The 55081-nt window shown below is 70.5% G+C and carries 53 protein-coding genes, 1 tRNA gene and 2 pseudogenes (2 of these 56 cut by a window edge); 30 read left to right on the forward strand and 26 right to left on the reverse strand.

Annotation, left to right across the window (positions count from 1 at the left end):
- The 3 genes and pseudogenes from ACGFNV_RS14260 to ACGFNV_RS14270 form a co-directional block, all read left to right on the forward strand.
- Nucleotides 1-194: the final stretch of a hypothetical protein gene (locus tag ACGFNV_RS14260; protein ID WP_393622272.1), read on the forward strand. Its footprint begins 343 nt before the window's first position; the window shows 194 of its 537 coding nt (coding positions 344-537); the start codon falls outside the window, past its left edge; it ends in the stop codon at nt 192-194.
- Between the two features lies 1 nt (nt 195).
- A pseudogene (locus tag ACGFNV_RS14265) lies at nt 196-341 on the forward strand (FAD-dependent oxidoreductase); the annotation flags it as partial.
- 132 nt (nt 342-473) lie between these two features.
- On the forward strand, nt 474-1472 hold the full coding sequence (locus ACGFNV_RS14270; RefSeq protein ID WP_393622273.1) for a DUF4037 domain-containing protein: 999 nt from the start codon (nt 474-476) through the stop codon (nt 1470-1472).
- Between the two features lie 14 nt (nt 1473-1486).
- Here the strand turns inward: ACGFNV_RS14270 and ACGFNV_RS14275 are convergent.
- Nucleotides 1487-1560 (reverse strand) — tRNA-Thr (locus tag ACGFNV_RS14275).
- 241 nt (nt 1561-1801) lie between these two features.
- On the opposite strand from ACGFNV_RS14275, the gene ACGFNV_RS14280 reads away from it, so the two are divergent.
- The 3 genes from ACGFNV_RS14280 to ACGFNV_RS14290 all read left to right on the forward strand — a co-directional run bounded on the left by ACGFNV_RS14280 (nt 1802) and on the right by ACGFNV_RS14290 (nt 4372).
- Nucleotides 1802-2890 carry an ABC transporter ATP-binding protein gene (locus tag ACGFNV_RS14280; protein ID WP_393622275.1) on the forward strand — a complete coding sequence of 363 codons (1089 nt, stop codon included), beginning with the start codon at nt 1802-1804 and terminating at the stop codon, nt 2888-2890.
- A 246-nt stretch (nt 2891-3136) separates the two neighbouring features.
- Nucleotides 3137-3592 carry a hypothetical protein gene (locus ACGFNV_RS14285; RefSeq protein ID WP_393622527.1) on the forward strand — a complete coding sequence of 152 codons (456 nt, stop codon included), beginning with the start codon at nt 3137-3139 and terminating at the stop codon, nt 3590-3592.
- Nucleotides 3593-3640: 48 nt separating this feature from the next.
- Nucleotides 3641-4372 (forward strand): NDP-sugar synthase, encoded by a 732-nt coding sequence (locus tag ACGFNV_RS14290; protein WP_393622277.1) that lies wholly within the window; start codon nt 3641-3643, stop codon nt 4370-4372.
- Nucleotides 4373-4502: 130 nt separating this feature from the next.
- On the opposite strand, the gene ACGFNV_RS14295 is transcribed toward ACGFNV_RS14290, so the two are convergent.
- The 6 genes from ACGFNV_RS14295 to ACGFNV_RS14320 form a co-directional block, all read right to left on the reverse strand.
- On the reverse strand, nt 4503-6164 hold the full coding sequence (locus tag ACGFNV_RS14295; RefSeq protein ID WP_393622278.1) for a DoxX family membrane protein: 1662 nt from the start codon (nt 6162-6164) through the stop codon (nt 4503-4505).
- A 117-nt stretch (nt 6165-6281) separates the two neighbouring features.
- Nucleotides 6282-7223, reverse strand: a complete 942-nt coding sequence (gene rlmB / locus ACGFNV_RS14300; RefSeq protein WP_393622280.1) for a 23S rRNA (guanosine(2251)-2'-O)-methyltransferase RlmB — start codon at nt 7221-7223, stop codon at nt 6282-6284.
- 112 nt (nt 7224-7335) lie between these two features.
- The gene (cysS, locus tag ACGFNV_RS14305; RefSeq protein ID WP_393622282.1) at nt 7336-8736 is read right to left on the reverse strand and encodes a cysteine--tRNA ligase; all 1401 of its coding nucleotides are present in this window, start codon (nt 8734-8736) and stop codon (nt 7336-7338) included.
- Nucleotides 8737-8819: 83 nt separating this feature from the next.
- Nucleotides 8820-9329 carry a 2-C-methyl-D-erythritol 2,4-cyclodiphosphate synthase gene (ispF, locus tag ACGFNV_RS14310; RefSeq protein WP_393622284.1) on the reverse strand — a complete coding sequence of 170 codons (510 nt, stop codon included), beginning with the start codon at nt 9327-9329 and terminating at the stop codon, nt 8820-8822.
- The gene (gene ispD / locus ACGFNV_RS14315) at nt 9319-10134 is read right to left on the reverse strand and encodes a 2-C-methyl-D-erythritol 4-phosphate cytidylyltransferase (protein ID WP_393622286.1); all 816 of its coding nucleotides are present in this window, start codon (nt 10132-10134) and stop codon (nt 9319-9321) included. The genes ispF and ispD overlap by 11 nt, the downstream gene beginning before the upstream one ends.
- A 285-nt stretch (nt 10135-10419) precedes the next feature.
- Entirely contained in the window at nt 10420-10902 is a 483-nt protein-coding gene (locus ACGFNV_RS14320; RefSeq protein WP_003953493.1) for a CarD family transcriptional regulator, read from the reverse strand.
- A gap of 601 nt (nt 10903-11503) precedes the next feature.
- Between ACGFNV_RS14320 and ACGFNV_RS14325 the strand changes: the two genes are divergently transcribed.
- Entirely contained in the window at nt 11504-12184 is a 681-nt protein-coding gene (locus tag ACGFNV_RS14325; protein ID WP_393622288.1) for a DUF461 domain-containing protein, read from the forward strand.
- Nucleotides 12185-12341: 157 nt separating this feature from the next.
- On the opposite strand, the gene ACGFNV_RS14330 is transcribed toward ACGFNV_RS14325, so the two are convergent.
- Nucleotides 12342-13022, reverse strand: coding sequence for a response regulator transcription factor (locus ACGFNV_RS14330; RefSeq protein ID WP_015659563.1), 681 nt, complete (start codon nt 13020-13022; stop codon nt 12342-12344).
- Complete coding sequence (locus tag ACGFNV_RS14335) at nt 13019-14431, reverse strand: sensor histidine kinase (protein ID WP_393622289.1); 1413 nt, start codon at nt 14429-14431, stop codon at nt 13019-13021. The genes ACGFNV_RS14330 and ACGFNV_RS14335 overlap by 4 nt, the downstream gene beginning before the upstream one ends.
- A gap of 224 nt (nt 14432-14655) precedes the next feature.
- Between ACGFNV_RS14335 and phoU the strand changes: the two genes are divergently transcribed.
- On the forward strand, nt 14656-15357 hold the full coding sequence (gene phoU / locus ACGFNV_RS14340; RefSeq protein WP_393622291.1) for a phosphate signaling complex protein PhoU: 702 nt from the start codon (nt 14656-14658) through the stop codon (nt 15355-15357).
- 134 nt (nt 15358-15491) lie between these two features.
- The gene (locus ACGFNV_RS14345) at nt 15492-15647 is read left to right on the forward strand and encodes a hypothetical protein (RefSeq protein ID WP_393622293.1); all 156 of its coding nucleotides are present in this window, start codon (nt 15492-15494) and stop codon (nt 15645-15647) included.
- A gap of 96 nt (nt 15648-15743) precedes the next feature.
- Here ACGFNV_RS14345 and ACGFNV_RS14350 read toward each other — a convergent pair whose 3' ends face one another.
- On the reverse strand, nt 15744-16130 hold the full coding sequence (locus tag ACGFNV_RS14350) for a VOC family protein (protein ID WP_393622295.1): 387 nt from the start codon (nt 16128-16130) through the stop codon (nt 15744-15746).
- A gap of 357 nt (nt 16131-16487) precedes the next feature.
- Between ACGFNV_RS14350 and ACGFNV_RS14355 the strand changes: the two genes are divergently transcribed.
- Nucleotides 16488-17081, forward strand: a complete 594-nt coding sequence (locus ACGFNV_RS14355) for a hypothetical protein (protein ID WP_393622297.1) — start codon at nt 16488-16490, stop codon at nt 17079-17081.
- A 23-nt stretch (nt 17082-17104) separates the two neighbouring features.
- On the opposite strand, the gene ACGFNV_RS14360 is transcribed toward ACGFNV_RS14355, so the two are convergent.
- A complete protein-coding gene (locus tag ACGFNV_RS14360) occupies nt 17105-18712 on the reverse strand; it encodes a transglycosylase domain-containing protein (RefSeq protein WP_393622299.1) in 1608 nt (535 codons plus the stop codon).
- A 301-nt stretch (nt 18713-19013) separates the two neighbouring features.
- The gene (locus ACGFNV_RS14365; RefSeq protein WP_393622300.1) at nt 19014-20285 is read right to left on the reverse strand and encodes a sigma factor-like helix-turn-helix DNA-binding protein; all 1272 of its coding nucleotides are present in this window, start codon (nt 20283-20285) and stop codon (nt 19014-19016) included.
- A gap of 185 nt (nt 20286-20470) precedes the next feature.
- Between ACGFNV_RS14365 and ACGFNV_RS14370 the strand changes: the two are divergent.
- From ACGFNV_RS14370 to ACGFNV_RS14385, 4 genes and pseudogenes are all read left to right on the forward strand, one after another.
- A pseudogene (locus ACGFNV_RS14370) lies at nt 20471-20947 on the forward strand (SigE family RNA polymerase sigma factor); the annotation flags it as partial.
- A gap of 130 nt (nt 20948-21077) precedes the next feature.
- Nucleotides 21078-21881 (forward strand): hypothetical protein, encoded by an 804-nt coding sequence (locus tag ACGFNV_RS14375; protein ID WP_393622302.1) that lies wholly within the window; start codon nt 21078-21080, stop codon nt 21879-21881.
- 99 nt (nt 21882-21980) lie between these two features.
- Nucleotides 21981-22838, forward strand: coding sequence for a polysaccharide deacetylase family protein (locus ACGFNV_RS14380; RefSeq protein WP_393622304.1), 858 nt, complete (start codon nt 21981-21983; stop codon nt 22836-22838).
- Nucleotides 22839-22984: 146 nt separating this feature from the next.
- The gene (locus ACGFNV_RS14385; RefSeq protein WP_393622529.1) at nt 22985-23701 is read left to right on the forward strand and encodes a DUF1963 domain-containing protein; all 717 of its coding nucleotides are present in this window, start codon (nt 22985-22987) and stop codon (nt 23699-23701) included.
- Between the two features lie 100 nt (nt 23702-23801).
- On the opposite strand, the gene ACGFNV_RS14390 is transcribed toward ACGFNV_RS14385, so the two are convergent.
- Nucleotides 23802-24776, reverse strand: coding sequence for a GNAT family N-acetyltransferase (locus tag ACGFNV_RS14390; RefSeq protein ID WP_393622306.1), 975 nt, complete (start codon nt 24774-24776; stop codon nt 23802-23804).
- A 333-nt stretch (nt 24777-25109) separates the two neighbouring features.
- Between ACGFNV_RS14390 and ACGFNV_RS14395 the strand changes: the two genes are divergently transcribed.
- Both ACGFNV_RS14395 and ACGFNV_RS14400 read left to right on the forward strand, forming a co-directional pair.
- Nucleotides 25110-25514, forward strand: coding sequence for a hypothetical protein (locus tag ACGFNV_RS14395; RefSeq protein ID WP_393622308.1), 405 nt, complete (start codon nt 25110-25112; stop codon nt 25512-25514).
- Between the two features lie 97 nt (nt 25515-25611).
- Nucleotides 25612-26040 carry a VOC family protein gene (locus ACGFNV_RS14400; RefSeq protein WP_393622310.1) on the forward strand — a complete coding sequence of 143 codons (429 nt, stop codon included), beginning with the start codon at nt 25612-25614 and terminating at the stop codon, nt 26038-26040.
- A gap of 1038 nt (nt 26041-27078) precedes the next feature.
- Here ACGFNV_RS14400 and ACGFNV_RS14405 read toward each other — a convergent pair.
- A complete protein-coding gene (locus ACGFNV_RS14405; protein WP_393622312.1) occupies nt 27079-27510 on the reverse strand; it encodes a peptidoglycan-binding protein in 432 nt (143 codons plus the stop codon).
- Between the two features lie 486 nt (nt 27511-27996).
- Between ACGFNV_RS14405 and ACGFNV_RS14410 the strand changes: the two genes are divergently transcribed.
- The gene (locus ACGFNV_RS14410; protein WP_393622314.1) at nt 27997-28446 is read left to right on the forward strand and encodes a hypothetical protein; all 450 of its coding nucleotides are present in this window, start codon (nt 27997-27999) and stop codon (nt 28444-28446) included.
- Nucleotides 28447-28535: 89 nt separating this feature from the next.
- Here the strand turns inward: ACGFNV_RS14410 and ACGFNV_RS14415 are convergent, their stop codons facing one another.
- From ACGFNV_RS14415 to ACGFNV_RS14425, 3 genes are all read right to left on the reverse strand, one after another.
- Nucleotides 28536-29285, reverse strand: coding sequence for a transposase family protein (locus tag ACGFNV_RS14415; protein WP_393622316.1), 750 nt, complete (start codon nt 29283-29285; stop codon nt 28536-28538).
- A gap of 147 nt (nt 29286-29432) precedes the next feature.
- Complete coding sequence (locus tag ACGFNV_RS14420) at nt 29433-29975, reverse strand: flavoprotein (protein ID WP_393622317.1); 543 nt, start codon at nt 29973-29975, stop codon at nt 29433-29435.
- Nucleotides 29972-31186: a helix-turn-helix domain-containing protein gene (locus ACGFNV_RS14425; RefSeq protein ID WP_393622319.1), complete on the reverse strand. Its 1215-nt coding sequence runs from the start codon at nt 31184-31186 to the stop codon at nt 29972-29974. Before ACGFNV_RS14425 ends, ACGFNV_RS14420 begins: the two co-directional genes overlap by 4 nt.
- A gap of 70 nt (nt 31187-31256) precedes the next feature.
- Here ACGFNV_RS14425 and ACGFNV_RS14430 point away from each other — a divergent pair, with 70 nt between their 5' ends.
- Together ACGFNV_RS14430 and ACGFNV_RS14435 are read left to right on the forward strand one after the other, a co-directional pair.
- Nucleotides 31257-31628: a hypothetical protein gene (locus ACGFNV_RS14430; protein WP_393622321.1), complete on the forward strand. Its 372-nt coding sequence runs from the start codon at nt 31257-31259 to the stop codon at nt 31626-31628.
- Nucleotides 31629-32158: 530 nt separating this feature from the next.
- Nucleotides 32159-32749: a hypothetical protein gene (locus ACGFNV_RS14435; RefSeq protein WP_393622323.1), complete on the forward strand. Its 591-nt coding sequence runs from the start codon at nt 32159-32161 to the stop codon at nt 32747-32749.
- A gap of 248 nt (nt 32750-32997) precedes the next feature.
- On the opposite strand, the gene ACGFNV_RS14440 is transcribed toward ACGFNV_RS14435, so the two are convergent.
- On the reverse strand, nt 32998-33759 hold the full coding sequence (locus ACGFNV_RS14440) for a phosphoglyceromutase (RefSeq protein ID WP_393622325.1): 762 nt from the start codon (nt 33757-33759) through the stop codon (nt 32998-33000).
- A gap of 216 nt (nt 33760-33975) precedes the next feature.
- Here ACGFNV_RS14440 and ACGFNV_RS14445 point away from each other — a divergent pair, with 216 nt between their 5' ends.
- Entirely contained in the window at nt 33976-35235 is a 1260-nt protein-coding gene (locus tag ACGFNV_RS14445; RefSeq protein WP_393622326.1) for an MDR family MFS transporter, read from the forward strand.
- 26 nt (nt 35236-35261) lie between these two features.
- Here the strand turns inward: ACGFNV_RS14445 and ACGFNV_RS14450 are convergent, their stop codons facing one another.
- Complete coding sequence (locus ACGFNV_RS14450; protein ID WP_393622328.1) at nt 35262-35672, reverse strand: DUF2000 family protein; 411 nt, start codon at nt 35670-35672, stop codon at nt 35262-35264.
- A 154-nt stretch (nt 35673-35826) separates the two neighbouring features.
- On the opposite strand from ACGFNV_RS14450, the gene ACGFNV_RS14455 reads away from it, so the two are divergent.
- Nucleotides 35827-36621: an AraC family transcriptional regulator gene (locus ACGFNV_RS14455; protein WP_393622330.1), complete on the forward strand. Its 795-nt coding sequence runs from the start codon at nt 35827-35829 to the stop codon at nt 36619-36621.
- Nucleotides 36622-36720: 99 nt separating this feature from the next.
- The gene (locus ACGFNV_RS14460; RefSeq protein WP_393622332.1) at nt 36721-37281 is read left to right on the forward strand and encodes a hypothetical protein; all 561 of its coding nucleotides are present in this window, start codon (nt 36721-36723) and stop codon (nt 37279-37281) included.
- Nucleotides 37282-37314: 33 nt separating this feature from the next.
- On the opposite strand, the gene ACGFNV_RS14465 is transcribed toward ACGFNV_RS14460, so the two are convergent.
- Nucleotides 37315-37824, reverse strand: a complete 510-nt coding sequence (locus ACGFNV_RS14465) for a YbjN domain-containing protein (protein ID WP_393622333.1) — start codon at nt 37822-37824, stop codon at nt 37315-37317.
- Complete coding sequence (mshA, locus tag ACGFNV_RS14470) at nt 37817-39154, reverse strand: D-inositol-3-phosphate glycosyltransferase (RefSeq protein WP_393622335.1); 1338 nt, start codon at nt 39152-39154, stop codon at nt 37817-37819. The genes ACGFNV_RS14465 and mshA overlap by 8 nt, the downstream gene beginning before the upstream one ends.
- Before the next feature lie 249 nt (nt 39155-39403).
- Between mshA and ACGFNV_RS14475 the strand changes: the two genes are divergently transcribed.
- The 3 genes from ACGFNV_RS14475 to ACGFNV_RS14485 all read left to right on the forward strand — a co-directional run bounded on the left by ACGFNV_RS14475 (nt 39404) and on the right by ACGFNV_RS14485 (nt 43233).
- Nucleotides 39404-40222 carry a class I SAM-dependent methyltransferase gene (locus ACGFNV_RS14475; protein ID WP_133929118.1) on the forward strand — a complete coding sequence of 273 codons (819 nt, stop codon included), beginning with the start codon at nt 39404-39406 and terminating at the stop codon, nt 40220-40222.
- A gap of 256 nt (nt 40223-40478) precedes the next feature.
- On the forward strand, nt 40479-41597 hold the full coding sequence (locus ACGFNV_RS14480) for an NlpC/P60 family protein (RefSeq protein WP_393622337.1): 1119 nt from the start codon (nt 40479-40481) through the stop codon (nt 41595-41597).
- 331 nt (nt 41598-41928) lie between these two features.
- Nucleotides 41929-43233 carry a PP2C family protein-serine/threonine phosphatase gene (locus tag ACGFNV_RS14485; RefSeq protein WP_393622339.1) on the forward strand — a complete coding sequence of 435 codons (1305 nt, stop codon included), beginning with the start codon at nt 41929-41931 and terminating at the stop codon, nt 43231-43233.
- A 41-nt stretch (nt 43234-43274) separates the two neighbouring features.
- Here the strand turns inward: ACGFNV_RS14485 and ACGFNV_RS14490 are convergent, their stop codons facing one another.
- From ACGFNV_RS14490 to ACGFNV_RS14505, 4 genes are all read right to left on the reverse strand, one after another.
- Nucleotides 43275-43607 carry a DUF2516 family protein gene (locus ACGFNV_RS14490; protein ID WP_393622341.1) on the reverse strand — a complete coding sequence of 111 codons (333 nt, stop codon included), beginning with the start codon at nt 43605-43607 and terminating at the stop codon, nt 43275-43277.
- Between the two features lie 137 nt (nt 43608-43744).
- Nucleotides 43745-44413 carry a hypothetical protein gene (locus tag ACGFNV_RS14495; RefSeq protein WP_393622343.1) on the reverse strand — a complete coding sequence of 223 codons (669 nt, stop codon included), beginning with the start codon at nt 44411-44413 and terminating at the stop codon, nt 43745-43747.
- A 77-nt stretch (nt 44414-44490) separates the two neighbouring features.
- The gene (locus ACGFNV_RS14500; RefSeq protein WP_393622344.1) at nt 44491-45003 is read right to left on the reverse strand and encodes a helix-turn-helix domain-containing protein; all 513 of its coding nucleotides are present in this window, start codon (nt 45001-45003) and stop codon (nt 44491-44493) included.
- Between the two features lie 98 nt (nt 45004-45101).
- The gene (locus ACGFNV_RS14505) at nt 45102-45725 is read right to left on the reverse strand and encodes a TetR/AcrR family transcriptional regulator (RefSeq protein ID WP_393622346.1); all 624 of its coding nucleotides are present in this window, start codon (nt 45723-45725) and stop codon (nt 45102-45104) included.
- 74 nt (nt 45726-45799) lie between these two features.
- On the opposite strand from ACGFNV_RS14505, the gene ACGFNV_RS14510 reads away from it, so the two are divergent.
- Nucleotides 45800-46222, forward strand: coding sequence for a hypothetical protein (locus ACGFNV_RS14510; protein ID WP_393622348.1), 423 nt, complete (start codon nt 45800-45802; stop codon nt 46220-46222).
- A gap of 14 nt (nt 46223-46236) precedes the next feature.
- On the opposite strand, the gene ACGFNV_RS14515 is transcribed toward ACGFNV_RS14510, so the two are convergent.
- Nucleotides 46237-49929, reverse strand: coding sequence for a helix-turn-helix domain-containing protein (locus tag ACGFNV_RS14515; protein WP_393622350.1), 3693 nt, complete (start codon nt 49927-49929; stop codon nt 46237-46239).
- Between the two features lie 109 nt (nt 49930-50038).
- On the opposite strand from ACGFNV_RS14515, the gene ACGFNV_RS14520 reads away from it, so the two are divergent.
- From ACGFNV_RS14520 to ACGFNV_RS14535, 4 genes are all read left to right on the forward strand, one after another.
- The gene (locus ACGFNV_RS14520) at nt 50039-51253 is read left to right on the forward strand and encodes an acyltransferase family protein (RefSeq protein ID WP_393622351.1); all 1215 of its coding nucleotides are present in this window, start codon (nt 50039-50041) and stop codon (nt 51251-51253) included.
- Between the two features lie 265 nt (nt 51254-51518).
- Entirely contained in the window at nt 51519-53711 is a 2193-nt protein-coding gene (locus ACGFNV_RS14525) for a phosphotransferase (RefSeq protein ID WP_393622352.1), read from the forward strand.
- 52 nt (nt 53712-53763) lie between these two features.
- Nucleotides 53764-54411 carry a TetR family transcriptional regulator gene (locus tag ACGFNV_RS14530; RefSeq protein WP_393622354.1) on the forward strand — a complete coding sequence of 216 codons (648 nt, stop codon included), beginning with the start codon at nt 53764-53766 and terminating at the stop codon, nt 54409-54411.
- Between the two features lie 51 nt (nt 54412-54462).
- Nucleotides 54463-55081, forward strand: partial view of a HelD family protein gene (locus ACGFNV_RS14535; RefSeq protein WP_393622355.1) — the beginning only. 1400 nt of this gene lie beyond the right edge of the window; the window shows 619 of its 2019 coding nt (coding positions 1-619); its start codon is at nt 54463-54465; its stop codon lies beyond the right edge, outside the window.

The following is a 55081-nucleotide window of genomic DNA, read 5'->3' on the forward strand; positions in this document are numbered from 1 at the left end:
AACTGGACGAGACGGGTCGCAAGCGCATCCCGCAGCTGCCCACCGCGGCATACGACCCCGCCTGGGCATGCACCCAGCTCGACCGCTGGGCCTTCCGCCAGGGCATCGGAATCAACGACGAACAGGCCGTCAGCGCCGGCATCGTCATGGCCGGCACCGCAGACGGGCAGAACCTGGCAGCTGAGGAGAACTGAACAATGGGAACCCGAGCCGCTGCGCTGGCTCGGCGTCCACGGCCTGTGCGCCACCTACCGCACGGCGGACCGCCGGGAACGCCTGACACACAGCGCGGGTCGTCGCGACTGGCGCGGGTGGCGGATCGAGTGGCGGGGCGCCACTGAAGCACAGGCAGGTACAGGTAAGTACAGGTAAGTACAGGCAGGTACAGGCAGGTACAGGCAGCCGCAGGCAAGGCACCCGCGCACCTGGAAAACCCGTCGCCGCTCCGGGGCACTCTCCAGCACCCTCCCCTCATGCCCTTCACCCCCGGCCTCGAACTCTCCCGCCGCTTCTACCTGGAAGCCGTACGCCCCCTCCTCGACCAGGCCCTCCCCCACACCCCCCACTCCGCCGCCCGCCTCGGCCCCGGCTCCGAAGTCCTCGGCTACGACACACCCCGCTCCGCCGACCACGAATGGGGCCCACGTCTCCAGCTCTATTTCCACCCGGCCGACGCCCGCGAGCACGCGGCCCGGCTGAGCATCGTCCTCTCCGAACGCCTCCCGAAGACCTTCCTCGGCCACCCGACCCACTTCGCCGCGACGGGCGAGGACCCGGGCAAGGACATCCGCGTCATGACGGCCACCGACGGCCCGGTCCACCACCGCGTCGAGATCACCGACGTGACCTCATGGTTCACGGCGCAGCTCGGCTTCGACCCGACGGCCGAGATCACCGCGGAGCACTGGCTCACCACTCCCACCCAACGCCTGGCCGAACTCACCTCGGGCGCGGTCTTCCACGACGGCCTGGGCTCACTCACCCCGCTACGAGCCACCCTCCGCTGGTACCCGCACGACGTCTGGGTCGAGGTCCTCGCCCGCCACTGGCAGCGCGTCTCCGACGAGGAGGCCTTCGTCGGCCGCTGCGGCGAGGTCGGCGACGAACTGGGCTCGGCCGTGGTCGCCGCCCGCCTGGCCCGGGACCTGATGCGGCTGTGCCTGCTGATGGACCGGCACTATCCGCCGTACAGCAAGTGGCTGGGCACAGCCTTCTCCCGGACGGCGACGGGGCGCCGCCTCACTCCGGTGCTGACGGCGGCCCTGGCGGCGACGGACTGGCGGACACGCGAACAACACCTCGCGGAGGCGTACGAGGCGGTGGGCGCCCTGCACAACCAGCTCGGGCTGACGGCCCGGGTCGACCCGACGACGCGGCCGTATCACAGCCGACCGTTTCGGGTGCTGCGGGCGGAGCGGTTTGCGGAGGCATTGCTCGCGGAAAAACAAAAGCCCAGGTCAGACAACATCTGACCTGGACTTCACGGAGCCCCCTGTCGGATTCGAACCGACGACCTACGCATTACAAGTGCGTTGCTCTGGCCAGCTGAGCTAAGGAGGCCTGCACGCGCGCCGCACGCACGTGCTCGTGCAGTGTACCCAGGTCGCGAGGGCGCTCTGTCGAAAATTTCCGCGAAGTTCACAGGCTTCCGGGTACTGACAGATCAGCCGATCGCCAGGTACCGTCCTGACCCAGTTCACGCGTGTGGACTACACCACGGCGGGCTGTCCGCCGAGGCTCACCACCTTCCTACAACGGATCGTCCGGCACGTTCCTGCCGGTAGAAGGGGGCCCATTCACCATGGCCACTGTCTCGTTCGACAAGGCGACCCGGGTCTACCCGGGTTCCACGAAGCCCGCCGTAGACGCGCTCGACATCGAGATCGAGGACGGGGAGTTCCTCGTTCTGGTCGGCCCGTCCGGCTGCGGTAAGTCGACCTCGCTCCGCATGCTCGCCGGGCTCGAGGACGTGAACGCCGGCGCCATCCGTATCGGTGACCGTGACGTCACGCACCTGCCGCCGAAGGACCGGGACATCGCCATGGTGTTCCAGAACTACGCGCTGTACCCGCACATGACGGTCGCCGACAACATGGGCTTCGCGCTCAAGATCGCCGGCGTCAACAAGGCGGAGATCCGGCAGAAGGTCGAGGAGGCCGCGAAGATCCTCGACCTGACCGAGTACCTGGACCGCAAGCCGAAGGCGCTCTCCGGTGGTCAGCGTCAGCGTGTCGCCATGGGTCGCGCGATCGTGCGTGAGCCGCAGGTGTTCCTCATGGACGAGCCGCTGTCCAACCTGGACGCCAAGCTCCGTGTGTCGACGCGTACGCAGATCGCGAGCCTGCAGCGCCGTCTCGGCATCACCACCGTCTACGTCACCCACGACCAGGTCGAGGCCATGACGATGGGCGACCGTGTGGCGGTCCTCAAGGACGGTCTGCTGCAGCAGATCGACACCCCGCGCAACATGTACGACAGGCCCGCGAACCTCTTCGTCGCCGGCTTCATCGGTTCCCCGGCGATGAACCTGGTCGAGGTGCCGATCACCGACGGTGGTGTGAAGTTCGGCAAGTCGGTCGTGCCGGTCCAGCGTGACGCGATCAACGCGGCCACGGACAAGACCGTGACCGTGGGTGTCCGCCCCGAGCACTTCGACGTGGCCGGCGCCGACGCCGAGCTGGGTCTTCCGATCACGGTGAACGTGGTCGAGGAGCTGGGTGCCGACGCGTACGTCTACGGCACGGCCAAGGTCGGCGACGACTCCAAGGACCTCGTCGTCCGTGTCAGCGGCCGTGACGTGCCGGAGAAGGGCAGCACCCTGCACGTCGTGCCGCGCGCGGGTGAGACGCACGTGTTCTCGACGTCGACGGGCGCGCGTCTCTCCGACTGACGCGACACGCTTCGAGCGGTACGACCCCGGGTGATTCACCCAGGCTGACGGAAAGAGCCCCGCAGGCTGCTGCGGGGCTCTTCTCGTGTGCGGCTCTTCGCGGACAAATACCCCGGCGAACCGGTCATTTCGAGCGGTGTGCGTCAACCCCGTACCCGAAAAGAGGGACGCCCTCATCACCCGTACCGGTGACGGAATGTCTTCGAAACACTACCGGGCGCTACCCTCACACGCGTGAAGCACTCCGTGAAGCACTCCACCACTCAGCTGCCGCGACGCGGCCGGGGCCCCGCCCGTCGGATCGGCCGCTCCCTCGCCCTCGTCCTGCCCGTCGTCCTGGTGCTCTCGGGGACCCTCGCGGTCACCCGGGTCAACTGGTCGGGTAACCCCTCGGATTCGGTGCTCACCGCCTCCGACGTCTCCGACCGGGGCCACACCTCCCGTTCCGCCCCGCGCGCCCCTGAGGACGTGCTGCGGGACCAGCTCCTGACGGAGTTGCAGGAGAAGGACCCGGGTGTCGCTCTGACCCACCTCCAGGAGGCGGTGAACGAGCGTCCGTCGTTGGCGGAGCACTGTGTCTCCATCGCCCGTGCTCTCGGCCGGGCCGCGGTCCGCGTGTACGGGCCGACGCGGGCGCAGTCGTTCGCCCGGCCGGTCTGTGACACGTCCTTCGCCACGGGGGTGGCGGCGGCGCACGTCTGAGCAGGAGTACAGCGCAGTCCCGGGCGGGGCGCCGCGTACAGTGCGGTCATGACTGATCCGCACGTGGCGTCCCGCCCCACGCAAGCCGTGATCCTGGCCGGTGGCCAGGGGTCGCGGCTGCGTCCCTACACCGACGACCGGCCCAAGCCGATGGTCGAGATCCCCGGTACGGGGACGCCGATCATCGGTCATCAGATCACCTGGCTCGCCGAGGAGGGCGTGACCGATGTGGTGGTCTCGTGCGGTCATCTCGCCGATGTTCTGCAGAAGTGGCTCGATGCGGCCGAGTTGCCGGTGTCGGTGTCGACGGTGGTCGAGACGGAGCCGCTGGGCCGTGGCGGTGGTCTGAAGTACGCGGCCGGGCATCTTCCCCATCCGGACCGGCCCTGGTACGCCACGAACGGCGACATCTGGACGCGTTTCTCGCTGCGCGAGATGGCGGACTTCCACACCGAGCGCGACGCGGTCGCGACGCTGGCGTTGGCGCGGCCGCGCATTCCGTGGGGTGCGGTGAAGACGGACGGGTTCGGTCACATCACGGACTTCATCGAGGCGCCGCCGTCGACGTTCGAGATCAACGCGGGTGTGTACGTCTTCTCTCCCGAGTTCTCGGGGCTTCTGCCGGAGCGCGGGGACCATGAGCGGACGACGTTTCCGCATCTGGCCCGTGAGCGGCGCCTGGCCGGCTTTCCGCTTCCGCAGGGTGCTTATTGGCGTGCCATCGACACGGCGAAGGATTTGACGGAGGCGGCGAAGGAGTTGGCCGCGTTGGGGCGTTGAGAAGGCCCACCGGCCCCGTGGCCGCGTTGGTACGTCGAAGGGTCCCGCACATCGGTGTGCGGGACCCTTCGACGTGTGGGCCGGGGTGTTCAGCCGGCGGGCGTGCCCAGTGTGTCGCCCACCGGCCCGGTTACCCCAACAGGCCGCCCACGAGGCCGGACTGGCCCGAGGAGGAGTTGCCGCCGGAGCCGTTGGAGCCGCCGGAGGGTCCGCCGGTGGCGGTGCCGCCGGAGGTGGGGCCGGAGGTGGTGCTGGGGGCTTGGCCGGCGGGGGTGGTCTGCTGGGGCGGGGCCTGGCCGGTGGTGCCCTGGGTCGCGCTGGGGGTGCCGCCGGTGGTGGTGCCGGTGTCGCGGGTGGCGCCGGGGGTGGTGGCGGCGTCGGAGGGGGTGGAGCCGGTGGTGGCGCCCTGGGTGGGTGAGGTGGAGGCGGAGGGGCTCTGGTGCTGCTTGCGCTCGGCGGGGTCCTGCGGGAGCGGGGAGCCGGGCTGTTCGTTGCGGGGGGCCTCGCCGGGGCCGGGGACGACGACGCGGTCGGCGTCGCGGACGGCGCCGCCGAGGAGGGAGCCGACGAGGAGGGTCAGGCCGGTGACGACGGTGGTGACGAGGGCGCCGCGGCGCAGGACGTAACGGCGGAGTTCCCAGAGGTCGGAGTGGGGGCCGAGGCGGCGCCAGGCTCCGGCGGCGAGGCGGCCGTCGATGGAGTAGACGGGGGCACCGGCGATGATCAGGGGGGACCAGGCGGCGAGGTAGATGAAGTCGGGGGTTTCGTAGACCGGGGCGGTCTTCCAGCTGACGGTGACGATGAGGGCGGCGGAGAGGAGGGCTCCGCCGGCGGCGGCGACGCGTTGCCAGCAGCCGAGGACGGTGAGGACGCCGACGATGACCTGGAGGAAGGCGAGGACGAGTCCCGAGCCGACGGGGTGGTGAAGGGCGAACTGGCGGAGGGGCTCGGCGACTTCCCAGGGGTGGAGGGTGTTGAGCCACTTCACCATGGAGCCGCGTTCGCCGCCGTCGAAGTAGACGGGGTCGCACAGTTTGCTCATGCCGGCGTAGATGGAGATGAAGCCGAGCAGGACGCGCAGGGGGAGCAGGACCACGCCGAGGTTCATGCGGCGGCCGGGGTAGTAGGCGTGCCGGGCGGGGTCGTCGCTGTGGCGTCTGCCGTGCGGCCGGGGGCGGGTGTCCGCCTCGTCGGTTTCCTCGGGGGTGTCGAACCGCGGGGTGGTGTAGGCGGGTTCGTGGTAGGCGCCGCCCGCGGTGCGCATGTTCGGCAGGAGCGAGGTGTCGCCGGAGCCGTAGGTGCGCTGGGCACCGACGACGGGGGTTTCGACGGTCTGGTCGAGGTCGGCGTAGCCGTCGTCGGGGTAGCCGTTGTGGGTGTCGACGCGGGGGATGACCTGGGTGGCTCCGGCGTCGGTGGTGGGTTGGTCGTGGCCGACGCTGCCGGCCCGCACGGCTTGGAGCAGCCGGTGGGCGCCGGTGTCGTCGGGAGCTGACCTGCCGCTCCAGACGACGGGTCGGCGGCGTGTGCTGTCGCCCGCGCCCGCTCTGCTCGTCGTGCCGACGACGGGCATGCGGGCGGTGTCCTGGGTGGCGCTCAGGTGCCGTGCGATCCGCTGGGACGGTCCGCCGCGCCGGGTCGATGCGCCCAGCTGCACGCGAAAGCTCGCGTGGTTGACGATGACCTGCGCCGGATCGCTCGGCACCTTCACCATGCTCAGCGCGGGAGCGTCGTCGTATCCCGACGAGCGGTCCCCCGTGGGTGTGCGGGGTGTTCTGGTGTCCACACTCATCTAACCGAGTGACGTGTCGTTAGGACACTGTCTTGACTCGGCGGATCTGTCCGGACCCCGTCAAGGTTGCCCTCCTCGCCGGAATTGACCCGTTCCGGTGAATCCGCGGACGTGTGTTCAGGCCCGCCGACGTGCCGCTTCGTACAGCACGATGCCTGCCGCCACGCCCGCGTTGAGGGACTCGGCGCCGCCGGGCATGGGGATGCGGACGCGGACGTCGCAGGTTTCGCCGACGAGGCGGGAGAGGCCCTTGCCCTCGCTGCCGACGACGATGACGACGGGGCCCTCCAGGGCTTCCACGTCGCCGAGTTCGGCCTCTCCGTCGGCGGCGAGGCCGACGACGGTGACGCCTGCCTTCTGGTAGGCCTCCAGGGCGCGCGTGAGGTTGGTGGCGCGGGCGACGGGCGTACGGGCGGCCGTGCCGGCGGAGGTCTTCCAGGCGCCGGCGGTCATGCCGGCCGCGCGCCGCTCGGGGACGACGACGCCGTGGCCGCCGAAGGCGGAGACGGAGCGGACGACGGCGCCGAGGTTGCGCGGGTCGGTCACACCGTCGAGGGCGACGATGAGCGCGTCGGCGCCCTCGTCGTGGGCGGCGTCGAGGAGGTCCTCGGGGTGGGCGTACTCGTAGGGCGGGACCTGGAGGACGAGGCCCTGGTGGTTCAGGCCGTTGGTCATGCGGTCGAGCTCGGGGCGGGGGGCCTCCATGAGGTTGATGCCGCCGCGCTCGGCCGCGAGCTGGAGTGCCTCGCGGACGCGCTCGTCGTTGTCGATGAACTGCTGGACGTAGAGCGTGGAGGCGGGTACGCCCTCGCGCAGGGCCTCGACGACGGGGTTGCGGCCGACGACGAGTTCGGAGGTGGACCTGCCGCCCCGGCCGCGGGGGGCGGGGCGTCGGGCGGTCTGCTTCGCCTTGGCGGTGGCGACGCGGTTCTTCTTGTGTCCCTTGCGCATCTCGGCGGGGGGCGTGGGGCCCTTGCCCTCGAGGCCTCGGCGTCGCTGGCCGCCACTGCCGACCTGCGCGCCCTTCTTGCCGGACATGCGACGGTTGTTCGCGGCCATGACCTACCTGTCTCTGTGGTGCGTCGGATACGTACGTCTGTGAAGTGTGCTCTATGCAGTGTGCCGCCCGGCTGCCCGGGCGGCACAATCGATCAAGGGGCCGGGCCCGTGCTCAGCGTGGGCCGAGGCTCCATCGGGGTCCCTGGGGGCTGTCCTCGATGACGAGTCCCGACTGGTTGAGCTGGTCGCGGATGGCGTCCGCGGTGGCCCAGTCCTTGCGGGTGCGGGCGGCCTCGCGCTGGTCGAGGACCAGGCGTACGAGGCTGTCGACGACGCCGTGAAGGTCGTCGCCGCGGTCGGTCTCGCCGGCCCAGTGCGGGTCGAGGGGGTCGAGTCCGAGGACGCCGAGCATGGCGCGCACCTCGGCGAGGCGGGCGACGGCGGCTTCCTTGTCGTCGGCGGCGAGGGCGGAGTTGCCCTGTCGGACGGTGGTGTGGACGACGGCGAGGGCCTGGGGGACGCCGAGGTCGTCGTCCATGGCGTCGGCGAAGGCGGGCGGTACTTCGGCGGCGGGTTCGACGACTCCCCCGGCCTTCTCGACGACGCGCTGCACGAAGCCCTCGATGCGGGCGAACGCGGACTCCGCCTCGCGCAGGGCTTCCTCGCTGTACTCGATCATGGAGCGGTAGTGCGGGGTGCCGAGGTAGTAGCGCAGGACGATGGGCCGCCACTGCTTGACCATCTCCGACACGAGCACCGAGTTGCCGAGCGACTTGGACATCTTCTCGCCGCTCATGGTGACCCACGCGTTGTGCACCCAGTACTGGGCGAAGTCGTCGCCGTAGGCCTTGGCCTGGGCGATCTCGTTCTCGTGGTGGGGGAAGATCAGGTCGAGTCCGCCGCCGTGGATGTCGAAGGCGGTGCCGAGGTACTTGTGGGCCATGGCGGAGCACTCGAGGTGCCAGCCGGGCCGGCCCCTGCCCCACGGCGTCTCCCAGCTCGGCTCGCCGGGCTTGGTGGCCTTCCACATGGCGAAGTCGCGGGGGTCGCGCTTGCCGGTCTCGCCCTCGCCGGAGGGCTGGAGGAGGTTGTCGAGCTCCTGGTTGGACAGGCGCAGGTACTCCGGGAAGGAGCGCACGTCGAAGTAGACGTTGCCGTCGGCCTCGTAGGCGTGTCCGCGCTCGATGAGGCCGCGCATCATCTCGATCATCTCGGGGACGTGCCCGGTGGCGCGGGGTTCGTACGTCGGGGGCAGGCAGCCCAGTGCCTGGTAACCGTCGTTGAAGGCGCGCTCGTTGTCGTAGCCGATGGCCCACCAGGGGCGGCCCTGGTCGGCGGACTTGGCGATGATCTTGTCGTCGATGTCGGTGACGTTGCGGACGAACGTCACGTCGTAGCCGCGGTGGGCGAACCATCGGCGCATGATGTCGAAGTTGAGGCCCGAGCGGATGTGCCCGATGTGCGGTGCCGCCTGCACGGTGGCGCCACAGAGGTAGATCGAGACGCAACCCGGCTTGAGCGGGGTGAAGTCACGGATCTGCCGGGCGCTGGTGTCGTACAGGCGAATAGTCACCACTCCAGAGTAGTGGGCCGGTAGGGATGCCTTACGTCGGTTCCGGCCAAGGGGCACGTTTTCGTGACCTGTGCGTGGTGGTCTTAGTCCGTACGGACCACCAGTGCGGTGGCGACGGCCATGAGGCCCTCGCCGCGGCCGGGGAATCCGAGGCCGTCGGTGGTGGCGCCGGAGACGGACACGGGGGCGCCCGCGGCCTCGGTGAGGATCTTCTGGGCCTCGTCGCGGCGCTTGCCGATCTTCGGGCGGGGCCCGACGACCTGGACGGCGATGTTCCCGATGCGGAATCCGGCCGCGCGGACGATGCGGGCGGCCTCCGTCAGCAGCGTGACGCCGGAGGCGCCGGACCACTCGGGCCGTCCGGTGCCGAAGTGCTGTCCCAGGTCGCCGAGCCCGGCCGCGGAGAACAGCGCGTTGCAGGCGGCGTGCGCGACGACGTCGGCGTCGGAGTGCCCGGCGAGGCCGGGGCCCTCGCCCTCCCATTTCAGTCCGGCGCACCAGAGTTCGCGGCCGTCCTCGAAGGCGTGGATGTCGGTGCCGATGCCCACCTGGGGCAGCGGGAAGCCGGACGCCGAAGACGGTTCAGAAGCCATCGGTGAGCCTCCTGCGCGTCAGGACGGCCTCGGCGAGGACGAGGTCGAGGGGGCGCGTCACCTTGAAGGCCTCTTCGTGTCCCGGTACGACCACCACGCGCAGTCCGAGCCGTTCGACCATGCCGGCGTCGTCGGTGACGTCGTCGGTGACCGTCTCGTGGGCGTGGATCAGGGTCGCGCGGTCGAAGCCCTGGGGTGTCTGGACGGCGCGCAGCCGGGCTCGTTCGGGGGTGGCGACGACCGGTTCGGGGTCGCCGGCGACGCCGGCGGGCTCGACTTCCTTGACGGTGTCGGCGAGGGGCAGCGCGGGGACGACGGCCTGGGCGCCGTCGCGTACGGCCTCGATCACGGTGTCGACGGTGTCGACGGGGACGAGGGGGCGGGCGGCGTCGTGGACGAGCACGATGTCGTAGTCGGGGGGCAGCGCGTCGAGGCCGAGTTTCACGGATTCCTGGCGGGTGTCGCCGCCGGGGACGACGAGGAAGTCGGTGCGCTCGGGCAGGGCGTGTGCGTCGAGCAGGCTCTTGACCTCGGCGGCGCCCTCGGGCGGGGCGACGACGACCACGAGGGAGACGGCCCGGGAGGCGGCCATCGCGCGGACCGCGTGCACGAGCATGGGGGTGCCGTTCAGCGCGCGCAGCGCTTTGGGGGCGCCCGGGCCGAGCCGTACGCCCCGGCCGGCGGCCGGGATCACCGCGGCGGCGCGGGCGGTCGTACGGGCCGCCTGGCCGGTGCTCGTACGGGCTGCCGCGCCGGTGCCCGTGGGGGCTGCTTGCGCGGGCGAAGGTCGCGAATCGTCAGACATCGGTTCCTGTCAGGTTTGTGTGCTCGGCCTGGTTGGGTATGGCCTGGGCGTACCCCGCGCTTGCCAGGCTCGGGGAAGTGCCGGGCGCGACGCCTTGACCGGACCCTTCCGTGACACCGGTCGAGTGAGCCGCCCGGGCCCGGCACGTCAAGTATCGGGGGCCCACCTCGGCGCACGGCATCTGAGCGCGAACATGCCGCAGCGCCCGGCGACAGAAAATACGTCATCGGGCACCGCGGCATTTCGATGTGCTGAGTGCTGAGCAGAGGCTGGCTTGCGCCTGCGTCAGGAGGCGAGGACCTCGTCGAGCAGCGCCTCGGCCTTGTCCTCGTTGGTGTTCTCCGCGAGGGCGAGCTCGCTCACCAGGATCTGGCGGGCCTTGGCGAGCATGCGCTTCTCACCCGCGGAAAGTCCGCGCTCGCGCTCACGACGCCACAGGTCACGTACGACTTCCGCGACCTTGATGACATCGCCGGAGGCGAGCTTCTCGAGATTTGCCTTGTAGCGACGGGACCAGTTCGTGGGCTCCTCGGCGTACGGCGCGCGCAGCACCTCGAAGACCCGGTCCAGCCCGTCCTGACCGACCACATCACGCACGCCGACGAACTCCGCATTGTCCGCTGGCACACGCACTGTCAGGTCACCCTGGGCGACCTTCAGCACCAAGTAGGTCTTGTCCACGCCTTTGATCTGGCGAGTTTCGATAGCCTCGATCAGCGCGGCCCCGTGATGGGGATAGACCACGGTGTCGCCAACCTTGAACGTCATGTGACAGGTACCCCTTCCGTGGCTATCCAGGGTAACACGGATACGGCGTCTACTGAATGGCGTTTTCGCAGGTCAGGGCATATCTCGGGGCTTGACAACAGCAACATGGACGTGCTGCGAGCGGCGATCGGAAGCAGGTATTCGCAGGTGAGAGGTACTGTCCGGCGGAGGTGAAACGCGTACGTTACACACATCCGAAGACTCCTCCAGGCGGCCGAACATCCCCAAATGTCCGGTTCCAAGTGCTCGACTTCCGCTACTCCGTTCGGTGCGCGGAGTGGGATACGAGACGAATCAAGAATTGATCACGATCGCTCGGTGATCAATTCTTCGGGTGATCACGCATTCGTTCACGGAAGATTTGCAAGCCGGGGCCTTATGACAATGTCGGCCGTCCGAGTGATCAAAGTGACTCGTGGGTCACTTGTGACCCGTGGCGCGGGTCGGAGAACCACCTGCGGGAGGGAAGCCGACGGCTCGGGGGGAGGGTCGGGTGCGGCGGCGCGAGGGCGGCTCGGTAACCTAAGGGCCGCTGACTGACCCTTAGGGCTGCTTTACGCAGACGAAGCCGCCCCCGTGCGTTCAAGGAGTTGCCGCCGCCGTGAGCAGCAGCCTTCGACGCGGCGCCCTCGCCGCGTCCGCCATCGCTTTCTCGATCGCCTCGCTCGCCGCCTGCGGCGCCGGCAACAACTCCCAGACGCTGGAGATCAAGCCGGACAACGCGGCCACCAGCGTCGGCGACATCAAGATCCAGAACGCGGTCGTCATCACCCAGTCCGAGCAGGAGGCGACCGGCCCCGCCGCGATCTCCGCCACCGTGTTCAACAGCGGCAGCACCGCGCAGACGCTGGACTCGATCACCGTGGCCGGTGTCGACAAGCCCGTCGAGATCAAGCCCCCCAAGGGCGACGGCAAGCTCAGCATCCCGGCCGGCGGCTCGGTCGTCATCGGCGGCGCGAACAACGCCTCCGCCGTGGTGGCGGGCATCGGTGAGGCCGTCGCGGACGGCAACGCCCAGAAGGTCACCTTCACCTTCAGCAAGACCGGGGACGTGAGCCTGCGCGCCTTCGTCGTCCCGTCCGACAGCTACTTCTCCAAGTGGGGCCCGAGCGGGGTCCCGTCGGCTCCGGCGGGCGCCTCCGCGTCGCCCTCGGGCTCGCCCTCCTCCAGCGGCTCCCCCGCGGCCGGCGGCTCGCCCTCACCGAGCGGCTCCCCGTCCGGCTCCCCCTCCGGGTCCGCGTCCCCGAACGCCTCGGCTTCGGAGTCGGCGGCGGGCCACTGAGCGGCCGCACACACGCACAAGGGCGGGACCTCTTCGGAGGTCCCGCCCTTGCTTCGTATGCGCGCGGTGCGGCTACGGCGTACGGCCTGCCGGTCTACGGCGTACGGCCTGCCGGCTCATGGCGTGCGTACGGCATGCCGGCTCATGGCCCGTCGGCTTACGGCTCGAACTTGTAGCCGAGCCCACGCACGGTCACGAGGTACCGCGGTGCGCCCGGGTCGGGCTCGATCTTCGCGCGGAGGCGCTTGACGTGGACGTCGAGGGTCTTGGTGTCGCCGACGTAGTCGGCGCCCCAGACGCGGTCGATGAGCTGCATGCGGGTGAGGACGCGGCCGGCGTTGCGCAGCAGCATCTCCAGGAGGTCGAACTCCTTGAGGGGGAGGTCGACCTTGGAGCCGGAGACCGTCACGACGTGTCTGTCGACGTCCATGCGGACCGGGCCCGCCTCGAGGGCGGCCGGGGTGACCTCCTCGGGCTCGCCGCGGCGGCGCAGCACGGCGCGGATACGGGCGACCAGTTCCCGCGAGGAGAACGGCTTGGTGACGTAGTCGTCGGCCCCTATTTCCAGGCCGACGACCTTGTCGATCTCGCTGTCCTTGGCGGTCACCATGATCACGGGGACGTTGGAGCGGCCGCGCAGCTGGCGGCAGACCTCCGTACCGGGCAGCCCCGGCAGCATCAGGTCGAGGAGGACGAGGTCGGCGCCGTTGCGCTCGAACTCGTCGAGTCCGTCGGGGCCCGTGGTCGCGACGGCGACCTCGAAGCCCTCCTTGCGGAGCATGTACGACAGGGCGTCGGAGAAGGACTCCTCGTCCTCGACGACGAGCACACGGGTCACGGATGGACCTCCGGGGCGGAAAGCGTTTCGTACGCGGTTGAGTCGGGGGGTGAGTCGTGGGACTGGGACCGGGACGGTTCGCGGGACGACGCGGCGGACCGCCCGGCCTCGATGTCCCCGGTGTCCCGGGTGTCCTCGTCGTAGTCGTCGTTGTCGGCGTCGAGGTCGGGGTGCTGCTGGGCCCGGTCGCGGGTGGCGCCCGCCTCCGGCAGCCGCAGGGTGAACGTGGAGCCCTGTCCCTCCGAGCTCCACACCGTGACCTCCCCGCCGTGCGAGGCGGCCACGTGCTTGACGATCGCCAGCCCGAGGCCCGTACCGCCGGTGGCGCGGGAGCGGGCCGGGTCGACGCGGTAGAAGCGCTCGAAGATGCGGTCCTTGTCCTTGTCGGAGATGCCGATGCCCTGGTCGGTGACCGCGATCTCGATCAGGTCGCCGCCGGGCGTGGGCACCCTGCGGGCCGCTATGCCGACGCGGGTGCGGGCGGGCGAGTAGTTGACGGCGTTCTCGACGAGGTTGCCGAGGGCTGCGGCCAGCTGGCCGCGGTGCCCCCACACGTGCAGCTCGCCGGGGCCCGTGAAGGTTCCGTCGTCGCCCTCGGCCGAGGGCGCGGCGGGCGGGGCGTACGACGCGGGCCCGACCGAGGCGGCCATGGTGATCTGCTTGGTGCCCGCCGCGTGGCGGCAGCGGTCGATGGCCTCGGCGACCAGTTCGTCCACGCGCACCGGCTCGGCGTCCTCGAGGGGGTCGTCGTTCTGGACCCGGGAGAGGTCGATGAGCTCCTGCACGAGGCTGGTCAGGCGGGTGGCCTCGATCTGCATGCGTCCGGCGAAGCGCTCCACGGCCTCCGGGTCGTCGGAGGCGTCCATGACGGCCTCGGACAGGAGGGAGAGCGCGCCGACGGGGGTCTTCAGTTCGTGGCTGACGTTGGCGACGAAGTCGCGCCGTACCGCCTCGATGCGCCGGGCCTCGGTGAGGTCCTCGACCAGCAGGAGGACCAGCCGGGAGCCGAGCGGCGCCACCCGCGCGGAGACGGCGAGGGCCTCGCCCCGCCCGGTGCCGCGCCGGGGCAGATCCAGCTCGACCTGGCGTATCTCGCCGTCGCGCCGGGTGTCGCGGGCCATCTGGAGCATGGGGTCCACGGAGAGCTTGCCGCCGCGGACCAGTCCGAGGGCGTACGCGGCCGAGCTGGCCTTGACGACGGCGTCGGCCTCGTCGAGGACGACGGCCGAGGAGCGCAGCACCGACAGGACGGTGTCCACGCCCGGCGGAAGTACCGGGTCCGTGTGCAGGGAGGTACGCGTCGGACGCGCCTGCTCCCGCTCGCTCCAGCGGAACGCCAGCATGGCGATCACGCCGGTGAGCACCCCGGCGATCGCTGCCGCTGCGGCGACCGCCGCGTTCACGTCCATGCACCCAGGTTAGGCATGGGATACCGCCCGGCCACAGCCATCCGACTGCGACCTCGAACACTCGTCGCCCAGAGTTCACCTTGGAGCCAGGAATGGTTCATTTGGGGTGGCGGAAACAGACGCGTACGGGCCAGAACGTGGGAGCGTGGGGTTCGCACCGCCGGTTTCGCGCCGGAGCCCCGGCCCCCGGAACCCCCGAAGCACACGTACGAGAGGGAACCCTGATGCGGGACGCGTACCACGAGGAACTGGATTCGATCGGCGACGGTCTGGTGGAGATGGCCCGGCTGGTGGGATCGGCCATCGGGCGCGCCACGACGTCCATCCTCGACTCCGACCTGAAGCTGGCCGAGTCGGTCATCGAGGGCGACAAGAAGGTCGACGACCTGCAGCACGACCTGGAGGCGCGGGCGATAGCGCTGCTGGCCCGGCAGCAGCCCGTGGCGACGGACCTGCGGATCGTGGTCACCTCGCTGCGCATGTCGGCGGACCTCGAGCGTTCGGGCGACCTGGCCCAGCACGTGGCGAAGCTGGCGCGGCTGCGTTTCCCCGAGCGGGCGATCCCGCACGACCTGCACGCGACCATCCTGGAGATGGGCCAGCTCGCGCAGCGCCTGATGGCGAAGGCGGCGGAGGTCATCATCACGAAGGACGTCGATCTGGCGCTCCAGCTGGAATCGGACGACGACGCGATGGACCTTCTGCACCGCACGCTGTTCCAGCACCTGATGGACGACCGCTGGAAGCACGGCATCGAGACCGCCGTCGACGTGACGCTGCTCGGCCGCTACTACGAGCGGTTCGCCGACCACGCGGTGGCGGTCGCCAAGCGTGTGGTGTTCCTGGTGACGGGTGAGCACGCGGACGAGCTGCAGCCGGACGTCCAGCCGGAGATCCAGCCGGTGGCGGGAGCGGAGGGAGCGTAAGGGGTCCCAAGGGGGTGAAGGTGGCTGTTCGGGGCGTGCGAGAGCCTCTGTGCGCCGTTGATGCGCCCAGCGTGGCGGGCGTCCAATGGGCACAGGCACCAGCCTCGGGGGTGCCGTCAGTCGAGGAGGGACCCATGGCCGATTCCCCCAGCACCACTCCCGACCCCACCCGGAACCGCCAGACCGAACAGCCGACCGGGACGAGGGCCCTGCCCCTGCTCGCGGCCTGCGGCTGCGGCTCGGGGTGCGGCTGCGGCTGCCAGTCCGGCAACCCGTGTCAGTGCGGGTGAGGCGGCAGCTCCCCTACGCGGGACGTGCGTAGGTCTCGTACGACGGTGAAGGGCCCCGGCGCGTCGGCCGGGGCCCTTCCTGCTGCCCTTCGAGTACTAGGGGCGGACGTACGGCCGGGTCATGATCTCCATGTTGTGCCCGTCGGGGTCGTCGAAGTACGCGCCCCTGCCGCCGAACAGCCGGTTGATCCGCCCGGGCTCGGTGTGGCCGGGATCGGCGTAGTAGGTGACGCCGAGGGCCTCCAGACGGCCGATCATCGCGTCGAAGTCGGTGTCGGGGACGAGGAACGCGTAGTGCTGAGCCTGGATCGGCTCGTCCCGCTTCTGGTAGTAGTCGAGGGTCACGCCGTTGCCGAGGTCGACGGGCAGGAACGGCCCGAACGGAGCGCCGACCCGCAGTCCGAGGATCGCGGCGACGAACTCGGCGGACAGGTGGCGGTCACTGGCGTAGACGGCGGTGTGGTTCAACTGGACGGAAGGCATGACGCTGGTATCTCCGGTGTGTGAGCTGCTGTTCGAACACGACACGACACGGAGAAAACGGCGGCCCTCGCGCCCGCCCCGCCCTCACACCAAGGCCGGGACCCCAACTCGTACATGGCCCAAGGCCGACCCGGCAGTCACCCGAGCGACGCTAGCCGCCGACAGGGGCGGGAGACAACGCGATTGTGCGACCTGAAGCGTGGGCCCGGCGCTCCGGTGTCACCCCGTGGGCGCATGCTCCGTCGGCCGGGCGGTGGAGGCAGGTTCAGCCCGCGGAGGGATTCGGGGTGATCCCTGGGGGTGCGAGTCTCATGACCGCACAGGCCGACCGTCAGCCCGCGAACCCAAGGACCGCGCATGGAGACGCTCCCGCACAGCAGAGAGACCTCGACCGCCGACGCCGGGCGATTACGCACCGCATGGCGGGCCGCCCACGAGCCGGCCGCCGGAGTGTCGCGGCGGATGCAACTGGTGGCCTACGCCGTGCCGTTGATGGTGCTGCCGTCCGGTGTCTGGCGGCTTCCGGCCGTGTTCGACGCCGGCACCGGGCCCGGTGAGAAGGTGTATGTGGTCCTGCTGTCGGTGGTCTCCGAGATGCTCGCGTTCACCGCGGTGGGGCTGGTCGCAGGTTGGGGTGAGGTGTTCCCCCGCTGGATGCCGTTCCTGGGAGGCCGCCGCGTCCCGACGAGGGCAGCGGTCGTCCCGGCGGCCATCGGCGCCACGGTCCTCACGCTCGGTACCCTCCTGACGCTCGTCACCCAGGTCATGGGCAACACGATCCGAGGCGACGACCTGCCCGCCAACTCCCCCAGTGAGGTGGGAGGCTGGGAGACCGTCTGGTTCTCCGTCTGTTACGCGCCGCTGCTCCTGTGGGGGCCGCTGCTGGCGGTACTGACCGTCGCGTACTGGAGGCGCCGCCGCGCGTCCCGGAACGTCCTCGCGGCGGCCTGAGTGCCGGACGGCGTCGGCATTCCTCACCGAGGAGCGGTCTCGCCCGCTTCCGCCACCGGCACCGGCACCGGCGTGGGCACCTGTCCGGGGGACTCACCCGCCCCCGCGGTGGCCAGCCGCCAGATCTGCGCCGCGGTCTCCTCCGCGGAGTCGGTCGGCGCCGGCTTGTTCGGCAGCTGAGCGGGCAGCGTCGTGTTCTTCTTCTTTCCGGGCTGGTCGGCGAAGAGGACGACCGTCAGGGACAACCGGGAGTCCAGCGCCGTGGACCACACGGTCCGGCGGGTGATCCCGCCGCCCGCCCCGGCCGTGAAGAGGGACTGCGAGGCGCTCGGAGCGACCGTCTCACCGGGCCGCGGCCAGTCGTACATCAACGCGTTCACCACCAACGCCTCCTTCTCGCCCAGCGCGCGCCGGGTGTCGGGGCGTGCCGTGTAGACCGTACGTCCGTGCCGGGTGATCTTCGTGACGGTGTACGGGGCCGCGTACACCCCTTTCGCCGCCACGGTCGCGTACGCCGAGGCCAGCTTCAGCGGCGTGGGCGCCGCGGTCTTGCGCAGCGCGTTCAGCGGAGCACGCAACCGGGCCTCGCCGAAGGGCTCCATCGCCGCCCCCGCCTCCACCGCGCCGGCCACCGCGTCGTTGAACGGCTGCCGGGCGTAGTCCGACCCGCCGTACAACAGCCGCACGGCCCCGTCACCGGGCTTGATCGCCACGGCGGCGGTGTGCAGCCGGGTGCCCTTGCGGCCCTTGAGGTCCTTCACCTGCTCGGTGGTGGCGTCCTGGAGTGCCAGGTCGAAGGTGGTCCGCACGGTGTAGCCACCGCGCGCCAGCTGGTCCTCGGTGATGCCGAGCCGGTCGGCGGCCTCCTTCGCGGCCACGTCGATCATGTACTGCCGCTGCCCCTCGGTCGTACCCGGCGGATAGAAACGGAACGGCGGGAACGCGGCCTCGGCGCGCTGCTTCGCCGTGATGCTGCCGCTCGCCGCCATCGCGTCGAGCACCCACTCCCAGCGGTCCCTGAGCTTCGCGGTCACCTTCGGGTCGGAGCCCGCCTTCTCGTAGTACGACGGGATGTTGACGATCGATGCCAGCGCGGCGCCCTGGGAGACGGTCAGGTTGCGGGTGTCCACGTCGAAGTAGTTGCGCGCGGCCGCCTGGATGCCGGCGGAACCCCGGCCGAAGTACACCGTGTTGAGATAGCCCTCCAGGATCTCGTCCTTGGAGCGGGTGCGATCGAGCTTGATCGCGATCAGCGCCTCGCGTGCCTTGCGCGACACCGACTGCTCCGGGCTCAGCAGCGCGTTCTTCACGTACTGCTGGGTGATGGTGGACCCGCCCTGCCGCTCGCCGCCGGTCAGCGAGGCCAGCACCGCGCGGCCGACGGCACGCGGCGAGACCCCCTTGTCCGTACGGAAGGAGCGGTTCTCGGCCGCGATCACCGCGTCCTGGACGTACCGCGGGACCTGCGACAGCGACACCTCCTGGCGGTCGACGGGACCGCGCCGGCCCAGATAGGACCCCTTGGCGTCGGTGAAGACCGTGCTCTGGATGACGGTCTCCGGGTGCGGCTCGGGGATGTCCGTCAGCTGGTACGCGACGACCGCCGCCGTGCACAGCCCCGCGATCAGCACCAGGAAGGCGATGAGCAGGCGGCGCAGGCGACGGCCCCGGGTACGGCGGAGGCGGCGACGGAGCGGGATGCGCAGGGCACGTCTCGAACGCTGCCGCGTCCGGCCGTCGCTGGGTTCCTGAGCGGAGGTTTTCTGAGCGGACGTTTCCTGAGCGGAGGTTTTCTGAGCGGAGGTTTTCTGAGCGGAGGTTTTCTGAGCGGACGTTTCCTTAGCCGCTGGTGATTCGTGCACGGGGGGCCTTTCAGCGGAGTCGGTCGGGCGCCACGGGCTGGGGCGGGGCCTGTTCCTGGTCACGGGGCGCTCACCCGCCGGCGTCGGCGCCGCCGGACCGAGCGACGACCCGGCCGGCCGCGTCGTACACCGTCACCGTCAAACCGCCCGCGGCGGCGAAGCTCGCCTTCAGCTCCGCCGCGGACAGCGGTACGCGCACGTACCAGACGCCCCAGCCCGGACTGCCCGCCAGCGTGAGGACCGTGCCGGTGACCGGGGCGCCGCCGACGGAGGCCTCGACGCGGCTCGGGTCGGTGGACAGCCCGTGGTACATGCCCGACAGGAAGTACGAGTGGTGCACCGGCTCCGGCTGCACCGAGACACCCGGCTGCCCGCGCTCGGCCGACTGCCTGCTCCCGGCCGACAGCCCGCTCTCAGCCGGCTGCCTGCTCTCGGCGCCGCCGTCGACCGCGGTGACGTCGGCAGTGCCCTCCGGGGCGCCCTGGGCGGCAGTCACAGCGGTGTCCTCCGCCAGGCCGCGGAACTGGTTGGACCGCTGCGGTGTCGACCAGTGCTTGCCGTCGGCGGTCAGCCAGAGCTGCACCCCCGGCACGGCCTCCACCCGCTCACCGGGCGCGACGATCCGTATCGGGCTCGACGCCACGTCGACCACCCTGGCGCCCGAGCCGTCCGTAGCGCCGCCGCCTCCGATCAGGCCGGCCGCCAGGACGGCCGACGGTGCGAGCAGCAGCGCGCAGGCGGCCACGACCGCGCCGATGCGGCGGCGGCGCAGGGCCCGGCCCCGCCGTTCGATGGTCCCGAGGGGCACGGCGAACGGTTCGACGCCCAAGGTGCCCTCAAGCTCCTCGGCGGCCTCCGCGAACAGCCCGCGGAGCCGCGCGACACCGCCTCCGCAGACCGCCAGCCCACGCTGGGCATGGCTCCTGACCGCACCGGCCGAGCAGCCGAGCAGTTGGGCGGTCTCCACCTCGCCCAGGCCCTCCCAGTGCAGCAGCACGAGCACCACCCGCTGCCGTGCGGACAGGGCCTCCAACGCCACTGGGGGCGAGGCCTTCCGGTGGCGGGCGGGGCGGCGTGCCCGGCGCAGATACCCCTTGGCGAGGGACCGCCGTACGTAGAAGTCCACGTCGTCCCGCGGTATCCGCCGCCACCGCGCATACACCCCCACCAGCGTGTGCCGCACCAGCTCCGTCGCCTCGCGAGGGTCGCCGGAGAGCAGGTGCGCGGTGGTGACCAGCCGGGGCCAGCCCTCATGGGCGTAGGCGGCGAAGTCTTCGCGGGCGTACGCCACTTCGGCTGCGGCACCCCGGTACGGCTGCGGGTGCAGCGGCTGGGCCGTCACGGGGCCTCGGTCGGGCCGGACGTACATGGTCGACGCCGGCCTGCGGCGATCGCGGACCGATGGATCCTGAACCTCGTGTTCATCGTCTTTCCCGTGGGTTGTGTTGTGATGTAGCGACCTACGGGACCTGTACGCACGGCGGGGGCGGTCGGGTTGCACGGGATTTCCAAGACTCCGGTGGGGACATGACCGAGGACGAGTTCGACGCTTTCTACACGGCCGCGTTTCCCCGCCTGATCGGCCAGCTCTCCGCGTTCACCGGGGATCACGGCGAGGCGCAGGACGTCGTCCAGGAGGCGTTCGTACGGGCCTGGAACCAGCGCAGGAAGTTCCTCGCGGACGGGGCACCCGAGGCGTGGATCCGCACGGTCGCCATGCGACTGGCCGTCAGCCGCTGGCGCCGGGCCAGGCGCTGGCTGGAACTGGTACGCCGCACGCCCCCGCCCGAGTCCACTCCGGGACCCGACCCCGACCGCACGGCACTTGTCGCCGCGCTGCGCCAATTGCCCAAGGCTCAGCGGATGGCGATCGTCCTGCACCATCTGTGCGACTTGAGTGTCGAGCAGGTAGCCTCCGAGACGGGTGTGCCGGTGGGGACGGTCAAGGCCAGGCTGTCCCGGGGGCGGGCCGCGCTGGCGAAGCATCTTGCTGTGGACGAGGCGGTGGGCGGGACGTCGGGCGGCGGAGCGCCGGGCAAGACGTCGGGTGGCGCGCCGGGCGGTTCGAAGGGCGGCGCTCCGGGCGGGGCACCGCGCGGGGCGTCGGGCAGAGCGGCTCGGAAGGAGGACGGCCGTGTCGGATGAACTCTCCACGTCGGACGAACTCTCCACGTCGGACGAACTCTCCACGTCGGACGAACTCTCCACGTCGGACGAACTCTCCACGTCGGACGAACTCTCCACTCAACAGCAGTCCGCGGAACTCTCCACCGCGCTACGCGAGTTCGCCGTGGAACACGAGTCTCCTCCGGTCCTGAGCGGCGCCGAGGTCCGCCGCCGTGCGGTGCGCCGGACGCGCCGCCGCCTGGCAGGCACCCTGGCCGCGGGTGCGGCGGCCCTGGCCCTGGTGGCCTTCACGCTGACGCTGACGCTGGACTCCACGGCGAACGGCAAACAGCATCAGCCCCCGGCTGCCCCTGCCCCCGCCCCCGCCCCACCTGCGGCACCGTCCTCCCCCGCCCCCTCCGCGGTCCCGTCACGCCCTACCAAGGCGGTGCCCGTCACCGGCACGATCGACCGCGGCCGGCGCACGCTGACCGTCGGGGACAGGGTCATGCCGATGACCTCGGGCTTCGACAGGAGCCCAGCCTTCAATGGGCCGTTGACCGTGCACAGGAAGCACGCCCACAAGACGCTGACCGTCACCAACGGCTCCGACGGGCTCCGCTACAACGCGGAGATCGCGTACGCGGTCGAACTGCGCGACGCCGAGAACCAGCCGGTCTACGTCGGCACGAACCTCTCCTACAACACGGAGGGCATCGGCAAGTACGAGTCCGCCGGCGGCTGGATCGCTCTGGACAAGGCCGACGCCAAGTGGTTCTACGGGGACGCGAGGATCGGCAGCGTCTTCTCGGTCACCGGCACCACGTTCTGAACCCGTCCGCCGACCTCGTGTCGGAGCGGAACCCCGGACGCCTGTTCGACATCAAGCAGATGGACAGGCTGAGGCGTGCGGTGACACGGGGGGACCACGATGAACAGGCGGATCAGGGGAGCGGCGCTGGCCTGCGCCCTTCTCTCGACGGGCGTCACGACGGGCTGCATGGCCGATCCCCAGGCGGACCCCCGCCCCGCCGCGACATCCCACTCGGCGACACCCACACAGGCGGCCCGCGGTGACGCGAAGGCGAGGGCGGCCGTCGAGACCGCGGCCGCCTACCGCAAGTGGGGCCTCAAGCCGCTGGCCGCTCCCCCCGCCCCACCTGCCACCAAGCCGGTGAAACTCCCGGCTGCCGGAGGGCAGGTGCCGGTGATCAGCGAGATACCCACCAAGGAAAAGATCGTCTTCCTCACCTTCGACGACGGTGCGGAGAAGGACCCGAAGTTCGTGACGATGATGCGCGAGCTGAAGATCCCCTTCACGATGTTCCTGACGGACGCCGCCATACGCTCCGACTACGGCTACTTCAAGAAGCTCCAGGCCCTGGGCAACAGCGTCCAGAACCACACCCTGACGCACCCGAACCTCCGCACCCTGGACGCCTCCGCCCAGAAGCAGGAGATCTGCGGCCAGCAGACCAAGCTGAAGAACGAGTACGGCACCACACCGCGGCTGTTCCGCCCGCCCTACGGCAACTGGAACGAGAACACCCGCACCGCCGTCGCCTCCTGCGGTCTCGACGCGATCATCCTCTGGCGCGAGTCCATGCAGATCAAGAACATGCAGTACCAACTGCCCGGCAAGAAGCTCCGCCCCGGCGACATCATCCTGGCCCACTTCCGCGGCCCGTCCGAGCTCAAGGGCCGGACGATGACCGAGATGAATGCGAACCTGCTGCGCCACATCCAGGAACAGGGCTTCACGGTCGCCCGCCTGGAGGACTACCTGTAGCCCTGCCCGCCTGCCCCGGCACCCCCAGGTGGCCGGGACCAGCCGGAAGTTGAGAAGATCCCGGCATGCAGTTCGATGACCCTGCCGGCCTGAGCCGCGAATGCACTGCCCGACTCGGGGAGAAGGCCGGCCGGCAGTTCGCTGCCATGGCCCGTCGCGGCTTTCGGCTGGTCCGCGCCGCGGGAAGCCTCCAGCCCACTGGCCAATGCCGACTCGGTGGGCCTGCCCTCCTCGAACCGGGGACCCGCTGGCCCGAGCAGAGTGGGGTCCCCTTGTCCCTGCATGCCGTACTGGACACCGATGCCCTCGCCACGTGGCTGGGCGATGAACTGCCCGTACGGCCCGGCCTGCTCAACTTCTTCTACCTCGACCCGGACCTGCCGTACGAAGAGTTCAGGCAACTGGACATGTACGGATCCGATGCCTTCCGCGTGATTCCCGCCGACCCGGCACTGGCAGTCGAGACGGCGGCACCCGAACCAGCGAGAAGCTACCCGGCGGTCCCCGTCCACGCGGCCGAGGTGACCATGCTCCCGGATTGCTGGGACGTCGAGGACGAGGACGTGGAGTTCGACAGGGACCAGCACTGGGGAGCGGCGTCGCTCATCCTCCGCGAGATGGAAGACCTCGACGGGAACACCGCCGGCACCCACTGCGCCTTCGGTTGGCCGGACACCTCGCACACGCTCCAGATATCGACCCGCGACGCCGACGGCCCCGCAGTCCATCTGCTCCAACTCGCCGAGGACCCCGACCTCGGATGGGGCTGGGGCGACGCCGGAACCCTGTACTTCACGATCCCGGCCAAGGCACTCGCGACCGGCGACTTCCGCGAGGCAACGGCACAGGTCCTCTGCGGCTGACCCGCCCGCGACAGAACCGCACCGCCGACGCCGAGGACCCTGGTGTCGGGCGCCCCCTGACGGCATCGGGCCTTCCTAGAAGCCGAGTATGGCGGTGGACTCAGCGCCAGTCGTCGATCACGTAGGCGTCCGGGTGGCTGTAGCCGGGTTCGTTGGGCTTGTGCATGGTCACGCCTTGCAGCCAGGTACGGAAACCGCGGTCGACCATGCGCCGGTAGGCATCCTGGCGGGCCAGGTTCATTCCGGCGTCCAGTTGCCCCAGTCCCTTCTCGGTGGCCAGCTGCTCACACGCATCCAGCAGTCGTTCGAACCGGTCCGCGGCGTCCGGGCCGGGGCGTACCGCGCCGAATTTGACGAAGCACACGTCCTCACCGGCCTCCGACCCCGCTCCGCAGTGGCAGACAGCCAGACCGTCGAGCTCGGAGTCGGCGCCCTCGAGGAGGATGGTCTCACCGAGCCCCTGCGCCTGTGTGGCCATGATCTCGCGCTCCAGGCTCAGGCCCTCGTACACGGCCCCCGTCAGTGCGCGACTGCGACTCAGTGCGTCGGGCCGCTCAGCGGCGGTCAGCTCGCCGTACAGCACTCGGCCGGGGACCGCGGCACTGGCGGTGACCTGTTTCTTCATGATGGCTGTGAGGAACCGGGGCCAGAAACCGTACCGGCGGTAGAGCTCGAGGTGCTTGGGACTGTGCGAGAAGGTGAACAGGCCGAGGTGGCGGTTCTCCCAGGTGTCGAAGCAGGCCGTGACCGGTTCCATGAGGCGCCTGCCGATGCCCTGGTCCCACAGATCCGGACGTACGGTCAGCGGGCCGAAGTACCCGACGCTGCCCCAGTTGGCGGCGAAGTTCGATCCGACTACCTCGCCTTCGACGGTCGCTGCGAAAGCCGCATGTGGATCTGCCGCCCAGCGTGTGCGGACATAGTCGGCGGTCCCGAAGAACGTCTCCGGCTCAGGAGCCCCGAGGAAGGTCCCGAAGGCGACCCGGAAGATCTCGTCGGCCCGATCCAGGTCCGGCTCGACCAGCGGGCGGACCGACACCGAGGCGGCGACACTCGTTCGCTTCGCTGCGGACATGATCGCTCTCCTTTCCCCCCAGTTCCATCGCACCACGGACGTGCGCCGCGGGCGAAGCGACAGGTCAGGCGGTACCTCAAGAATCGAGCGGCCGCGTCCCCGACGACCGGGCGGCGGTCTTCCTGCAGATCGACGACCCGCTGGGCCCCGGTACGCCGGGGGCCTCCGAGGAGCCGGAGAAGCGCCGGCTGTGCCTGCTCTACCGCCTCGCCCCGCCATGGCCATCACCGCAGTCGACAAGTTCGCCCACGATCTGCCCATGCCTCACGTACTCGGGCAGAGCTGAGTACTTGCGCTCTGGTCGGTACCGGGGTGAACCGAAACGCTTGGGACATGCGCCAAGGACTGCTGAAACCCGTTCCCCACCTCCTGTCGATCCCCGTGCTGGCCGGGATATCGCTAGCGATGTGGGCTGCCTGGCTGGGCTGGGACCAGCATCGTGACGTGCAGCCTGATGGTTCGACGACCGGCCCGTACGAGGCATGGCAGGTGATCGGGCTGGTGCTGACCCTGCTCGTACCGGTCTGCTGGGCGGCATCCCGGCGCTACATCGCAGGCGCTGTGCTCGGCACCACGGCGGGCCTGACCGTTGCCGCCTTTTGGGACTGGTCGGACGACGCCAGCGGCCTCTTCATGGTCGGCGTGGTGCTGGTCATGATGGGGACTCTGGCCGTGACCGCCGCCGTTTCCGCCGTGATCGCCTCTGTGAAACGGAACGGACGACGGATCGAAGCTTGACGGCAGAGTGAGGGAAGAGGACTGACGAAAGGCACTCCCCTGCACGGCGACAGCACCCCGGGCGTCGCTGAAGGGTACGTGCCAATACGGTGGCCCGGTGATGTCGATCAAGAAGTTCCAAGTCACCTTCGACTGCGCAGAGCCTGAGCGCCTTGCCCGTTTCTGGTGCGAGGTGTTGGGGTACGTCGTACCGCCGCCACCCGAGGGGTTTGCCACGTGGGACGATTTCAAGCGCTCGCAGCCGCCTGAGCAGCAGGACGCATGGTTTGCCTGCATCGACCCCTCAGGGGTGGGTCCGCGGCTGTACTTCCAGCGCGTTCCCGAAGGGAAGGCCGCCAAGAACCGGCTGCATCTCGACGTGCGGGTCGGCACCGGGCTCGTCGGCGAGGAGCGCCTCGCCGCGCTTGAGGCCGAGTGCGCACGACTGGTCCCGCTCGGGGCGGTACACGTGCGAACGCTGTACGACGGCAATGACGCGTGCATCCCGATGCTGGACATCGAGGGCAACGAGTTCTGCCTCGACTGAGGGGCAGCGAACTCGCCGCTCACGCCCACCACATGCTCCCGGACAGCCCGCCTGGGGAACTTCGCTTCCTCGCCGAGCGCCTGACCGAAGCCTTGGACGGTTATACCGGCCCCTGGGCGGGCCCGGGGTGACGCTACGGTGCGGGGGCGGTTGCGGGGGTTGCGATACCTGGCTGCTGTACCGCAAGATCCAAACGGGGGTGACCATGGAACGGCATGTGCTGGAACCGCTGTTGACCAGTGATGACGAGGCGTCGTGACTGCTCTGGCCACCCTCCGCAGCGGCGCCACCTACTGGGTGGCAGACCGGGCACAACCCGCAGGCCAGCATGCCGGAGTCTTCAATCGCCGACTTAAGCGCATGCGGATGCACGGACCCGAAGCTCTTGGGCTGGAACGAGCAGTGCAACTCATCCGCGAACATGGCCGGCCCGTGCGCACAGGGCTGATCTATTCTGCCGATCGGACATGGACCACCCTGCTCTTCCTCACCGAGGACGGCAGCACACTAGTGGCCTGCGCCGGCTGGCCGCTGCCGCGGGTTGTCGGGGAGCCACCGCTTCAGGAGTTCGATCGCGCAACCGGGCGGCTAGGGCCTGTTGCGAAAGTGGCGCCTGCCGCGCGACGCCCGGCACGCGCTCTCGCCGCACCGCCCGGAAGCCCGAGTACGCCCAGTACGAGGGCTTCCAGGCGGCACGCCGAGAGCACGCACCGGACGCCGCGCGGCCGCCCTTCGGGCGACGACGCCACTTTCGCAACAGGCCCTAGTGCCGCGGTACTAGCTCCGGCTCGTGCTCGTCGGGCACCTGGAGCCCAGTCCAATTCGCTGGGGTCCGTCGCTGCCTGGCGACGCTGATGTCACCTGGTGATGTCAGACCGTGGGGTATTCGTTCGGCAACGTACGGCCAGCGCGCCCCAGCGCCTCGCCCTTCGCTCAATAAGGCCGGTCGACTATGAGCCGACCGGCCTTTTTTTGGGTTCTTCTCGGGACGTGATCCCTCAGACATTCTTTCGTGTCGGTGAATTCACGCCGTCGTGGTCAGGCGGAAGGCGTGGGAACCTTGAGCATGTCCCAGGTCAGCTTCCCCGGCATACCGTCCGCGTCGGGGCCGCTGAACCCTTTCTTTTCCTGCCACTTCTTGTACGAGGCCTTGTCCGCCGACGACCACTTCGTGTCCGGCTCTGGCGGATGATAGGTGCCACAGTGTTCTTCTTGCAGGCGGCGAGCCATCGCGAGGACGACCTTGTTGTCCGGGTGACGCTGGAACCATCGCTTTCCGGGGAACGGAACGAAGCCGTTTCCTGAATGGGAGATGACCAGGCGCTGCCCGACGCGGATCACGTTGGGGTCATGAATGTTGTTCAGCTGCTGGAGCTTCGCGACCGTGGTCCCGAAAAACTCGGCTATCTCGGAGAGGGTGTCGCCTTCTACGACGTAGTAGATGGCGTCTCGTGTCTGTGTTGTAGTCATGATTTTAATGCTAATCCTGTTCATAGCGGCTCGCATCTCATCACTTAGCGGCGTGAGGCTTCCTCCTATTGTTTGGCACATCGCCGGATCGCTTTATTTTCGAAATAAAATGGCGGGCCGGGAGCTCCCGACGGCCGTGGGCGCGCGATGGTCGTCCGCCCGCAGGGCGGTCCTCATTGCCTTTGCCTCGGGGACGTGGCGGACACCCGGGAGGCAGGGGCGGCGCCGCGTAGCCGCTACCGCTACCCTTTCCCGCTACCTCGATCACGCGTCTGACCTGCGCGGTAGCGGGAGTACGCAGCTGGGACCGGGCCCGGAGGGCACTCGGGCGAGCGCTTCCATCTGCTGATCGCCGGGGCGCGGATCAAGACCGCGCGCTCGCACCTGTCGGTGACGGATCTGGCGAGGCTGGCTGTCCGGGACGGACGTCCGGCGGGGCCGGCCCCGCTGCCGGGCGGTGACGGGGCGGCGTTTGAGGTGGACCGGGTGGTGAACAACAGCGGCCTGGTCGGTTTGGGCGGGCGCCAGGTGCTGGCGGCGGAGATCCTCGGTGGCCGCCAGGTGGGCATCCGGATCGACGACGAGACGCTGTCGTTCTTCGATCCGTCCTCGCGGGAACTGCTGCGGGTGCGGCCCAACCCGCTGACCAGCGAGGAAGTCCGTCGGCTACGGGGCCTGCGTCCGGCCGGACCGCCGCCGCGTCCGGGCGTCGAGCCGGTGCGGGTGCAGCGGCGGGTCAGCGCGGTGGGCACGGTCATGGTCTGTCGGCAGGTCGTCTCCCTGGGCCGCCCGTACGCAGGGCAGACCGTGACCGTCCACGTGTCCGACACGACGATCAGCGTCGAACTGGACGGCCAGGTCCGGGTGATCCGGCGCACAACCGACGTCCCGGTCCGTCAGAAACGTCAGGCATCAGCTGGGACAGACAAGACGTGACGACGGCTCGTGTGCGTAGCTGGCGGGGAAAGCTCCTCGCCGCCGGCGTCGGTTAGCCGACGGTGGTCAAGGCGTATCAGTGAGCTCTTTCAGCGTTGCCGCTCCAGGGCGAGGACGGCCCCGGCGATTGACGTCATTCGATTCGGGCTGCACCGGGATCTACGGAAGATGCGCCAGGACTTCAGTCGTGCCGCGCCGCGTTCGACTGGTGCCCTTGCCGCAGACAGTGCACGGTTGACGGTTTGCTGGGTCGGTGTGAGTTCGCGGCCGGGCGGGCGTCTGAGGGGTGTCGTCACCCACGAGCTGGCTCCCATGTAGGCCCGGTCGGTGAGGATCGGGACGCCCTGGCGCTCACAGATACGGATGATCCGGTGGGTGCGGGCCGCCGTGAGGTCGTGGGCGCGGCCGGGCAGGGCGGGTGAGATCCACAGCAGTCGCCCCAGGGGGTCGGTCACCACCTGCACGTTGACTCCGTGCCGGCGGTGCTTGTGGGAGTAGTCGGCCCGGCTGTCGCCGACCCTGTCGCACTCGGCGAGGGTGCCGTCCAGCAGGACGTAGTCGGGGTCGGCTTCGCGCAGCGCACGCAGCAGGCCGTGCGCGCGATCGGCGAGCAGGCTGATCAGCGCGGCCGTGTAGGCGTGGGTGGTCCCGACGGCGATGCCGAAGCCGACGGCGAGCTGCGCGAGAGTGTCATGTCGGCGCAAGTACACCAGACCGATCAGAGCACGCTGGTGCGGCGGGAGCTTGCAGCGGCGGTCACCCTCGCGGGTGACGATGAGCATGGTGACCCACTCGACCAGGGCATGGGGCAAGTCGAATGCGGCAGGATAGAAAACCAACAAGGCCCCTGCGCTGGCGAGTTGAGACGTCGAACACCTCCCTCAACGGCACAGGAGCCTTGTCCGTTGCGGACACCTACGTCGTCACCCGATCAGTGGCCACGCTGAAAGACCTCACTGATTACGCCTCAGTCCGTCTGGACGTGGTCAAACGCCAGCCTGACGCCGCACACCGGCCAGCGCCCGTGCCCACGGGTACGCTTCCGGGTTGCCCCGCTTCGGCGGATGCGACACATAGCCGTGCGGGCCGTCGAGAACAAGGACGCCCTGTTCCCTCAGCGCAGCGACCGAGCGGGCCACCGCGGGCTGCGCGCCCTGCGCCTGGTTGAAGTACGGCATCGCCACGACGGGCACACCCATGTGCACCGCCTCTGACGGAATGCCGATCGCCACGGTGTCCGCGATCCCCGCGCCCCACTTGTTCAGCGTGGTGCACGACAACGGCGCCACCAGCATCGCGTCCGCCTTCGGCAACGCGTCTTTCTCCCACGGCAGCTTGTACCGCGACCGCACCGGATGCCCGGTCAGGTCGACCAACTCCTGCATGCGCGGCTCCCACCAACGCGCTGCGGAGGGGGTGAGGATCAGGCACACGTCCCACCCATCCGTGTGGGCGGCGCGCACGCCGTCGTCGATGTACTGGGTGGGACCTGCGGCGCAGGCGATCAGGTACAGAACCGGCCTCGTCATGCACGGAGTCCACAGCGTTGGGCCAGCGCACGCAACTGCGGCCCAGGGTTAGCGGTCGCTCCGACCACGTCCTTTACCAGGTTCACAGTGCCCGGAGTTCCTCGCACCTCTTCAGGCGCCAACTCGTCGGCTTTCAGGAGCTCCTCCGCCGCAGCGTCCTTGCGTCGTGTCAAGAGCGAAGCGCGCGCCATCGAAACGTGGTGGCCCGCCTGCCGCTCCCGGGTCATCCTGCCCAGCGCCTCCTGGTCGACATCGTCTGCAGCTTCGAGTGCCGACCAGCCGTCTTCGAAGCGCAGCAGCATGTCCACCCGGTGCAGGCCCACGTTGGTCGGACCGAACATCGTCCAGTCCTCGTTGAGATCCGCGCCCTGCTGCTCGGCGATATAGGCCGCCTCATCAACGTACCCCCCGGCCGCACGGACCCGAGACGTTGTGCGCTCCTGCGACGAGGCCGCGATGGCCGCGGACAGGTACAGCATGCCGAGGGTGGACAGGCCGAGCGCCCCCCGCTCCGTCAGCCCGCTTTCGAGCCGCCGGGCGGCGGCCGTCGCGAACTCGACGGCCGTCTGCGGCCGCTGCTGGTACACCAGGCTCTTCGCCACCCTCCGGGCTGCGGCCCCGATCTGGACTGGATCGCCTGACCGCTCCGCGGCGACGAGCGCCCGGTCCGCAGCGAGCGCGGCTTGGATCGCCGTCGACTCTCCGTACTTGTGCAGGTACGACGTCACGAGCTGATAGACCCGCGACAGCACCGCCTGAGCCTCGGACTGAGCACCGACCGGCGCGCTGCGGACCGCCTGCCCAGCACCGGCGATCAGCGAGGGCAGCTCACGGGCGAGCGTGCCGTAGTGGCAGGCCTGGAACGCCTCGCAGCAGTAGACGAGTCGCCGCTGGAGCACGGCCGACGCGGGCGGGTCAGCGTCGCTGGCGGCCCCGTAGAGCGCGTCGATAACGCTGAGGACTTCGCCGGGCGGGGCGCTGCCCGCGGGTGCTGCGTGCGGGCTGTCGGTCATCAACTGCTCCAGGGGGATGCGCAAGACGTCGGCCGCGCGCACCAGCACCGACAGGCGCGGGTCCTGCTGGCGCTTTCCGCCTTGGATGTCCTGCACCCAGCGCTTCGTCTGCCCCAAGAGCTGGCCGAAGTCGGTCTGGGTGAAGCCGCGCCGTTCCCGCCAGTAAGCGATACGGCGGCCGATGCCAGAAGTGTCCATTGCGCACCCCCGGTGCACGGCACGCACTTTGCGTGCCTGTCTCAGTTCTACCTCGTCCTACGGTCTGAGTGTGAGACGGATCACCGCGACCGTGGAGGCCACACCCATGCTCGGCGACACACCAACGCCCCTCGCCACCAGCGTGCTGGAGCTACTGCCGCTCCCCGAGGTGTCGGCCCTGTCGGAGTCACAGCGCCGCGGCGCAACGTGCGCATGGGGGTGCGGCAGCACCCTCACCGCTGAGACGGCGCGCGACCTCGGCGAACAGCCCGGCCCGGACGGTGGGGCCGTGTTCCTCCGTGGCTGCGTCAAGGAAACTGCCCGGCACGCGATGAACGCCCTCTTCGACCACACCCCCCTGTGCGAGCAGTGCGTCGACAAACCGGACGGCTGCGACCTCGGCACCGCCCTGCGCCGTCTCACGCGCGGGGGCTGGCTGTGAAGTACTGCGTCCACTGCACGGAGCTGATCGAGCCCGGCGAGGACTACACGACGGTGATCCCTCTCAGACTCGGCCGCCCGACCGACCGCGTACCGGCATGCCCGCCCGTGCAAGCGGGTGCCTACCCAGACCTCGCAGGTCTGGCGACGACGGTACTGATTTCCCGCTGCCGGCACGCCCCCGTCGTCCGGCAGCGGCCCAGGAGCGGCCGTCCTCTCGCCCAGAGACGGCCCAGCACCGCCAGTAAGCCCCCGCCCTGCAAAGAAACCGCAGGCCGGGGGCTTACTGGCGGCACGTTACTTCTTGCTGGAGTGCTTCCTAACTGCGCTGCTAGTCCGCAGACGTTCGCGCTCGTGCGCCGGTGTTCGTCGGCGCTGTCACGCAGTTGGACACTCGCTTGGTGCGGCTCCCCTGGCGCGGGATCAGCGTGCGCCAGCTCAGTTCTTCGGGATCTGCCCGCGCGGCCGTCCGTTATGGGACACAATGAGGCGGGCTGCTTGGGGCAGGCGGACCAGGGGGACAGAGTCTTGGTGTTCAATCTCGTGGCCACCGGGCTGTCGGCGGTGGCACTGCTCGTCACGTTGTATTCAGCTGTCTCGCAAGCCGGTCTGCAGCGCCGGAGCAACCAGTTACCGGCGTACGTCGACCTGCTCGCGGACTTTCGCTCGGCGGAGTTCCACGAGCGCTACTCGTTCGTGACTCAGCGGCTGCTCGCCGAGTACGACCCGACACTGGGCCTATCCGGCTTGCCGAACGACGTACGTCGGCAGGTGTACGACATCGTGTACTACTACCAGAACATCAGTGTGCTGCGGCTGGCTGACATCGTGGACGACGAGATGGTGGCACTGCTGCGGATCCGGGTGGTCAAGGTGTGGGACGCAGTCGCGCCATTCGTGCTTCGTGAGCGCGAGGTCATGGGTACGGACGGACGGTATCTGCTCCGCGGTCTGGAAGACATGGCGCACGAGGCGCGCCACATGCCGCAGGACCTCATTGACCAACTGATGCACGTCAGCCGGACCCAGCCCGCCTGGCGGCGCCACAGAGCCGCGCTGCGCCGCCGCGCCGCCCTGCGACAGCTGACCGCGCCTCGGGTCCCGCCACCAGCGGCGGAATAGCGCCAGCGGGCCCGGTTCTGTGCCTCAGCCGGGCTGAGTCAAGCCGTCTGCGTGATAGGCGGGGTGGGCGTGAAAACCCGGTCGTCGCGCAGGAGGGCCCACAGCACACTGGTGCGGCTGTGACCGCCGTATTCGGCACGGCCCGGCCGGTCCTGCCCAGCACCTGACGGCCCAGAGACGGCCCCTGGGCCACGGAAAAGCCCCCTCCCAGCGGAGAAACCGCAGGTAGGGGGCTTATTCGTGGGCGCTTACTTCTTCTTGCCCTGGTTCTTGACCGCCTCAATGGCCGCCGCAGCGGCCTCCGGGTCCAGGTACTTGCCGCCCGGTGTCACCGGCTTGAAGTCGGCGTCGAGCTCGTAGTAGAGGGGGATGCCCGTCGGGATGTTCAGGCCCGCGATGTCGGCGTCGGAGATGCCGTCGAGGTGCTTGACCAGGGCGCGGAGGCTGTTGCCGTGGGCCGCGACCAGGACCGTGCGGCCCGCGAGGAGGTCGGGGACGATGCCGTCGTACCAGTAGGGGAGCATACGGACGACGACGTCCTTGAGGCACTCCGTGCGGGGGCGCAGCTCCGGGGGGATCGTCGCGTAGCGGGGGTCGGAGGACTGGGAGAACTCCGTGCCGTCCTCGAGCGGGGGCGGCGGGGTGTCGTAGGAGCGGCGCCACAGCATGAACTGTTCCTCGCCGAACTCCGCGAGGGTCTGGGCCTTGTCCTTGCCCTGGAGGGCGCCGTAGTGGCGCTCGTTCAGGCGCCAGCTGCGGTGGACGGGGATCCAGTGGCGGTCCGCGGACTCCAGCGCCAGCTGGGCGGTGCGGATCGCGCGCTTCTGGAGGGACGTGTGGACCACGTCGGGCAGGAGGTCGGCGTCCTTCAGGAGCTCGCCGCCGCGGACTGCCTCCTTCTCGCCCTTCTCGTTGAGGTTGACGTCCACCCAGCCGGTGAACAGGTTCTTCGCGTTCCATTCGCTCTCGCCGTGGCGGAGGAGGATCAGCTTGTACGGTGCGTCGGCCATGCGTATGAGCGTAATCCAAACCTTTGGGGCCCGGTACGGCTGCCCGAAGGGCGGACGGGGCGGCGGGCGCGGGGCAGGCAAGTGGCGGACAAGGGGCGGCAAGGGGCGGTCGGTTGACTGGAATTGTTAATTGAGTGGCCTCCGACAACTCCCCTCTCGTAAGTTGTGATCACCGTCTGAGCTGCTTACACGCTGACACCCGTGGGGGGATCCGTCATGTCCGTCGCCACCTTGAGACATGCCGCCCGCGAGACCGTCTCCGGGCTCCCCCGTGAGTTCTGGTGGCTGTGGACCAGCACGCTCGTCAACCGGCTCGGTGCCTTCGTCGCCACGTTCATGGCGCTGTACCTGACGCTCGACCGCGGGTATTCCGCCTCCTACGCCGGTCTCGTCGCCGCGCTGCACGGGCTGGGCGGGGTCGTGTCGTCGCTCGGCGGAGGCGTCATGGCCGACCGGCTCGGGCGGCGGCCCACGCTGCTCGTCGCGCAGGCCTCCACGGCCGCCTTCGTCGCGCTGCTGGGGTTCGTGCACGACCCCGTCGCCATCGCCGGCGTCGCGTTCCTCGTCGGCATGGCGTCGAACGCCTCCCGGCCGGCCGTGCAGGCGATGATGGCCGACATCGTGCGGCCCGAGGACCGGGTGCGGGCCTTCTCGCTCAACTACTGGGCGATCAACCTCGGCTTCGCCGTCTCCTCCACGGCCGCCGGGTTCATCGCCGAGTTCAGCTATCTCGCCGGGTTCCTGATCGAGGCCGGGATGACGGCGCTGTGCGCGGTCGTGGTCTTCCTGAAGGTGCCCGAGTCCCGGCCCGCCGCCGAGAGCGGTGCCAAGGAGGCCGGGGACGACATCGGGCTCGGTACCGTCCTGCGGGACGGTCGCTTCATGGGCGTCGTCGGCCTGTCCTTCCTCGTCGCGTTGATCTTCCAGCAGGGGTCGATCGGTCTGCCCGTGGCCATGGGCGACGCCGGGTTCACGCCCGCCGACTACGGCATCGCCATCGCCGTCAACGGCGTGCTGATCGTCGCGCTGCAGATCCCGGTGACCCGGTTCATCGAGCACCGGGACCCCAAGCGGCTGCTCGTCGTCTCCTCCCTGCTCGCCGGATACGGCTTCGGGCTCACCGCCTTCGCCGGATCGGTCGGCGTCTTCATCCTCACGGTGTGCGTGTGGACGCTCGGCGAGATGCTCAACGCGCCGACGCAGACCGGCCTCGTCGTCCGCCTCTCCCCCGTCCGGGGGCGCGGCCGCTACCAGGGCATGTACACGCTCTCCTGGAGTCTCGCCGCGCTCATCGCCCCCTTGATGTCCGGCCTGGTCATCGACCGGTTCGGGGCGGAGTGGCTGTGGGGACTGTGCGCCGTCATCGGCACGGTGGCCGCGGTCGGGTACGCCGCCCTGATGCGGCGACTGCCCGCGGAGGAGCCCGTCTCCCCTTCGCCGAAGGCGTCCGCCGAGTCCGAGGTCAGCCCGGCTTGACGTGACGCCAGTGCGCCGGCGCTCCCTCAGGGATGCATCCGCGCCCCCTTCAACACCTTGTCCACCGCGTTCCGCGGCCCGTACAGCGCGATCCCCACCAGGTCCAGCTCCCCGGTCCGCACCGCCCGTACCGCCGCCCGGTTGTCCCGGTCGTTGCCCGTCGCGAACAGGTCGCTCGTGAAGACCGCGCGCGGCAGCGCACGGGACAGCACGCGCGCGTGGGCCGCCGTCAGCGTCTCCTTCGTGCCCTCGAAGACCAGCACCGGCTGGCGGAACATCGGCAGGTAGCCGACGCCGTCGGCGTCCTCGTACGATTCGCCGATCACCTCGGGGGCCGCTGTGCCGAGGCCGCTGACGAGGAACGCGGTGACGTTCAGACGCTGCCAGGGCTCCAGGTCCTCCCGCAGCAGGACGGCGATCTTCGTGTCGAAGCGCACGGGTTCAGCGGTCGCGGTCGTGGTCGGGCTGGTGCTCGTGGTCGGGCTGGTGCTCGTGGTCGGGCTCGTGCTCGTGGTCGGGCTCGTGCTCGTAGTCGTGCTCATGCACTGAGACTGCCGACCGTCGTACGACACCGTCTTGTACGTTCTTTGCATGGCGGCCAAACCAGCGGCTCACCAGGAAGTCTCCGCCTGGCGCCCCCGGATCCCGGGTGTCGTGGAGGTCTTCCACGCCCACTTCACCGAGCACGCCTACCCGATGCACGTGCACGAGGCGTGGACGCTGCTCATCGTGGACGACGGCGCCGTACGGTACGACCTCGACCGGCACGAGCACGGCACTCCGCACGACACGGTGTCCCTGCTGCCGCCGCACGTCCCGCACAACGGCTCGCCCGCCACCCCGCACGGCTTCCGCAAGCGGGTCATCTACCTGGACGCCACCCACCTCACCGACGACCTCATCGGGCCCGCCGTCGACGCGCCCGACCTGGCGGACCCCGTACTGCGGCGGCGGGTGGGCCAGTTGCACACGGCACTGGCCCGGCCCGGCGACGAACTGGAGGCGGACAGCAGGCTGACGCTGATCGGGGAGCGGCTGCGGGACCACTTCCGGCGCACGGTACGGGCTCCGCGCCCCGACCCCGCCCTCGCGCGCCGGCTGCGGGAACTCCTCGACGCGTACGTCGTCCAGGGCATCTCCCTGGAGCGGGCCGCCGACGTCGTCCAGGCCCACCCCGCCCATCTCGTACGGGCGTTCAGCGGCGCGTACGGCATCGCACCGCACCAGTACCTCACCGCCCGCCGCGTCGACCTGGCCCGTCGGCTGCTGCTCGACGGGCGGTCCCCGGCGGAGGTCGCCGCGGCGGCCGGGTTCTACGACCAGGCCCATCTCACCCGTCACTTCCGGAAGTTGGTCGGGGTGACACCGGGGCGGTACGGACGGTAGAGGCGGTAGGGGCGGGACGGACGGCAGAGGCAGTAGGGGCAGTACGGGGATCGGCGGAAGCCGTACGTCCGCCGCGTGCCGCCGGATAGCGTCGTATTCATGGATGAGACACAGAGCTCACAAGGCGTACACGAACCGCAGGAGTCCCCCACCTCGTCCGCCCGGCGCACCCTGCGGGTCAGGCGTGTCTCGGCCGCCGTCGCGGGGGCGGCGGCCCTGGTGGCCCTGAGTGTCGGTGTGGCGCTCGCGGCCACGTCGAACGGGAGTCCGTCGCCCGAACCGAGCACGTCGTACAGCGAACCGCAGGGCGACCAGCCCGACGGCGGCAGCGGCGGAACGGACGGCGACGGCAGCAGCGGTGACGTGCCGAGCCCGAACCCCAGCCCGCCCTGGCCGGACCCGAGCTCCACCGAGGTGACCGACCCGCCGATACCGTCGGACGACCCGGGCAGCCCCGACCCCAGCGACCCGCCGGCCGACCTCGACGAGCTCAACCGGCGCATCAAGGAACTCGACCGGAAGGTCGACCAGCTGCCCACGAAGAAGGAACTGGCCGACGCGCTGCGTGCGTTCGCGGATCAGCTCGACAAGCCCGACCGGCCCGACCCCGAGCCGTCCAGTCCCGAGTCGTCACACCCCGAGCCGTCCAATCCCGAGTGACTCGGCGCGCCTGATCAGGCTTGATTCCGGTCTCTACCCCTCCCCCGCCCCCGCCCGTCGCGTCAGGTGCGCGAACGCGTCCAGGTTGCGGGTGGATTCGCCGCGTGACACCCGCCATTCGTACTCCTTGCGGATGGCGGTGGCGAAGCCGAGTTCGAGGAGGGTGTTGAAGGCACCGTCGGCGGCTTCGAGGACCTGGCCGAGGAGGCGGTCGATCTCGTCGGGGGTCACGGCGGAGAGCGGGAGCTTGGCGGTGACGTAGACGTCGCCGAGGTGGTCGACGGCGTAACTCACCCCGTACAGCTTGAGGTTGCGCTCCAGGAGCCAGCGGTGGACGCCCGCCTCGTTCTCGTCGGGGTGGCGGATGACGAAGGCGTTCAGGGAGAGGGAGTGGCGGCCCACCCGGAGGGAGACCGTCGTCTTCAGCTTGCGGGTGCCGGGGAGCTGGACGACGTAGGTGCCGGGGTCGGGGCTCTCCGACTCGAGTTCGGCGTCCGCCAGGAACTCCTCGATGAGCTGTGCGGTCTTCTCGACATCACCCATGGTGGGAGCGTACGCGACGGCGGTGGGCCTGGATCGCGGCCGTGTAGACGTCGGCGGTGGCGGCGGCCGAGGTGTCCCAGCCGAAGGACTGGGCGTGCCGGGCGGCGGCCGCGCCCATGCGGGACGCCAGCTCGGGGCGGTCCGCGAAATCGGCCAGCACGCGCGCGTAGGCGGCGGGATCGTGGCCCTGCACCAGGAAGCCGGTCTCGCCGTCGCGTACGGCCACCGGCAGGCCGCCGACCGAGGCGGCGAGCACCGGCGTGCCGGTCGCCTGCGCCTCTATGGCGACCAGGCCGAACGACTCGCTGTAGGAGGGGACGACCAGGAGGGACGCGGCGCGGAACCAGTCCGCCAGCTGGTCCTGGCCGACAGGCGGGCGGAACCGTACGACGTCGGCGACGCCCAGGCGCGCGGCCAGCTTCTGCAGGCCCTCCGGCTTGGCGAGGCCGCTGCCGCTGGGGCCGCCGACCACGGGGACGACGATGCGGGAGCGCAGCTCGGGGCGCTCGTCGAGCAGTACCGCCACCGCGCGCAGGAGGATGTCGGGGGCCTTGAGGGGCTGGATGCGGCCCGCGAAGAGCGGGACCAGGGCGTCCTGTGGGAGGTCCAGGCGGGCGCGGGCGGCGGCGCGGCCGTCGGCGGGGCGGAAGCGGTCGAGGTTGACGCCGGGGTGGACGACGGCGACCTTGTCGGGGTCCGCGTGGTAGTGCCGTACGAGTTCGTCGGCCTCCTCCGCCGTGTTGGCGATGAGACGGTCGGCGGCGTCGACGATCTGGGTCTCGCCGATGACGCGGGCGGCGGGTTCGGGGGTGTCGCCGTCGGCCAGGTTGGCGTTCTTGACCTTGGCCATGGTGTGCATGGCGTGCACCAGGGGGGCGCCCCAGCGCTGGGCGGCGAGCCAGCCGACGTGGCCGGAGAGCCAGTAGTGGGAGTGGACGAGGTCGTAGTAGCCGGGGCGGTGGCCGGCCCATGCCTGCATCACGCCGTGGGTGAAGGCGCACAGCTGGCCGGGGAGCTCTTCCTTGGCCAGGCCCTCGTACGGGCCCGCGTCGATGTGGCGGACGAGTACGCCGGGGGCCATCTGCACGGTCGGCGGGAGGGCGGCCGTCGTGGCCCGCGTGAAGATCTCGACCTCGATGCCCAGGGCGGCGAGGCGCTGGGCGAGCTCCACTATGTAGACGTTCATGCCGCCGGCGTCGCCGGTGCCGGGCTGGTGGAGCGGGGAGGTGTGCACGGAGAGCATCGCGACGCGGCGGGGGCGGCGGTGCAGGCGCAGCCGCGAGGGTGCCGCCGGGGAGCGACGCCCGAGCCTGCTGACGTAGTGGCTCACCTGGCGTTCCTCCTTGCTGCGGGCAGGCGGGGGAGGGCACGTGAGAGCCTCCAACGTGGTGCAACACCGGAGGAAGCGCCTGCCATTCCGGGCTTCGTACATTTTGCCGGTGCATTACTCAATGTCGCTCAACCGTTCGAGCGTGGGGTGCGTCAGGAGAGGCCGTGGAGTGCGTCACGAGAAGCCGTGGGGTGCGTCACGTAGCGCTTCGGCCCTTCACCCCTTCCTCCTCCGCCTACCCTCATACGCATGCCATCCCGCGCCACCCCCCGCCCCGTGGGCACGGTCACGCGCGGGACCACCAATCCGAACCGGCTGCGCCGCATGGACCGCTGGATCGCGGCGACGCACGGCGGTGAGCTGCGGCGGGCCGGCGATCCCGTCGCGGTCGACCTCGGGTACGGAGCGGCTCCCTGGACCGCCGTCGAACTCCTCACGCGTCTGCGCTCGGTCGCACCGCACGCGCGCGTGGTGGGCGTCGAGATCGAACCGGCCCGGGTCGCGGCCGCGCGGCCGTACGCGCGCGAGGGGCTCGCCTTCCGGCACGGCGGCTTCGAGATCCCGATCCCCGAGCGGCCGCATCTCGTGCGCGCCGCCAATGTGCTGCGGCAGTACGACGAGGACGAGGTCGCCGCGGTCTGGGAGCGGCTGTGCGCGCGGCTCGCGCCGGCCGACCCGGCACGCGGGACACGGGGCGGGCTGCTGGTCGAGGGGACGTGCGACGAGATCGGGCGGCGGCACGTGTGGGTCGCGCTCGGCCCCGAGGGCCCGCGCACGGTGACGTTCGCGACCCGGCTGGGCTCCCTGGAGCGGCCCTCCGACCTCGCGGAGCGCCTGCCGAAGGCACTCATCCACCGCAACGTCCCCGGCGAACCGGTGCACGCCTTCCTCCGCGACTTCGACCGCGCCTGGGCGGCCGCCGCGCCCTACGCCTCGTACGGCGCCCGTCAGCGCTGGATCAGGGCGGTACGGGACCTCACGGCCGACTGGCCCGTGACGGACGGGCCGGTGCGCTGGCGGCAGGGGGAAGTGACGGTGCCGTGGGGGGCGTTGGCACCGCGCGTCTGACGCTGCACGCTCTCACCGCCCGCCCCCTCAGGCTGCCTGCCCGCCCACACCGCCCACCCTCTCCGACCTGCCGGGAACGATCTCCGTGAGTCGGTCGTCACACAGGTGGGGAGATCGCCCTGCGGGGGAGGAAAAAGGGCAGCGAGCGGGGAGAGAAACGAGGGAAGCCTTCCCCCTGTCGTTTTGCGCCACGCCATGGCACGATCCCTCAGGCGACCGTATGTTACTGACGGTTAATCAGTTTGGGGGATGGGGTATGGGACGGGGCAAGCGCGGCCTTCTGGCGATGGCTGTGACCGTCGTCTGCGCGGCCACCGTGCTCGGGGCACCCGGCACGGCGTTCGCGAGCCCGACCCGCACACCGACCCCGGTCGGCACGCCGTCGCCGACTTCCACACCGCCGCCGGCCACCAGGGTCCCGACCCCGGCCCCCAAGCCCGGCAAGGACCTCGAGGCCGTCCGCGAGCGGCTGGACGCGCTCTACCACGACGCGGCCGTGGCCACCGACGCCTACAACGCCGCCGAGGAGAAGGCCGAGAAGCAGTCGGCCGAGATCGTCGCGCTGGCCAAGAAGATCGTCAGGGGCCGGGAGAGGCTGGACGAGCTGAAGGACCGCGCGGGCGCCGCGGCCCGCTCCCAGTACCGCACGGGCGGACTGCCCGACGAGGCCCACCTGATGCTGAGCGACAACCCGCAGGCGTTCCTCGACGGCGCGGGCCGCGTCCAGCAGGGCCAGCGCGCCACGAAGGGGCTCCTCGCCGAACTGACCCGCACCCAGCAGGACTTGGAGCAGTACTCCACGGACGCCTCCGCCCAGTGGCAGAAGATGGAGTCCAACCGCAAGACCAAGGCCGAGGCGCAGAAGAGGATCGAGAAGCAGATCGCGGCGGCCGAGAAGCTCGAGTCCCAGCTGGAGAAGAAGGAGAAGGAGCGCCTGGCCCAGCTGGAGAAGGAGGCCGCCGACAAGGCGCAGACCGCCTGGCTGGACTCGGGCGCCATCGAGGAGGTCGGCGGCACCTCGACCGAGCAGGGCGAGAAGGCCGTGGAGTTCGCGACGGCCCAGATAGGAAAGCCGTACGTGTGGGGCGCCGAGGGGCCCGATTCGTACGACTGCTCCGGGCTGACCTCACAGGCGTGGGCGGCGGCCGGCCACGGCATCCCGCGCACCTCGCAGGAACAGTGGCGGCAGTTGCCGCACGTCGACGTCAAGGACATGCGCCCCGGCGACCTGATCATCTACTTCGACGACGCCAGCCATGTCGCGATGTACATCGGCGACGGCAACATGGTCCACGCTCCCCGGCCGGGGCGGACCGTGACGATCGCGGGCGCGGGCTCGATGCCGATCCTGGGCGTGGTGCGGCCGGACGCGTGAGGTGAGATGCCGGGCCCCGGATGTGAGCCGCACCATTTCGAGCCTTACGGCCCATCTGTCCACATGCAGCGCGGAGATGAGACCCGGGCCACGTGACCCAGCACACGCCGATCGGCCACCAAACTCCGGGGGGACGTGACCTTCGTCATCCCTCCCTGGTGACCCACGTGTCCAACTGCGCTCCATAAAGCGGCATATGACAGTGGTCTGGCGTGAAGCCGGGTGTCTCCTGCCATTCCGCTGCGGCACTCTCTACCGCTATGGTCCCCGTCGGTGGGGCGAGGTCCCTCGCCCTAGCCAGCCCTCGGGGGGAGGGAAGGAACTCAGGACAATGCCCGTACCGATACCGCGGCAGAGAGCGATCCCGGCCGTGGAGTGTGGTCAGGCGCAGCCCGCGCCCGCAGGCGTCACTCCCTCCAAGGAAGAAGCCACGAGCAACGAAGACGTGGCGGACGGCGCCACCCAGACGAACCTGACACTGCTGCTGATCGAGGACGATCCCGGCGGCTCGCCGATCGTGCCCGATCTGCTGGACTCGGCAGGCAAGCCGATCCGTGTGCGCACCGCCCGCAACCTCACCGAGGCCGAGCGACTGCTCACCGACGACGTCCACTGCATCCTGCTCGACCTGGCGCTGCCCGCGCCCGGCCGTGACGCGGGCGACGACGAGCTCGCCGTGCTCCGGCACGTACTGGAGCTGGCACCCCGACACGCCGTGCTGGCCCTCACCGCGTCCGGCGACACCGAGCGCGGCACCGAGGCGGTGCGCGTCGGCGCCCAGGACTACCTCTTCCGCGACGAACTGGACGGACGGCTGCTGAGCCGCGCCATCCGGTACGCGGTGGAGCGCAAGCGTTCCGACTCCGCCGAGCGGCGGCTCGCCGAGGGCCGGGTGCGCGCTCAGGAGAACCGTCGCCTGGAGCGGGGCCTGCTGCCCACGCCGCTGCTGGAGGGCTCCTCGCTCCGCTTCGCCGCCCGCTACCGCCCCGGCCGCTCGCGCGCGCTGCTCGGCGGTGACTTCTACGACACCGTGCGCACACCCGACGGCACCGTGCACGCCATGATCGGCGACGTCTGCGGGCACGGCCCCGACGAGGCCGCGCTCGGCGTGGAGCTGCGCATCGCGTGGCGGGCGCTGACCCTGGCGGGGCTGTGCGGCGACGAACTGCTGGGGACGCTTCAGCAGGTCCTGGAGCACGAGCGCTCCGACGACGAGATCTTCGCGACGCTGTGCACGGTGGACATCGCACCGGACGGTCGCCGCGCGGGCCTGTGCCTGGCCGGGCATCCGGCTCCGCTGATCTCCCGTCCCGGGCGGCCCGCCCAGCTGTTGCCGTACGACAACAACGGCCCCGCGCTGGGGCTGCTGCCGGGTGCGCGCTGGCCGCGTATGCAGGTGGAGCTTGGCTCTGAGTGGAGCCTGATGCTGTACACCGACGGGCTGATCGAGGGCCGGGTCGGTGAGGGCCGGGAGCGGCTCGGTCAGGACGGCATGGTGTCGCTCGTGCGTCGGCAGCTGGCTGAGGGGCTGCGGGGGGAGGAGTTGTTGCGGGCCGCGGTGAACGAGGTGCGGCGGCTGAATGGTGGGGAGCTGACGGATGACGTGGCTGTGCTGATGCTGGAGCGGGCGGGCTGAGGCGGAGTCCGTTGCCGGCTCCGCCCCTTGCCGGGCGCTCTTCAGCGGCCGCCGTTGTAGGGGCCGTACGGTCCGTCGCTGCTCGAGCCCCTGCGGCTGCGGCCGCCGCCCGAGAGGCCTCGTAGGGCGGGGCGTACGTCGACCATGTACACGATGGTCGCGACGAGGCCGATGATGGGCAGGAACGACAGGATGTTGAAGATCAGGTTCACCACGAAGGCGAGCCCGAGGACGATCAGCCAGAACGGCTTGGTCTTCTTGTCGGCCGCGCGATAGGCGTCCTCGCGGCGGGTGGCGGCGTCGATCAAGGCAAAGCCGCTGAACAGGATGAGGGCCACACTCAGCAGCCACATGAACCCTGCGAACCCCTGCATCAGCACAACGTCCACCACCTGTTTCGGCTCGTCACTACGCGGTCACGGTACCCGCAACCGCAAGCCCACTACCCGGAACAACGGGCCGGACACCATGGAAGTGCCCGGCCCGTCGCCACTGATCCGACGCGGCGGCGTCACTTGGCCGGCGGCGTGGTCTTCTTCGTGGTGGTGGTGGTCTTGCGGGCGACCGGGGCCTTCTTGGCGGCGGGCTTGTTCGCCGGGGCGGGCTGGGCCTTGGCCTCGGCGGGCTTCGGCGCCTCCTTGACCGCGGTCGGCGCGGGCTTCGCCTCGGTCTTCGGCTCGGTCTTCGGCGCGGGCTCCGGCTCGACGACGATGGCGAGCTCCTCGATCTCGTCGGCGGCCTCGCCACGCCAGGTGCGCACGGCCTGCTCACCGTGCTCGGCGACCTTCTCGTAGGTCTCCCGGGCCTTGACCGCGTACTCGGCGGCGACGCCGACGCTGCGCAGGGCGAGGTCCTGGGCGGTCTCGCCGATCTTCTTCAGGTCGGCGTCGAGGTTGCTGCCCAGCTTCTTCAGGTCGACGTCGATGGTGCCGATGAACTCGCCCACCTTGGACTGGATGGTCTCCTGCGCCTCCTTGGCGCGGGCGGCGGCCTTCTCCTGCACGGCCTTCGGGTCGGTGCTGCGGACCGCCTCGAAGCGGGCCGGGGCCTCGGTGCGCAGCTGCTCCACCAGGCCGGGCACCTTCTTGGCCTGCTGAAGGGCCAGGTCGGCGGTGCCGGCGGCGAAGTAGAGGGGGGTCGGGTCGGTCAGGGTCTTGCGCAGGTCGTCGGTGATGGCCATGGTGATGGTCCTCCCGGATTCACGTTCGGCTGAGGGTTTTGGTGGTCCGCAGTCGGGCGGCCGGTCCCCTGGTCCGGTCAACTGGCCGTCTGCTGCGGATCGGCGTCGCTGCCGTCGGCCGTGCGGGGACGGCGTACGGCGGTGCCGTCGTCGGCGGCGGTGCGGGTGTCGCGTATCGCCGCGTCGCCGGCCTGGGCGTCCGCCGCGCCGTCGCTCTCCGCGATGCGGACGGCGACGACCTCGAATCCGTTCTCCTTGCGGAAGGACTCGTAGATCTGGAGCAGCGCCTGCTTCTGCTGCTCGGTCAGCGTGGGGTCGGCGAGGATGACGGCGCGCGTCTCGACCTCGTCGCGGTCGCGCTCGGCGTCGAGAATGCCGGCGCGTACGTACAGCGTCTCGGCGGAGATGCGCAGGGCCTTGGCGACCTGCTGCAACACCTCCGCGCTCGGCTTGCGCAGCCCGCGCTCGATCTGGCTCAGATACGGATTGGACACCCCGGCGGCGTCGGCGAGCTGCCGCAGCGACAGCTGCGCGGTGCGCCGCTGTTCGCGCAGGTACTCACCGAGATTGCCGACGTTGAGCGATGCCATGCCTCCACCTTGCACCATCGTCGCTAACTATTGCAAGCACCTGCTTGCAATAGTGCGCCACGCCACCCTGACGATGCGGCTGCGCCCCTGACCGCCCATCACGAAGCATCCGCGTTCAGATCGATGAGGGACATGCCGGACGCCAGAGCGCGGGCGGTGTCGGCGAAGTACTGTTCGTCGGCGCCGGAGGCGAGGCCGAGGGTGACACCCTGGCTGAGACCGACGAACAGCGCCCTGAGCGCGGTGGTCAGACGTTGCGCCTGCTGCGGCGTCACCACCCTCCCGTTGTGCGACCTTCCGGCGAACAGTTCGATCAGGTGAGTTTCCTGCGACCGGACGGACGTGGCGAGCTGCGCCCCCAGCTCTGGGTCGTGCAGGGCCATGTCCAGCAAGGTGATCTGGAGCGACAGGCCGGACAGCGCGTCCGGGGCGTCACAGCTGCGCCGGTAGTACCGGGCAAAGGCGTCGACCGCTTCCAGCAGGTCAAGTCCAGGGGGGACCGCCTGCTCGATCTCCTCGTAGTACGGCCGCAGGTAGTCGGCGACCAGGGCGACCACCAGGCCGTTCTTGCTTCCGAACAGGGAGTAGATGGCACCGGTGGTCAGGTCGGCGCGTTCGGCGATCTCATCCAGCTTGGCCCGGTAGCCGTCCCGGGAAACGACCTGGAACGCGGCGTCCAGCAAGGCGCGGCGGTTGCGTTCCTTGGCCTCCGCTCTTGTCATTCTCATAATTTGATTATTGCCGTAATCTCGTTACGGAACCAGCCCAGTCAGGGCGAGCTTCGAGGAGGACGCTCATGGCCCAGGTCGTGTCAGCACGAGTGACTCGCCAGACGGTGGGAGCCCTCGCCGATGGCGCCTTCAAGGTGTTGCTCGCCGCTGTCTGCATCGCCGGCGCTGCCCCGCTCGGCCGGTTACTCGGCACGTCGGCCTGGCTGATGGTCGTCTCAGGCACAGCCCTGTTGATCGGCGGCGGCATCGAGATCAGATACACGCGCAGCCGGTCGATGCGCACCTACACGCGGCTCATGATCGCCTACGACAGCGGCTGGGTGGTGGCGGCCCTGACCGGCCTCCTGCTGGCGCGGCAGGGCAGCGGCGCCGGGGGCGAAGTGTGGATGGGGTACCAGACAGCCGCCCCCCTCGTGTTCGCCGCACTGCTGGTCGCCGCCGCCCCTGTGCAGATGGCCTCGGGCACTCAGCGCGACACCTCGGACTGAGCGAGACCGGAGCGTCACGCGGCCGGCCAGCACGTGTCGACGGCCTCGCAGACCGCGTGGATCGCGCGGGCCGGATCAGGCAGGTCGACGTCCCACAGCCCGACGGAGCCGCCCGTGCTGATGGCCAGGGTGCGTCCGTCCGGGCTGAACGCCACCCCTGCGAGCGAGCGGGTCGGCAGGGTGAGCCTGGCCTGGCTGGTGGCGAGGTCCCACAGCTGGACTCCTCTCGCGCTGCTTGCGGCCAGGGTGCGTCCGTCGGGGCTGAAAGCCAGCGACGCCACCTCACCGCTGACTCCGAAGCTGTCCTGAAGCCGACCGGTGCGCGCATCCCATGTCTTCACGGATCCGTTACTGCCGCTTGTGGCCAGGGTGTGGCCGTCCGGGCCGAACGCGAGGGACAGCAGACTCCCGGTGCTCGGCTTGATGGTGCGCTGTGTGCGGCCGGTCGCGGCGTCGAGCAGCGTGACCTGATCGGCGCCGACCTCGATGTCCAAGACGGCAACGGTGCGGCTGTCCGGGGTGAACGCCAACGCCCTGACGGATTGGCCGTGGCCGGTACGGGCGGTGTGCAGTGCGCCGGTCGGAAGGTGCCAGATCCGCACCGATCCCTTCTCGCCGACGAGGGCGAGCCGTGTCCCGTCGGGGCTGAGGACCGCCGTGTCGCCGACGGCCAGGGCACGGCTTTGGCGAAGGCGGCCCGTGGCGACATCCCGGATCTCGATCACCCCGTTCTCGGTGGCCCTGGCAGCCAGGGCACGGCCGTTCGGGCCGAACCCCACAGCCCCGAGGCGGGAAACCGGGAAAGGCAGTTGCTGCCCTTGGGGTGCCGGGTCGGCGTCGAGCGCGAGTGCGGCTTCGCGATCGCCGGTCCTGACATCCCAGAGTTGTACCGCCCCACGGCCGGGCGGCCCTTGGCGAACCGTGCCCACCGTGCGTCCGTCCGGACTGAATGCCATGTCTGCGACGTGCGTGCCGGCCTGGCCCGGCAGAGTGGTCCGCGGGCGATCGGCGGGCAGGCGGTGGACGCGGATGGTGGGGTCCGCGTTGCTGCTGGTCACCAGGGTGCGGCCGTCCGCGCCGAGGGCCACCTTCATGGCCCCGCGTCCGTGGTGACCGGCGGTCACGGTGGCCCGCAGCTCACCGGAGACGGTGTCCCACAGCCGCACCTTGTCACCCGGACCCGGGATGGCGAGGGTCCGCCCGTCCGGGGCGAAGGCCAGTTCGTCCGCAGAGCCGGGACCGTCCCTGATGGTGCGCCGGACCTTGCCGGTGGCCACCTCCCGCAGTTGCACCGAACCGTCGGCGCGGAGGGCCGCGCAGGTCCGGCCGTCAGGGCTGAAAGCCACCGCGGTGCCCTCGATCCGGCTCCCGTGGGCGGGCCGGGTGCGGCCGGTGGCCACGTCCCACACCCGGACCGGGACGTTGCGGCTCACCACCGCGGCGACGGTACGTCCGTCAGGGCCGAAGGCGACCGCCTGTGGCTCCGGGAGACCCGTGAAACTGTGCCGCTTGCGGCCGGTGGCCACGTCCCACACCCGTACAGCGCTCGCCGAGGCGGCGGCCACGGTACGGCCGTCAGGGCTGAAGGCGGCCCCGCGCACCGCACCGTCGGGGAGGGTCAAGGTGCTGAGCTTCCTGCCTGCGACCGGATCCCACAGGTCCATCCCGCCGGTGCTGCCGGCGGTAGCGACGGCGAGGGTGCGTCCGTCGGGGCTGAACGCCAGGACTTCGTCGATGTGGTCGCCGGTGAACGTCCGTCGGAGCCGGCCTTCGGGCAGGTTCCAGATCCGCACTTTGCCGTCCCGGCTCTGGGCGGCGAGGGTGTGTCCGTCCGGGCTGAGGACGATGGACTGCACGGGCTCGGTGCCGCTGACCAGGCGCTTGCGCAGCGGTAACGCCGCGGCGGCGTACAGGGCGGCGGTGGCTTCGCGGGTCGGGCTGGTGCGGTAGGCCCGGACGGCGAGCAGTGAGGCGCGATCGGGGTCGGTGTCCAGCAGTGCGCTGGACTGGGCGGCCAGTTGCCGGGACTGGGCGAGGTGCTGGGCGGTGACCGCGCTCTGCCGCTGCCGCACGGCGAGGCCGGCGGCGACGAGGGCGAGGCACAGGGCGGTGGTGAGCGCCGTGAGCATCAGCCGGTACCGGCGACGGCCCTTCTGCTCGTGGGCGCGGCTCGCGTCGAGGAAGGCGTGCTCCACGTCGGTCAGGTCCTCGCGCGTGGCGCCGTCGAAGTGTTCCTGGGCGACGGCGAGCCGGCTCCCCCGGTACAAGGCGCCCGTTTCGCGGCCCAGTTCCTGCCAGGCGTGGGCCGCCTCGGTCAGGTTCCGGTGCACACGCAGGCGTTCGCGGTCCTCCTCGATCCACCCGCGCAGCCGGGGCCAGGCCGTGATCAGGGCCTCGTGGGCCATCTCGACCGTGTCGCCGTCCAGGGTGAGCAGCCGCGCCCCGGCGAGTGCCTCCAGCACCTGAACGGTGTCGTCGCGGCCGGTGCCTGGCACTTCCGCGCGCTCGACGGGACGGCGGGTGTCGGGGGTGCCTTCCCCACTCTCGGCTTCGCTCGAGCGGGGGGACCCCCATCCGGGGGCGACCAGGCGGAGCAGCACCCGGCGGGCGGCGGTCGCCTGGGCCTCACTGAATCGGCCGTAGACCTCCTCGGCCGTCTTGGCGATCGCGCCGTCCAGGCATCCGGCCGCCTCGTAGCCCGCCATGGTCAGGGTCTTGCCGCGGCGGCGGCGCCAGGTCTCCAGCAACGCGTGGGACAGCAGCGGCAGCCCGCCCGGCGCGTCGGCGACCTCCTCGACCAGTCGGGTGGTGAGGGCGCGTTCCACGGTCAGTCCTGCGGCCGTGGCCGGCTTGACGACGGCGTCGCGCAGTTCCGCCGGGCTCATCGCACCGGCCAGCAGGTTGGCGTCGCGCAGTGCGTCGGCCAGGCCCCGGTGCTCGGCGCAGCGGCCGTAGAAGTCGCCGCGCACCGCCACCAGAACCCGTAAGCGGCTCTCGGGCTCCCGGGCGGCCAGCAGCAGATCGATGAAGCGAGCGCGCTCCGTCGCATCGTGGCAGAGGGTGAAGACCTCCTCGAACTGGTCGACGATCACGAACGTGTCCGTCCCGGCGCTGCCGGGGCCGGGGACCGCGGGGGCGAGAAGGGGCGCGTGGGTGCGGGCGGGACGTTCGCCCGGGGTCAGGATCCGGATCGCGGCCGGACGCAGGCCGGGATCCTGGGCCTGGCGGAGGACGGGTATCAGGCCGGCCCGCAGCAGGGAGGACTTGCCGCTGCCGGAGGGGCCGAAGACCGCCGCGAACCGCCGACGGCGCAGCAGGTCGACCAGGTCGGCGGTGAGCTGGGCCCGGCCGAAGAACAGGGCGCTGTCACCGGTCTCGAACCGTGCCAGCCCCCGGTACGGCGCGCGTGATCCGTCGTCGGCCCGAGAGCCGTCACCGGCTGACTCCTCCACCGCCTCCTGCCACCGGGCCTCCCACTGCGCCGCATCGCCGCCGCAGGCCCGTACGTAGGCCAGGACCACCGGCAGGGTGGGCAGTTGCTCCCCGGCCGCGGCCTGCGACAGCGTGGTCACCGAGTAGCCCGCCCGCTGGGCCAGGGCCCGGTAGGTGATCCCGTCGGCCTCCGCCCGCAGCTTGCGCAACTCGAACGCGAACCGCTGCACCGGCCCCGCCGCCGGATCCACCGGCACCTCATGACGACCCGCCACACCCTCACCCCCGCCGGCCCATTGTTCGGACGCCAGAACGGTACTGCCGAACAATGGTCGGGCCGCTGGACTCGGTGAGGTGACAACAACAGCAGGATCACCAGCGGCCATGACGACGGCCGGTCCCTCGCGGTCGGGCTGGCTCGACGCGTTGCGCGGTGTCGCCGCACTCGTCGTGGTGTTCGACCACTCGTCGTACACCTTCATGGCGGACTTCCGGCAGGAGCTGATGCCGCAGTTCAACACCAGCCGCTACGGCATCATGGTGTTCTTCCTGGTGAGCGGCTACATCATCCCCGCGTCACTGGAGCGCCGGGGCTGCGTCCGGACGTTCTGGATCGGTCGGATCTTCCGTGTGTACCCGCTGTGGGCGGCTGTCGTCGCGGTGGTCCTCGCCCTGGACCTCCTGGGCGTCGCGGAGCTGCGTGACTTCGGCGGGCAGAGCGCCGCCGCGGTGGCGGTCGCCCACGTCACCATGCTCCAGGAGTTGCTCGGGACACCGAATCTCCTCCTCGTCCTGTGGACGCTCTCGTACGAGATGGCCTTCTACCTGCTGGTCGTCGCGCTCTTCACGGTCCGCGTTCACGAGCGGTCCGCGGCGGTCGCCGTCGTCGTGGCCGTGCTCGCCGCCGTGAGCGTGACGGCGGGGGTCGCGCTGCCGCCCTCCGCCCTGTCCGGCCTGGTCGGTACCGGTCCGCTGATCGCGTTCGCCTCGGTCACCATGGGGGTCGCGATCTGCTGCGCGAGTGCCGGGTCACCCGTGCTGCGGGGGTTCGGAGGTGTGCTGGGCGGCGTGCCGGCGCTCGTCCTGGTCCCGTTCAACGGGACGGTCCCGATGTGGGAGGGCCTGGTGATCCTCGCCGTGATGTTCCTGGGCACCGCCGTCCACCGCGCCGAGCACGGTCGGAGCACCTGGCGCTGTGCGGCCGGCACCGCCGTCGTGGTGGTCGCCTGTGCCGTGGGGAGCGCGTACCGGTACGGCGACGGCGACCACTTCACACGGCGCGGCTGGATCGTCGCGTTCCTGCTGGCCGTGCTCACCTTCGGCGCCGGGCTGGCGGCGCGCCGGCGGCGCATACCGCGGACGCTGACCGCGCTGGGCACGATCAGCTATTCGGTCTACCTGGTGCATCCGGTGCTGCTGGCGGTGATCGACAGCACGATCGGCCGACGGCGGCAGGACAGTCTCGCGCTCGAAGTGGCGTTCTTCGCCGTGCTGCTGCCCCTGTGCCGGCTGACCCACCGTTACGTCGAAACGCCGAGCCAGATGTGGGGCCGCAGGCTGGCCCGTCGTATGCGGCCGCGTGACGAGCGAAACGGGTGATCAACCGGAGTGAGAGGGCGGTGAGTTGTGGGAGTGGCTTGAGTGAGCCATGAGGTGCGTGCGCTACCATGCGCGGACCGAATGAGCAACCGCTCCGGTTCACGCGTATGGGATGGCGAACAAAACCGGCCAGCCTCGAACGCGCCTCGTGCAGCACCCGCGCAATGCCTGACGCAAAAGAGTGGCCGGCGCGCGGAGTAATCGCCGCGTGTTTACCGTTTGCATACCGTCCGTCACATCTTCGTCTCGCACCCCGGAGCGGCCAGTGGGCGCACCTCCTCCTCCCCGTCCCGTGTACGGAGGCCGCCCGGCGCCGTACGGGATCCTCGGCGAGTTCGTGGGACGAGCCGTGCAGCAGGGGCGGGAAAACGGCGGGAACCACAACCTGAACCACGTCCTGCCGGCCACGGAGCGGGTCGCACCGCTGCTGGGTGTGGACCCGGGCACCCCCGTGATGGTGCGGACACCGCGCCCCGGGACGCTGCCCGTGGTGATCCGCACCTGGGAGAACGAGCCGAAGATCCTCGACGCGATCGGCGGGACGCTGCCGAACGTGCCGCGCTGCCTCGCCAAGGGCCACGGCTTCGCCATCCACACGTACGCGGAGGGCGAGCCCCTGTCCGCCGTCTGCCCCGACGACAAGCCCGTCGACTCCCTCCGCGTCCAGGAGCTGACCGGACTCCTCGCCCGCACCACCCAGGTGCGCCGCGCCGCGCTGCCGCCGCTGCCCGCCGTCTGGCCCCGCAACCTCACGGACAGCCAGGGCTTCCTGAGGACGCTGGCCCTGCTCGCCGACGAGCAGGTCCGCAAGCCCAACTGGCCCGTCTTCGGCGGGCTGTTCAAGGCGCTCGGCATTCCCGAGGACGCCCTCGTCCGGCTCGCCGAGCGGGTGCCGTCCATGGCGCGGCGGCCGTACGCCCTGCTCCACACGGACCTGCACCGCGACAACGTCATCGTCGAGAGCCGTTCCGAGGGCGCCCCCCTCCGCCTCGTGGACTGGGAGCTGGCCAGCTACGGCGACCCCCTTCACGACCTCGCCACCCACCTCGTCCGCATGCGGTACCCGAAGGACCAGTGGGACGAGGTCACCGGGGCCTGGGAGCAGGCCGTGCGGCAGGTCCGCCCCTCCGCCGCCAACGGGATCCACCGGGATCTCTCCCGCTACGTCGACTTCGAGAGGGCGCAGTCCCTCTACCCCGACGTCATGCGCGCCGCGCGCTCACTGGAGGACGCGCCCGGCGAGGCGCGCCTGGCCACCGCCACGCGGCAGGTGCTGCGCGCCCTCCGGGCGGCGACGCGGCCCCTGGGGCTGGGGAGCGTGCCGGACGCGCCGGAGATCGAGCGGGCCCTGTTCCGCTGGCTGGCCTCCCGCAACGCGGGACTGCGCACCAATCGGGGTTGGGTCGCACGGGCGTTCGCCATCGAGCCCGACCGCCGGCTCCCCCACCGCCCCGACTTCCCCGCCTCCGCCGTACGCGCCGCGCTGCTGGCCGAGGGGGCCGCTCCGGCGAACCTGGTCTTCAAGGGCACCGCCCACCTGAACTCGGTGGTGCGGGTGCCGGACGTGGACTTCCCGGTGGTGGTCCGGCGCCGGCTGCCGCACGTCTGCCGACGCGAGCGCAGCTTCCTGAGCGAACACGCCGTGCTCAACGCGATCCACGGTTCGGCGGCGAACGTGGCCGCGCCCCGGGCCCTCGCCCTGGGCAGGAGCTACGGCGACGAGGCCTTCACCGTCCAGACCTACGTCGGCCCGCCCGACATCGACCGCCCGCCGAACCACCCCGTGCACGGCCTGCTGCCGCACGAGGCGGACGGGCTCGTGAACCAGCTCTGCTCCCTGCGGCACGTGAGGTACAAGGAGGTCGACCCGGCCGCCGGGGAAGGCAGCTTCTTCACCTGGCTGTGTGGACAACTCGTCGAACTGGTCGCCGAGTTGCCGGAGGAGACCCAGCGCATGGCCCGGCACCTCGGCCTGCCCGACGCGCACCGGCTGGCACAGATCCTGGGCCGGCTGACGGTCAGTGAGCGCAGACCGGCCCTGCTGCACGGCGACCTCAACCCGTGGAACCTGGTCCGCCGGGACGACGCCCTCGCGCTGACCATCATCGACTGGGAGATGGCGGTGGTCGGGGACCCCCTGTACGACCTGGTCCGGCACCTGCACCTCACACCGACCCGGCCGGAGATCCGCGACCGCATGTTCCGCCGCTGGGCCGCGGCACTGCCCCCCGAGTACACCGTGAACTGGGCGCAGGACTGGCCCGTCTACCGCTCGATCGAGACCGTGCGCTCCGCGTACATCGACCTCGACCGCCTGGTGACGGGCGCGAGCCTGGACGTCCCCAACGTCCGCCGCGCCGTCGACTCCTACGCGATGACCCTGGCGGCCGCCACCGGCTCCCTGGGCCTGCCCACCCGCACCGCGACCGCCCCCTGCCTGGCACGGGCGTTCGCCTGACCGTCGCCCGGCCGGGGGAGGCACGCGCGGGGGGATGCGTAGGCTCGGCGGCATGAGTGAGATCGGGCTGCGGGAACGCAAGCGGCAGCGGATGTACCAGGCGGTGTCGGACATCGCCGTCCGGCTGTTCCTGGAGAAGGGGTTCGACGCGGTCTCCGTCGCCGAGGTGGCCGCGGCGGCGGAGATCTCCAAGCCGACCCTCTTCCGGTACTTCCCGGCCAAGGAGGACCTCGTCCTGCACCGGATCGCCGACCACGAGGACGAGGCGGCGCGGGTCGTCACCGGGGCGGGCGAGGGCGTCTCCCCGCTGGGGGCGCTGCGCCGGAACTTCCTCGACGGTCTCGACCGCCGCGACCCCGTCACCGGTCTCAACGACCACCCCGAGGTCCTGGCCTACCACAGGCTCCTCTACGGCACCCCCTCCCTGGCCACCCGCATGTACGCCCATCAGGAGCGTTCCGAGGCGGCGCTCGCCGAGGCCCTCGGCGGCGATCTGGCGGCACGGCTCGCCGCCGCCCAGATCGTCGTCGTACAGCGGGTCCTGGCGCTGGAGAACTGGCGGCGGATCGCGGACGGTGAGCGGCTGGAGGACGTACGGCAGGACGCGGTGGCAGCCGCGGAGCGGGCGTTCGGGCTGCTGGAGAAGGGGCTGCCGTGGCTCGCGGAAGAATCTGGCCTCGGTGAAGACGAAAGAATCTAAGCCTCGGTAAAATATTTAACCCGGTCACGTTTTTAGGGGTACGCTCGGTGCATGCCGACGAGCCTCGACCACCAGCTGCGCGCCGAACGCACCCACCACGACACCTGCCGTTCCGCACTCGCCGCCATGATCGAAGGCGCCGACGAACACGTCGTCACCGGGGAGGACGTCTCCGCCTCCGGTGCCGACGCCGAGGTCCTCGGGTACCGGCTGCGCAGCCGGGCCAAGGAGTTGAAGGAACTGCCCGAGGGTCCGCTGTTCTTCGGGCGGCTGGACTTCGCCGGGGGCGAGCACGACGGGCTGAGCTACCACGTGGGGCGGCTGCGGATCAGCGAGCACCCCGCCTCCCCGCCCCTCGTCGTCGACTGGCGCGCGCCCGTCTCCCGCGCCTTCTACCAGGCCAGTGCCCGGGAACCGCAGGGCGTCGCCGTCCGCCGCCGCTTCGGCTGGGCGCCGGGCAGCCGGGGCGACTCCGCCGACCTCACCGGTCTGGAGGACGAGCACCTGGGCCGGGGCGAGTCCGGGCCGAGCGACATCGTCGCCCGGGAGATCGAGCGGCCCCGCGTCGGCCCGATGCGCGACATCGCGGCGACGATCCAGCCGGAGCAGGACGACCTCGTCCGCGAGGACCTCACGGTCTCGGTGTGCGTGCAGGGCGCCCCCGGCACCG

Source organism: Streptomyces sp. NPDC048751, from assembly GCF_043198595.1.
Classification (GTDB): Bacteria; Actinomycetota; Actinomycetes; order Streptomycetales; family Streptomycetaceae; genus Streptomyces.

Bases quoted from the DNA above. Each gene is read 5' to 3' on its own strand.
- ACGFNV_RS14480 (WP_393622337.1), top strand. From the start codon at position 40,479: ATGGGACGGGGCAAGCGCGGCCTTCTGGCGATGGCTGTGACCGTCGTC.
- ACGFNV_RS14280 (WP_393622275.1), top strand. From the start codon at position 1,802: ATGGCCACTGTCTCGTTCGACAAGGCGACCCGGGTCTACCCGGGTTCC.
- ACGFNV_RS14270 (WP_393622273.1), top strand. From the start codon at position 474: ATGCCCTTCACCCCCGGCCTCGAACTCTCCCGCCGCTTCTACCTGGAA.
- ispD (WP_393622286.1), bottom strand. From the start codon at position 10,134: ATGTCTGACGATTCGCGACCTTCGCCCGCGCAAGCAGCCCCCACGGGC.
- ACGFNV_RS14420 (WP_393622317.1), bottom strand. From the start codon at position 29,975: ATGACGAGGCCGGTTCTGTACCTGATCGCCTGCGCCGCAGGTCCCACC.
- ACGFNV_RS14395 (WP_393622308.1), top strand. From the start codon at position 25,110: ATGCGCCAAGGACTGCTGAAACCCGTTCCCCACCTCCTGTCGATCCCC.
- ACGFNV_RS14475 (WP_133929118.1), top strand. From the start codon at position 39,404: ATGCCATCCCGCGCCACCCCCCGCCCCGTGGGCACGGTCACGCGCGGG.
- ACGFNV_RS14345 (WP_393622293.1), top strand. From the start codon at position 15,492: ATGGCCGATTCCCCCAGCACCACTCCCGACCCCACCCGGAACCGCCAG.
- ACGFNV_RS14455 (WP_393622330.1), top strand. From the start codon at position 35,827: ATGGCGGCCAAACCAGCGGCTCACCAGGAAGTCTCCGCCTGGCGCCCC.
- ACGFNV_RS14380 (WP_393622304.1), top strand. From the start codon at position 21,981: ATGAACAGGCGGATCAGGGGAGCGGCGCTGGCCTGCGCCCTTCTCTCG.
- ACGFNV_RS14355 (WP_393622297.1), top strand. From the start codon at position 16,488: ATGGAGACGCTCCCGCACAGCAGAGAGACCTCGACCGCCGACGCCGGG.
- ACGFNV_RS14440 (WP_393622325.1), bottom strand. From the start codon at position 33,759: ATGGCCGACGCACCGTACAAGCTGATCCTCCTCCGCCACGGCGAGAGC.
- ACGFNV_RS14505 (WP_393622346.1), bottom strand. From the start codon at position 45,725: ATGACAAGAGCGGAGGCCAAGGAACGCAACCGCCGCGCCTTGCTGGAC.
- ACGFNV_RS14295 (WP_393622278.1), bottom strand. From the start codon at position 6,164: ATGAGTGTGGACACCAGAACACCCCGCACACCCACGGGGGACCGCTCG.
- ACGFNV_RS14495 (WP_393622343.1), bottom strand. From the start codon at position 44,413: ATGGCCATCACCGACGACCTGCGCAAGACCCTGACCGACCCGACCCCC.
- ACGFNV_RS14350 (WP_393622295.1), bottom strand. From the start codon at position 16,130: ATGCCTTCCGTCCAGTTGAACCACACCGCCGTCTACGCCAGTGACCGC.
- ACGFNV_RS14520 (WP_393622351.1), top strand. From the start codon at position 50,039: ATGACGACGGCCGGTCCCTCGCGGTCGGGCTGGCTCGACGCGTTGCGC.
- ACGFNV_RS14390 (WP_393622306.1), bottom strand. From the start codon at position 24,776: ATGTCCGCAGCGAAGCGAACGAGTGTCGCCGCCTCGGTGTCGGTCCGC.
- ACGFNV_RS14510 (WP_393622348.1), top strand. From the start codon at position 45,800: ATGGCCCAGGTCGTGTCAGCACGAGTGACTCGCCAGACGGTGGGAGCC.
- ACGFNV_RS14335 (WP_393622289.1), bottom strand. From the start codon at position 14,431: ATGGACGTGAACGCGGCGGTCGCCGCAGCGGCAGCGATCGCCGGGGTG.
- ACGFNV_RS14405 (WP_393622312.1), bottom strand. From the start codon at position 27,510: ATGACTACAACACAGACACGAGACGCCATCTACTACGTCGTAGAAGGC.
- ACGFNV_RS14465 (WP_393622333.1), bottom strand. From the start codon at position 37,824: ATGGGTGATGTCGAGAAGACCGCACAGCTCATCGAGGAGTTCCTGGCG.
- ACGFNV_RS14530 (WP_393622354.1), top strand. From the start codon at position 53,764: ATGAGTGAGATCGGGCTGCGGGAACGCAAGCGGCAGCGGATGTACCAG.
- ACGFNV_RS14445 (WP_393622326.1), top strand. From the start codon at position 33,976: ATGTCCGTCGCCACCTTGAGACATGCCGCCCGCGAGACCGTCTCCGGG.
- ACGFNV_RS14385 (WP_393622529.1), top strand. From the start codon at position 22,985: ATGGCCCGTCGCGGCTTTCGGCTGGTCCGCGCCGCGGGAAGCCTCCAG.
- rlmB (WP_393622280.1), bottom strand. From the start codon at position 7,223: ATGGCCGCGAACAACCGTCGCATGTCCGGCAAGAAGGGCGCGCAGGTC.
- ACGFNV_RS14500 (WP_393622344.1), bottom strand. From the start codon at position 45,003: ATGGCATCGCTCAACGTCGGCAATCTCGGTGAGTACCTGCGCGAACAG.
- phoU (WP_393622291.1), top strand. From the start codon at position 14,656: ATGCGGGACGCGTACCACGAGGAACTGGATTCGATCGGCGACGGTCTG.
- ACGFNV_RS14490 (WP_393622341.1), bottom strand. From the start codon at position 43,607: ATGCAGGGGTTCGCAGGGTTCATGTGGCTGCTGAGTGTGGCCCTCATC.
- ACGFNV_RS14320 (WP_003953493.1), bottom strand. From the start codon at position 10,902: ATGACGTTCAAGGTTGGCGACACCGTGGTCTATCCCCATCACGGGGCC.
- ACGFNV_RS14460 (WP_393622332.1), top strand. From the start codon at position 36,721: ATGGATGAGACACAGAGCTCACAAGGCGTACACGAACCGCAGGAGTCC.
- ACGFNV_RS14425 (WP_393622319.1), bottom strand. From the start codon at position 31,186: ATGGACACTTCTGGCATCGGCCGCCGTATCGCTTACTGGCGGGAACGG.
- ACGFNV_RS14485 (WP_393622339.1), top strand. From the start codon at position 41,929: ATGCCCGTACCGATACCGCGGCAGAGAGCGATCCCGGCCGTGGAGTGT.
- ispF (WP_393622284.1), bottom strand. From the start codon at position 9,329: ATGGCTTCTGAACCGTCTTCGGCGTCCGGCTTCCCGCTGCCCCAGGTG.
- ACGFNV_RS14290 (WP_393622277.1), top strand. From the start codon at position 3,641: ATGACTGATCCGCACGTGGCGTCCCGCCCCACGCAAGCCGTGATCCTG.